Source organism: Pseudoalteromonas sp. GCY (genome assembly GCF_016695175.1).
Taxonomy (GTDB): domain Bacteria; phylum Pseudomonadota; class Gammaproteobacteria; order Enterobacterales; family Alteromonadaceae; genus Pseudoalteromonas.
Genome location: NZ_CP068023.1, coordinates 1554286 through 1611956 on the forward strand (window position 1 = coordinate 1554286; position 57671 = coordinate 1611956).

Annotated in this window: 53 protein-coding genes and 4 tRNA genes; 33 read left to right on the top strand and 24 right to left on the bottom strand. The window is 43.1% G+C overall.

The genetic code is table 11. The annotated features are described in order from the left end of the window. Nucleotides 1–463: 463 nt before the first annotated feature. Both JJQ94_RS12000 and JJQ94_RS12005 read right to left on the bottom strand, forming a co-directional pair. Nucleotides 464–1495: an IS110 family transposase gene (locus tag JJQ94_RS12000; RefSeq protein ID WP_201435459.1), complete on the bottom strand. Its 1032-nt coding sequence runs from the start codon at nucleotides 1493–1495 to the stop codon at nucleotides 464–466. A gap of 391 nt (nucleotides 1496–1886) precedes the next feature. Beyond that, nucleotides 1887–3521: a methyl-accepting chemotaxis protein gene (locus JJQ94_RS12005; RefSeq protein WP_099031473.1), complete on the bottom strand. Its 1635-nt coding sequence runs from the start codon at nucleotides 3519–3521 to the stop codon at nucleotides 1887–1889. A gap of 392 nt (nucleotides 3522–3913) precedes the next feature. Between JJQ94_RS12005 and JJQ94_RS12010 the strand changes: the two genes are divergently transcribed. The 8 genes from JJQ94_RS12010 to JJQ94_RS12045 all read left to right on the top strand — a co-directional run bounded on the left by JJQ94_RS12010 (nucleotide 3914) and on the right by JJQ94_RS12045 (nucleotide 10288). Continuing rightward, nucleotides 3914–4345: a hypothetical protein gene (locus JJQ94_RS12010; protein WP_099031472.1), complete on the top strand. Its 432-nt coding sequence runs from the start codon at nucleotides 3914–3916 to the stop codon at nucleotides 4343–4345. 524 nt (nucleotides 4346–4869) lie between these two features. After that, nucleotides 4870–5730, top strand: a complete 861-nt coding sequence (gene cyoA, locus JJQ94_RS12015; RefSeq protein ID WP_442960339.1) for a ubiquinol oxidase subunit II — start codon at nucleotides 4870–4872, stop codon at nucleotides 5728–5730. 2 nt (nucleotides 5731–5732) lie between these two features. Next, complete coding sequence (gene cyoB / locus JJQ94_RS12020) at nucleotides 5733–7715, top strand: cytochrome o ubiquinol oxidase subunit I (RefSeq protein WP_099031470.1); 1983 nt, start codon at nucleotides 5733–5735, stop codon at nucleotides 7713–7715. Between the two features lie 3 nt (nucleotides 7716–7718). Beyond that, nucleotides 7719–8339: a cytochrome o ubiquinol oxidase subunit III gene (gene cyoC / locus JJQ94_RS12025; protein WP_010606488.1), complete on the top strand. Its 621-nt coding sequence runs from the start codon at nucleotides 7719–7721 to the stop codon at nucleotides 8337–8339. Continuing rightward, complete coding sequence (gene cyoD / locus JJQ94_RS12030) at nucleotides 8339–8698, top strand: cytochrome o ubiquinol oxidase subunit IV (RefSeq protein ID WP_045989092.1); 360 nt, start codon at nucleotides 8339–8341, stop codon at nucleotides 8696–8698. Before cyoC ends, cyoD begins: the two co-directional genes overlap by 1 nt. Before the next feature lie 13 nt (nucleotides 8699–8711). Further along, the gene (gene cyoE / locus JJQ94_RS12035; protein ID WP_099031469.1) at nucleotides 8712–9590 is read left to right on the top strand and encodes a heme o synthase; all 879 of its coding nucleotides are present in this window, start codon (nucleotides 8712–8714) and stop codon (nucleotides 9588–9590) included. 138 nt (nucleotides 9591–9728) lie between these two features. Beyond that, nucleotides 9729–9956 (top strand): hypothetical protein, encoded by a 228-nt coding sequence (locus JJQ94_RS12040; protein ID WP_017218863.1) that lies wholly within the window; start codon nucleotides 9729–9731, stop codon nucleotides 9954–9956. A 20-nt stretch (nucleotides 9957–9976) separates the two neighbouring features. After that, nucleotides 9977–10288 carry a YciI family protein gene (locus JJQ94_RS12045; protein WP_099031468.1) on the top strand — a complete coding sequence of 104 codons (312 nt, stop codon included), beginning with the start codon at nucleotides 9977–9979 and terminating at the stop codon, nucleotides 10286–10288. On the opposite strand, the gene JJQ94_RS12050 is transcribed toward JJQ94_RS12045, so the two are convergent. After that, nucleotides 10278–10802: a TetR/AcrR family transcriptional regulator gene (locus JJQ94_RS12050; RefSeq protein ID WP_099031467.1), complete on the bottom strand. Its 525-nt coding sequence runs from the start codon at nucleotides 10800–10802 to the stop codon at nucleotides 10278–10280. The genes JJQ94_RS12045 and JJQ94_RS12050 overlap by 11 nt on opposite strands. Before the next feature lie 110 nt (nucleotides 10803–10912). On the opposite strand from JJQ94_RS12050, the gene JJQ94_RS12055 reads away from it, so the two are divergent. The 4 genes from JJQ94_RS12055 (at nucleotide 10913) to JJQ94_RS12070 (ending at nucleotide 16015) form a co-directional block, all read left to right on the top strand. Beyond that, a complete protein-coding gene (locus tag JJQ94_RS12055) occupies nucleotides 10913–11374 on the top strand; it encodes an HPP family protein (protein ID WP_099031466.1) in 462 nt (153 codons plus the stop codon). Between the two features lie 151 nt (nucleotides 11375–11525). Then, nucleotides 11526–13499: a UvrD-helicase domain-containing protein gene (locus JJQ94_RS12060; protein ID WP_099031465.1), complete on the top strand. Its 1974-nt coding sequence runs from the start codon at nucleotides 11526–11528 to the stop codon at nucleotides 13497–13499. Between the two features lie 85 nt (nucleotides 13500–13584). Next, complete coding sequence (locus JJQ94_RS12065; RefSeq protein WP_099031464.1) at nucleotides 13585–14874, top strand: Glu/Leu/Phe/Val family dehydrogenase; 1290 nt, start codon at nucleotides 13585–13587, stop codon at nucleotides 14872–14874. Between the two features lie 169 nt (nucleotides 14875–15043). Further along, on the top strand, nucleotides 15044–16015 hold the full coding sequence (locus tag JJQ94_RS12070) for an ATP-grasp domain-containing protein (protein ID WP_099031463.1): 972 nt from the start codon (nucleotides 15044–15046) through the stop codon (nucleotides 16013–16015). Nucleotides 16016–16060: 45 nt separating this feature from the next. Here the strand turns inward: JJQ94_RS12070 and JJQ94_RS12075 are convergent, their stop codons facing one another. Beyond that, on the bottom strand, nucleotides 16061–18079 hold the full coding sequence (locus JJQ94_RS12075) for a hybrid sensor histidine kinase/response regulator (protein ID WP_099031476.1): 2019 nt from the start codon (nucleotides 18077–18079) through the stop codon (nucleotides 16061–16063). 167 nt (nucleotides 18080–18246) lie between these two features. On the opposite strand from JJQ94_RS12075, the gene JJQ94_RS12080 reads away from it, so the two are divergent. Beyond that, nucleotides 18247–19404, top strand: a complete 1158-nt coding sequence (locus tag JJQ94_RS12080; protein ID WP_099031462.1) for an endonuclease/exonuclease/phosphatase family protein — start codon at nucleotides 18247–18249, stop codon at nucleotides 19402–19404. A gap of 106 nt (nucleotides 19405–19510) precedes the next feature. Further along, nucleotides 19511–19921 (top strand): hypothetical protein, encoded by a 411-nt coding sequence (locus JJQ94_RS12085; protein WP_099031461.1) that lies wholly within the window; start codon nucleotides 19511–19513, stop codon nucleotides 19919–19921. Nucleotides 19922–19956: 35 nt separating this feature from the next. Here the strand turns inward: JJQ94_RS12085 and JJQ94_RS12090 are convergent, their stop codons facing one another. Next, complete coding sequence (locus JJQ94_RS12090; RefSeq protein ID WP_099031460.1) at nucleotides 19957–20163, bottom strand: DUF2897 family protein; 207 nt, start codon at nucleotides 20161–20163, stop codon at nucleotides 19957–19959. A 145-nt stretch (nucleotides 20164–20308) separates the two neighbouring features. Here JJQ94_RS12090 and JJQ94_RS12095 point away from each other — a divergent pair, with 145 nt between their 5' ends. Next, nucleotides 20309–21643: an ankyrin repeat domain-containing protein gene (locus JJQ94_RS12095; RefSeq protein ID WP_099031459.1), complete on the top strand. Its 1335-nt coding sequence runs from the start codon at nucleotides 20309–20311 to the stop codon at nucleotides 21641–21643. A gap of 97 nt (nucleotides 21644–21740) precedes the next feature. Here JJQ94_RS12095 and JJQ94_RS12100 read toward each other — a convergent pair whose 3' ends face one another. The 5 genes from JJQ94_RS12100 to JJQ94_RS12120 form a co-directional block, all read right to left on the bottom strand. Further along, nucleotides 21741–22178, bottom strand: coding sequence for a DUF2069 domain-containing protein (locus JJQ94_RS12100; protein WP_099031458.1), 438 nt, complete (start codon nucleotides 22176–22178; stop codon nucleotides 21741–21743). After that, nucleotides 22175–22726 carry an NAD(P)H:quinone oxidoreductase gene (wrbA, locus tag JJQ94_RS12105; protein WP_099031457.1) on the bottom strand — a complete coding sequence of 184 codons (552 nt, stop codon included), beginning with the start codon at nucleotides 22724–22726 and terminating at the stop codon, nucleotides 22175–22177. The genes JJQ94_RS12100 and wrbA overlap by 4 nt, the downstream gene beginning before the upstream one ends. Continuing rightward, the gene (arsC, locus tag JJQ94_RS12110) at nucleotides 22726–23073 is read right to left on the bottom strand and encodes an arsenate reductase (glutaredoxin) (protein WP_099031456.1); all 348 of its coding nucleotides are present in this window, start codon (nucleotides 23071–23073) and stop codon (nucleotides 22726–22728) included. Before arsC ends, wrbA begins: the two co-directional genes overlap by 1 nt. A gap of 120 nt (nucleotides 23074–23193) precedes the next feature. Next, nucleotides 23194–24645 (bottom strand): beta-barrel assembly-enhancing protease, encoded by a 1452-nt coding sequence (locus JJQ94_RS12115; RefSeq protein WP_099031455.1) that lies wholly within the window; start codon nucleotides 24643–24645, stop codon nucleotides 23194–23196. Between the two features lies 1 nt (nucleotide 24646). Further along, the gene (locus JJQ94_RS12120) at nucleotides 24647–25312 is read right to left on the bottom strand and encodes a hypothetical protein (protein ID WP_099031454.1); all 666 of its coding nucleotides are present in this window, start codon (nucleotides 25310–25312) and stop codon (nucleotides 24647–24649) included. 309 nt (nucleotides 25313–25621) lie between these two features. On the opposite strand from JJQ94_RS12120, the gene JJQ94_RS12125 reads away from it, so the two are divergent. Continuing rightward, on the top strand, nucleotides 25622–26689 hold the full coding sequence (locus tag JJQ94_RS12125) for an AI-2E family transporter (RefSeq protein ID WP_099031453.1): 1068 nt from the start codon (nucleotides 25622–25624) through the stop codon (nucleotides 26687–26689). 48 nt (nucleotides 26690–26737) lie between these two features. On the opposite strand, the gene JJQ94_RS12130 is transcribed toward JJQ94_RS12125, so the two are convergent. Beyond that, nucleotides 26738–27775 (bottom strand): LacI family DNA-binding transcriptional regulator, encoded by a 1038-nt coding sequence (locus tag JJQ94_RS12130; RefSeq protein WP_099031452.1) that lies wholly within the window; start codon nucleotides 27773–27775, stop codon nucleotides 26738–26740. Nucleotides 27776–28157: 382 nt separating this feature from the next. Between JJQ94_RS12130 and pgi the strand changes: the two genes are divergently transcribed. The 6 genes from pgi (at nucleotide 28158) to JJQ94_RS12160 (ending at nucleotide 38225) form a co-directional block, all read left to right on the top strand. Further along, nucleotides 28158–29804, top strand: a complete 1647-nt coding sequence (pgi, locus tag JJQ94_RS12135; RefSeq protein WP_099031451.1) for a glucose-6-phosphate isomerase — start codon at nucleotides 28158–28160, stop codon at nucleotides 29802–29804. 288 nt (nucleotides 29805–30092) lie between these two features. Then, the gene (gene zwf / locus JJQ94_RS12140; RefSeq protein WP_099031450.1) at nucleotides 30093–31562 is read left to right on the top strand and encodes a glucose-6-phosphate dehydrogenase; all 1470 of its coding nucleotides are present in this window, start codon (nucleotides 30093–30095) and stop codon (nucleotides 31560–31562) included. Beyond that, entirely contained in the window at nucleotides 31562–32272 is a 711-nt protein-coding gene (gene pgl, locus JJQ94_RS12145) for a 6-phosphogluconolactonase (RefSeq protein ID WP_099031449.1), read from the top strand. The genes zwf and pgl overlap by 1 nt, the downstream gene beginning before the upstream one ends. Nucleotides 32273–33059: 787 nt before the next feature. Then, entirely contained in the window at nucleotides 33060–35801 is a 2742-nt protein-coding gene (locus tag JJQ94_RS12150; protein WP_099031448.1) for a TonB-dependent receptor, read from the top strand. A 61-nt stretch (nucleotides 35802–35862) separates the two neighbouring features. Continuing rightward, nucleotides 35863–37377 (top strand): tryptophan halogenase family protein, encoded by a 1515-nt coding sequence (locus JJQ94_RS12155; RefSeq protein WP_099031447.1) that lies wholly within the window; start codon nucleotides 35863–35865, stop codon nucleotides 37375–37377. Between the two features lie 137 nt (nucleotides 37378–37514). Next, nucleotides 37515–38225 carry a SapC family protein gene (locus JJQ94_RS12160; protein ID WP_099031446.1) on the top strand — a complete coding sequence of 237 codons (711 nt, stop codon included), beginning with the start codon at nucleotides 37515–37517 and terminating at the stop codon, nucleotides 38223–38225. 128 nt (nucleotides 38226–38353) lie between these two features. Here JJQ94_RS12160 and JJQ94_RS12165 read toward each other — a convergent pair whose 3' ends face one another. After that, nucleotides 38354–38830 carry a hypothetical protein gene (locus JJQ94_RS12165; RefSeq protein WP_099031445.1) on the bottom strand — a complete coding sequence of 159 codons (477 nt, stop codon included), beginning with the start codon at nucleotides 38828–38830 and terminating at the stop codon, nucleotides 38354–38356. A 253-nt stretch (nucleotides 38831–39083) separates the two neighbouring features. Between JJQ94_RS12165 and JJQ94_RS12170 the strand changes: the two genes are divergently transcribed. The 5 genes from JJQ94_RS12170 to JJQ94_RS12190 all read left to right on the top strand — a co-directional run bounded on the left by JJQ94_RS12170 (nucleotide 39084) and on the right by JJQ94_RS12190 (nucleotide 45438). Next, nucleotides 39084–40112 (top strand): isoaspartyl peptidase/L-asparaginase family protein, encoded by a 1029-nt coding sequence (locus JJQ94_RS12170; protein ID WP_099031444.1) that lies wholly within the window; start codon nucleotides 39084–39086, stop codon nucleotides 40110–40112. A gap of 85 nt (nucleotides 40113–40197) precedes the next feature. Further along, a complete protein-coding gene (locus JJQ94_RS12175) occupies nucleotides 40198–40626 on the top strand; it encodes a CBS domain-containing protein (protein WP_099031443.1) in 429 nt (142 codons plus the stop codon). Between the two features lie 153 nt (nucleotides 40627–40779). Next, nucleotides 40780–44673: an ATP-dependent RNA helicase HrpA gene (gene hrpA / locus JJQ94_RS12180; RefSeq protein ID WP_099031442.1), complete on the top strand. Its 3894-nt coding sequence runs from the start codon at nucleotides 40780–40782 to the stop codon at nucleotides 44671–44673. An 81-nt stretch (nucleotides 44674–44754) separates the two neighbouring features. Beyond that, nucleotides 44755–45138 carry a response regulator gene (locus tag JJQ94_RS12185; protein WP_010375541.1) on the top strand — a complete coding sequence of 128 codons (384 nt, stop codon included), beginning with the start codon at nucleotides 44755–44757 and terminating at the stop codon, nucleotides 45136–45138. Nucleotides 45139–45147: 9 nt separating this feature from the next. Continuing rightward, complete coding sequence (locus JJQ94_RS12190) at nucleotides 45148–45438, top strand: PilZ domain-containing protein (protein ID WP_099031441.1); 291 nt, start codon at nucleotides 45148–45150, stop codon at nucleotides 45436–45438. A 61-nt stretch (nucleotides 45439–45499) separates the two neighbouring features. On the opposite strand, the gene JJQ94_RS12195 is transcribed toward JJQ94_RS12190, so the two are convergent. Continuing rightward, nucleotides 45500–46690: a class I SAM-dependent methyltransferase gene (locus tag JJQ94_RS12195; RefSeq protein WP_099031440.1), complete on the bottom strand. Its 1191-nt coding sequence runs from the start codon at nucleotides 46688–46690 to the stop codon at nucleotides 45500–45502. A gap of 127 nt (nucleotides 46691–46817) precedes the next feature. On the opposite strand from JJQ94_RS12195, the gene JJQ94_RS12200 reads away from it, so the two are divergent. Next, a complete protein-coding gene (locus JJQ94_RS12200) occupies nucleotides 46818–47459 on the top strand; it encodes an HD domain-containing protein (RefSeq protein WP_099031439.1) in 642 nt (213 codons plus the stop codon). Nucleotides 47460–47476: 17 nt separating this feature from the next. Here JJQ94_RS12200 and JJQ94_RS12205 read toward each other — a convergent pair whose 3' ends face one another. Further along, on the bottom strand, nucleotides 47477–48457 hold the full coding sequence (locus tag JJQ94_RS12205) for an ion channel (protein WP_099031438.1): 981 nt from the start codon (nucleotides 48455–48457) through the stop codon (nucleotides 47477–47479). Nucleotides 48458–48683: 226 nt separating this feature from the next. Between JJQ94_RS12205 and JJQ94_RS12210 the strand changes: the two genes are divergently transcribed. Next, nucleotides 48684–49340, top strand: a complete 657-nt coding sequence (locus tag JJQ94_RS12210; protein WP_099031437.1) for a M48 family metallopeptidase — start codon at nucleotides 48684–48686, stop codon at nucleotides 49338–49340. A gap of 22 nt (nucleotides 49341–49362) precedes the next feature. Here JJQ94_RS12210 and JJQ94_RS12215 read toward each other — a convergent pair whose 3' ends face one another. Further along, nucleotides 49363–49758 (bottom strand): helix-turn-helix domain-containing protein, encoded by a 396-nt coding sequence (locus tag JJQ94_RS12215; RefSeq protein WP_099031436.1) that lies wholly within the window; start codon nucleotides 49756–49758, stop codon nucleotides 49363–49365. Nucleotides 49759–49830: 72 nt separating this feature from the next. Between JJQ94_RS12215 and JJQ94_RS12220 the strand changes: the two genes are divergently transcribed. Then, nucleotides 49831–50328, top strand: coding sequence for a DUF2938 domain-containing protein (locus JJQ94_RS12220; RefSeq protein ID WP_236596599.1), 498 nt, complete (start codon nucleotides 49831–49833; stop codon nucleotides 50326–50328). A gap of 17 nt (nucleotides 50329–50345) precedes the next feature. Here the strand turns inward: JJQ94_RS12220 and JJQ94_RS12225 are convergent. The 4 genes from JJQ94_RS12225 to JJQ94_RS12240 form a co-directional block, all read right to left on the bottom strand. Continuing rightward, a tRNA-Tyr gene (locus JJQ94_RS12225) sits at nucleotides 50346–50430 on the bottom strand. A 26-nt stretch (nucleotides 50431–50456) separates the two neighbouring features. Further along, nucleotides 50457–50541 (bottom strand) — tRNA-Tyr (locus JJQ94_RS12230). Between the two features lie 29 nt (nucleotides 50542–50570). Further along, a tRNA-Tyr gene (locus tag JJQ94_RS12235) sits at nucleotides 50571–50655 on the bottom strand. Nucleotides 50656–50675: 20 nt separating this feature from the next. After that, a tRNA-Tyr gene (locus JJQ94_RS12240) sits at nucleotides 50676–50760 on the bottom strand. Between the two features lie 112 nt (nucleotides 50761–50872). Here JJQ94_RS12240 and JJQ94_RS12245 point away from each other — a divergent pair. Beyond that, entirely contained in the window at nucleotides 50873–51394 is a 522-nt protein-coding gene (locus JJQ94_RS12245; RefSeq protein ID WP_099031435.1) for a VC2046/SO_2500 family protein, read from the top strand. Nucleotides 51395–51603: 209 nt separating this feature from the next. Here the strand turns inward: JJQ94_RS12245 and JJQ94_RS12250 are convergent, their stop codons facing one another. From JJQ94_RS12250 to JJQ94_RS12260, 3 genes are all read right to left on the bottom strand, one after another. Next, nucleotides 51604–52065, bottom strand: coding sequence for a YchJ family protein (locus tag JJQ94_RS12250; RefSeq protein ID WP_141557629.1), 462 nt, complete (start codon nucleotides 52063–52065; stop codon nucleotides 51604–51606). Between the two features lie 45 nt (nucleotides 52066–52110). Further along, entirely contained in the window at nucleotides 52111–52506 is a 396-nt protein-coding gene (locus JJQ94_RS12255) for a SulA-like leucine-rich domain-containing protein (protein WP_010606528.1), read from the bottom strand. Between the two features lie 309 nt (nucleotides 52507–52815). Continuing rightward, nucleotides 52816–53265: a tetratricopeptide repeat protein gene (locus tag JJQ94_RS12260; RefSeq protein ID WP_010375560.1), complete on the bottom strand. Its 450-nt coding sequence runs from the start codon at nucleotides 53263–53265 to the stop codon at nucleotides 52816–52818. Between the two features lie 121 nt (nucleotides 53266–53386). On the opposite strand from JJQ94_RS12260, the gene JJQ94_RS12265 reads away from it, so the two are divergent. Then, a complete protein-coding gene (locus tag JJQ94_RS12265; RefSeq protein ID WP_099031474.1) occupies nucleotides 53387–54676 on the top strand; it encodes an NCS2 family permease in 1290 nt (429 codons plus the stop codon). 66 nt (nucleotides 54677–54742) lie between these two features. On the opposite strand, the gene JJQ94_RS12270 is transcribed toward JJQ94_RS12265, so the two are convergent. Continuing rightward, nucleotides 54743–55504 carry a hypothetical protein gene (locus JJQ94_RS12270; RefSeq protein ID WP_099031433.1) on the bottom strand — a complete coding sequence of 254 codons (762 nt, stop codon included), beginning with the start codon at nucleotides 55502–55504 and terminating at the stop codon, nucleotides 54743–54745. 413 nt (nucleotides 55505–55917) lie between these two features. Between JJQ94_RS12270 and cysB the strand changes: the two genes are divergently transcribed. Next, nucleotides 55918–56895, top strand: a complete 978-nt coding sequence (gene cysB, locus JJQ94_RS12275) for an HTH-type transcriptional regulator CysB (RefSeq protein WP_010375565.1) — start codon at nucleotides 55918–55920, stop codon at nucleotides 56893–56895. A gap of 53 nt (nucleotides 56896–56948) precedes the next feature. Here the strand turns inward: cysB and queC are convergent, their stop codons facing one another. Then, nucleotides 56949–57605 (bottom strand): 7-cyano-7-deazaguanine synthase QueC, encoded by a 657-nt coding sequence (gene queC / locus JJQ94_RS12280; protein WP_010375567.1) that lies wholly within the window; start codon nucleotides 57603–57605, stop codon nucleotides 56949–56951. Nucleotides 57606–57671: the final 66 nt, after the last annotated feature.

Consider the following 57671-nt stretch of genomic DNA (forward strand, 5'->3'; position numbering starts at 1 on the left):
TGTGACTGGTGTGTATTTAGAGGAGGGTGAGGGCTTTTACAGATCGCTGCGTAAAGCAGCTTCTACTTCGGAGTAAATCCAGCCTGGTAGGAGGCGGTTTACCCGCCGAGCAGTTTGTGACTGGTGTTTATTTAGAGGAGGGTGAGGGCTTTTACAGATCGCCGCGTAAAGCGGCTTATATGGACTCCTCCAATTGTACAAGCCACTTTTAGCATTATTGGTGTGATTGCGTGCTTATATCCGGGCTCTTGATGAGGTGCTACCTCGGCCTCTTTGATGTATTCGCGCCCTTGTGCCTTATCTCCTACGCGGTATTTGTATACACCTGCGCTTTAACAGGCTCTCAAGGGTGGGTCTCACCCCTTAATGCTCTATCTTGGCTTGTTCAATACTGGGGGTAATCTCAGTATGCTTTTTGCTTTCTTTTTCTGTTTATCTTGATTTGTTCTTCTGTTACTCAGTGCTATGCCGCTAAGATTTTTGGCTCGTATGTTGAACCGTTTTTAAGTAAGGCATAGGCAGTTCTAACCGTTTTGTTGGTCAATGCAATGGCAACACATTTCACGCTTTTCTTGGCGAGTAGGTTTTTTATCCAGCGTTCTTTCTCTGTGGTCGCTTCTTTATGTTTTAGCCTGCTGACTACCGTTCTTGCACCGAGAAACAGGTTTTTCCTTAATGTATTGCCTCGTCTTTTGGGGATATGACCTATCTTGGCTTTTCCGCCTGATGAGTGCTGGGTCGGTGTAACACCTGCACATGCGGCCGCTCCTCTGGCATCACTAAATTGTGAAGTATTGCCTAAAAAGGATAGCAGCTCTATCGCGATAATTGGGCCAACGCCTTCTAATGCCATTAAACGCTGGCAACTGTCATTTTGCTTGGTTATCGCTTCAACTTGTTTATGTAGCTGTGCTTTAGCGTCGCATTGTGTTTTATATAGGTCATAACTCACCGCGAGTGCTTGTTTTAATGCGATGGGGAGCGCATTTTCAGCATCTTCTAAAATATCTGGAACGACTTGTGTTAACGCAGCATCGCCTTGATTAATGACAATACCAAACTCTAATAGCAAGCCACGTATTTGATTTGAAAGCTGAGTCTTTTGTTTATCTATTAAGGCTCTCGCTTGACTCAATGATTGTAACGTTTGCTCTTCAACCGTCATGATTTTACAGGGCTTCACGTTGTATGCTTGGCTTGCACTGGCAATGGCGAGGACATCGTTTGCATCGGTTTTTTGGCCTTGCCTAAACGCTTTTACGAACTTAGGGGGAAGCAACATGACGTCGTGCCCCAGTGACAGTGCTTTGCGAGCGATATGCTGGGCGCTACCACAAGCTTCCATCACGACCTTTGAACCCTCGGTTTTTGCTAGCAACTCAAGCATAGGTTCGCGTTTCATTGGCTTATTAAACTTGAGTTTATTGCCTTTCAGCTGTGCCACCTGGAAAATGTTTTTTGCCAAGTCGATAGCAATTAAATTAGACTGTGTCATGTATGGACTCCTTATTTGGTAAAAGTGTTTTGCAATATCTTTATACCGTACTCTCCCGATAAGGGGGAGGAGTCCATACATCTCCTACTTCGGAGTAAATCCAGCCTGGTAGGAGGCGGTTTACCCGCCGAGCAGTTTGTGACTGGCGCGTATCTAGACTCAGCAGATAGTTTTTCGGTTTGGATATTTCATCACGATGGTTGTGATGTAAAGAAAGTATCAAATTCAATGGCAGAGTGGTTGAAGCGCGCTAAGACTGCTTAACTTTGGGGTAAACTGACCGTACAACTACCAGCGGTTGAGCGGGGCACTAATTCAACTAACTCCCCCTTGCCCCCATCATTTCTCAGCGGAAGTACGCGCTTTCGCGTATGCGAACACAGGTGTAAGTTCACACCTTAAATTCATTTACCATTTGTGAGAGTCGTTGCGACATTTCGCTCAACTGCTGGCTCGATGTTTTGGTGTGTTCAGCGCCAAGGGCGGTTTGGTTTGCCACGGTTGCGATACCACTGATGTTGTCAGTCATGTCATTGAGATCTTCGGACTGTTTTTCACTCCAGATGGCGATATTAACGTTTATATCATGCACGGTTGCGATGGAGAGGTTGATTTGCTCTAGCGCTTGTTTACATTCTTGGCTCACTTTGAGGCTTTGTTCGGAGGCTGCACGGCAGCTTTCCATTTCTTCAACGGTTGTGGCGACGCCATTATGCAGTTTATCGATGATCGCTTGAATATCATCGGTGGACTGTTGCGTACGGTGAGCCAGCGTTCTTACCTCATCGGCCACCACTGCAAAACCGCGACCTTGTTCTCCCGCTCTTGCAGCCTCGATGGCCGCATTTAATGCTAATAAATTAGTTTGATCTGCCACTTTTTTAATGACATCAAGTACTGCACCGATCTCCGTTGATGAGCGTTGTAGTTCGAGCACGGCTTGTTGCGCTGAGTCGACGCTGTGAGAGGCATGCGCTATGACCGCCACGTTTTCGTCTACATGTGCCAGCCCTAGGGTCGTCAGTGTGGTTGTCTCTGTTACTTTATCGAGTGCGCGCTTTGATTCATTGTTGACAGAGTGTGCTACTTGATTAAGCGACTGCATTCGGTTTTGCACCGATTCCGTTTCACTGTTTTGCTGACCAATACCCGTTTGGATCTGCTCAGTAATACAGGATAATTCCTCGGCTTGAGAGGCCAAAGAATGGGTATTTTCGTTGATATCGTGAAGTACATCACGAAAATGCGCGTTCATTTTATTAAATGCGATAGCCATTTGGGCAAGTTCGTCTTTGCCGTGGCTTTTCAGTGAAATGGTGAGGTCTTTTTGCGCTGAAATGAGTCCCATAGTGCGGGTGAGTTTATCCAGCGGTTTAGTAATATTTTTACTGATCAAGCTAGAGAGGAAAATAAGTAATATCGCGTAGCCGAGCGTTTCAGCGCTCATCAACATGAGTCGGTCATAAAACTGTTCTTCAACGTCTTGAAGGTAAATGCCTGTGCCGATTGCCCAGTTATATTGCCCTAAGTTAACAATATAAGAAAGCTTGCTCTCAAGCTCCTTTGTACCTGGCTTTGGCCATTGATATTGGGCAAAGCCTTGTTGTTTTTGATTAGCAATGACAACAAACTGGCTAAATGCCTCGCGAATAAAGCGTTCATGATGGTTAGTCATTGAGGTGCCGTTGAGTAATGGCTTAATGGGATGCGTTACCATGTTCCCGTTTAAGTCAAATAAGAAGAAGTAGCCAGCGTCACCATAGCGTGCGGCATCAATGAGCTTTTTTATTTTCTCTTGTCTTTGTTGTGGGGTGAGTGAGGCCTCGGTGGCAACCATGTTGATCTGTGCAACTGTGGTTTCCATTAGGTTTTTTGCATTAATGCGTCTTTCGTGCGTTAAGCTGTCTCGTAAAACGAGTGCTGATGAGAGTTGTACAAGGGCAATGAACACGACAGACAAAAGCAGACTAAGTCTGAGTTTATTGGGCACTTTCATCAAACCTAGGAGTTTATTCAGCTGCTTCATGAGATCCTCTAGTAGCAATGGATTAGTTGAAATGACAGCGATGTCAGTTGGCGAGGATCATACTTAGAACGAACCAAAAATAAATAGCATGAACACAGGGTGAATAAGGCATTCAGCCGTGCATATGGCTATCTAGTTGATAGTTAATAAAAATGTTAACATTTACGTTTTGTAAATGATTGTGAATGAGAACTATTGCTAATAAATGCGTCTAAGGATTTTGTCTTAGGGAAGGACGGAGGTTGAGGATAGATTAAGAAAATTTGATATAGATCATTGCAGATATCGCTTGAATCGAATAGCGACTTTGTTATACTCGCTGCGAATTTTCAGTTTAGACTGAAAGTTCTGAACTAATCAATTCTATCAAGATAAAAACATCAGGATAATCTGTGCCACTGTTAAGCTATGTTCGACATACTGCTACTACTGACGACACAACCTATCAAGGTTGTGCGATGACGCGTGCGCAGTTATTCGGTCGTATTTTCAGTGTGCTAAGCGCGTTGATGATGTTTAACACGGCATTATTATTCACTGGCATGCTAGGTGATGTAGCTGAATTAGAAGCACTTTTTTCAGATAATTCACTATCTGATTCTGTGTTGGTGATGCTCGGAGAGTTTTGGGCTCAGCCTATCTTGTCATTGCAATTATTGATAGGCCTTTATTGGTTAGTTTTCCATACTATTTTGCCTACACGCGTAGGCGTTGTCCTGCGTAAAACGGCATTCGCCTCTACTGAGGCTATTCAACCTCAACCGGTGCCTAGCGCACATGGTTGTCGTGCTCCTCCTTTTGGGTACCGCTGTCTGTTTGCGTAATCGCAATATTTGAGCCAGTGCGTTTAATACCAATTTGTCTTAATACTTGTTCAATTTTTAGGAGTAATCCTGACGCTAACTGCATTAAAAATTTCTTATTTAGAACAATTAAATAACAAATTTTTTGCCTGGTTATCGACAAGATTTTTTCGCCTCAAAATAGACCACTTAATTAAGCAGATAGGAATAATTTGCACCTTGTGGATCAGCAGTCAGCAATTCAGTTTCAATTGCATTAATTGGCTACTTACAGTCCTTTTAGGGCGAATTGTAAGTTTAGCAAATGTGATTGTCCGTTTACTGTATCGATTATTTGGTAAATGGTTAGTGACTGGTATCAAAGGAGCGTTTCCCTTCACTAATGTATTTTCCCTGATGGATACAGTGCAATTCGAACTTGTGCAGCATAGCTTGCACAAATAGATACTCAGCGTGCTTAACAAATAAGCCGCAGCTTATCGTTGAAGGGTAATCAATTGAATAAACGTAGTGTTGTGAATTATGCGTTCGCTTCATTGGGGCTTATGCTCACCGGCTGTAGTGGTGGCATTTTAGATCCCAAGGGGCAAATTGGCATGGATGAGAAGTCCTTGATCATCATTGCCACTGTACTGATGTTACTCGTTGTAGTACCAGTTATTATTCTTACCTTATATTTTGCGTGGAAGTACCGAGACGGTCGAGACCACGAGATCTATGCACCTAAATGGGCTCACTCTAACAAAATAGAAGCCGTGGTTTGGACCATTCCGATTGTGATTATTATTGTACTTGGGGTGATCACTTGGCGCTCTACACAATCACTGGATCCGTACAAGCCGTTGGAGGGTAAGGGTGAACACCTCACTGTTCAGGTGGTATCGCTAAACTGGAAGTGGTTATTTATCTATCCAGAGCAAGGCATTGCTACAGTGAATGAGCTGGTGTTTCCAGCGAATGTACCAGTGGAGTACAAAATCACTTCCGAAAGCACCATGAACTCTTTCTTTATTCCGCAGCTTGGTAGCCAAATTTACTCGATGGCCGGAATGGAAACACAGCTTCACCTGATTGCCAACGAGCCGGGGACGTTCAAAGGCTTTTCTGCTAACTACAGTGGAGCGGGCTTTACGGGTATGAAGTTCGATGCCATTGCGACCAAAGATAAAGCAAGTTTTGATAACTGGGTTGCCGATGTCAAAGCAAACGGCGAAGCCTTAACCGCACGTCGTTACACGCAACTGGCTGAGCCTTCGGAATATCACCCCGTTGAATATTTTGGCTCGGTAGAGCAGGGCTTATTCCACACCATAGTTATGAAGTACATGCAGGGCCATGGCGAAATGAGTTACTACGCCAAACCAGAGCATGCTGCGCATCCACATCACGGCAAGGCTGAGGAGTAATTATGTCGTTGTTTGGTAAATTATCCATTGAGGCAATCCCCTATCACGAACCCATCATTATGGTGACGTTAGCTGTGGTGGCGATTGTTGGTCTAATTGTGGCGGCAATGGTCACAAAGCACAAAAAATGGGGCGTGCTGTGGCACGATTGGATCACTTCAATCGATCATAAACGCCTAGGCGTGATGTACATTATCTTGGCATTAATTATGTTAATGCGTGGTTTTGCCGACGCCATCATGATGCGTACACAGTTGGCGATGGCCACAAGCGGCGCAGCCGGTTACTTACCTCCTGAGCACTATGACCAAATCTTCACCGCGCACGGGGTGATCATGATCATCTTTATGGCGATGCCATTTATGATAGGTTTGATGAATATCATCTTGCCACTGCAAATTGGTGCTAGAGATGTTGCCTTTCCGTTTTTGAATAACCTCAGTTTTTGGTTGACGGCGGGCGGGGCAATTCTGATCAATTTATCCTTGGCATTTGGTGAGTTTGCAAAAACCGGTTGGGTGGCGTATCCGCCATTGTCTGAGTTGTCGTTTAGTCCGGGTGTTGGGGTGGATTACTATATTTGGGCACTGCAAATATCCGGACTTGGGACATTGCTCACCGCCGTGAATTTCTTGGTAACCGTATTTAAGATGCGTGCACCTGGCATGACGCTAATGAAAATGCCTATTTTTACTTGGACTTGTACTTGGGCAAATATCCTAGTTGCGGCGTCTTTCCCAATTCTTACTGCGGTGCTAGCGATGCTAACGCTTGACCGTTATATGGATTTCCACTTCTTCACCAATGAAGCCGGTGGTAATGCCATGATGTATATCAATCTGTTCTGGGCATGGGGTCACCCTGAAGTTTATATTTTGATTTTGCCTGCGTTTGGGATTTTCTCAGAAATTATTTCAACCTTTACAGGCAAACGCCTGTTTGGCTATAAGTCGATGGTGTATGCCAGCGGTGCGATTTCTATTTTGGGCTTTATTGTTTGGCTACATCACTTCTTTACTATGGGTTCAAGCGCCAATGTTAATGCTTTCTTTGGGGTCATGACGATGGTCATTGCGGTCCCGACGGGAGTAAAACTCTTCAACTGGTTATTTACCATGTATCGCGGTCGTTTGCGGATCACGGTGCCGGTCCTTTGGACGTTAGGGTTTATGGTGACCTTTACCGTAGGTGGGATGACCGGCGTACTGCTTGCAATTCCTGGCGCGGACTATGTGCTGCACAACAGTCTTTTTCTTATCGCACACTTTCATAACACCATTATCGGTGGGGCGGTGTTTGGTTATCTAGCGGGTTTTGCTTACTGGTTCCCTAAAGTAATGGGTTACAAGCTTGATGAGCGTTGGGGTAAAGCCTCATTCTGGTGCTGGCTGGTTGGCTTTTTTGTGGCCTTTATGCCGCTTTATGTGCTTGGCTTCTTAGGCATGACACGTCGCCTTAATCATACCAACACGCCAGAGTGGAACATTTGGCTATACATCGCGTGTATTGGTGCCTTTATCATTATGTTTGGGATAGTTTTCCAAGTGGTACAGCTAGTGGTGAGCTACAAAAACCGCGAGCAATTGCAAGACACTACCGGCGATCCGTGGAACGGGCATACGCTGGAATGGTCTACGGACTCTCCACCGCAGTACTACAACTTCGCGAAAACCCCTGTAGTTGACGACATTGACGCTTGGACGGAAATGAAAGAGCAGGGACAGGCATACCAAAAGCCTGCACAGTATCAACCTATTCACATGCCAAAAAATACCCCGGCTGGAGTGCTTATCAGCGCGTCATTGACCGTGTTTTGCTTTGCCATGATTTGGCATATTTGGTGGTTAGCGGCGGTTGGTTTTGTCAGTGCTATCGCGGTATTTATTAAGCGTTGTTACACCCGAGACGTTGATTATTATGTTCAGGTTGACGAGATTGAGCAGATTGAGTCTGCCCACCTTTCTCGCGCATTACAGGAGGGTTAATTCATGAGTGCAATTACTCCCGCTACGCTGCATGCATTAGAAGATGCTCACGAGCATGCAGATCATGACACAGGTTCAAATACCGTATTCGGTTTTTGGCTATATCTGATGACGGACTGTTTGTTGTTTGCTTCTTTCTTTGCCACTTATGCCGTGTTGTACATGAACACGGCAGGTGGCGTGTCTGGCAAAGACATATTCGAGCTGGGCTTTGTTGCGGTTGAAACCGCGGCCCTACTGTTAAGTAGTATTACCTTTGGGTTTGCCATGATAGCGGCAAACAAACAGAAAAAGTCGCAAACCTTATCTTGGCTTGCGGTGACATTTGCCTTTGGTGCGGTGTTTATTGGTATGGAAGTATATGAATTCCATCACTTAATAGTACATGGTCATGGACCACAGCATAGTGCTTTTCTGACTTCTTTCTTCTCATTGGTAGGTCTGCACGGCATGCACGTGACGGCAGGCTTGATTTGGATGACTGTGATGATGATTGAAGTGACACGTCGTGGTCTTAAGCCACAAACGGTAACGCGTTTGAGCTGCTTAAGCTTGTTCTGGCACTTTTTAGATATCGTGTGGATCTGTGTATTTACCGTTGTTTATTTAATGGGGGCAATGTAATGAGCCATAGTGAATCTCAAGCGTTAGCACAGATGGATGTTCACGAGCATGAACACGACAGCCACGGTAGTGTGAAGTCGTATCTAATTGGTTTTGTGCTATCCGTTATTTTGACAGCCATTCCTTTTGCTGCCGTGATGAGTGGCGGCTTGTCATCTAGCACGACATTTTGGACGTTAGTGACAACGGCGTTAGTGCAAATTTGGGTGCACCTGAAGTACTTTTTACACCTGAATTTTGTGACGGAAGAAGGCAAGGCAAGCACGCTTTCCTTTATCTTTAGTGCGTTGATTATTGTGATGGTAGTGGGGCTGTCGGTCTGGATCATCTACGAATCGAACGCCATGATGATGTATTAACAGGAGAGTAGTCATGCTGCGTCGTTATTTTCAGGTGACAAAACCTGGGATCATTATGGGAAACTTGATTTCAGTCGCAGGAGGCTTTTTATTGGCCTCTCGAGGTGAAGTTGATTGGCTGCTATTTGCCTTGACTCTACTGGGGCTATCTTTAGTCGTTGCGTCAGGTTGTGTAGTTAACAATGTCATCGACAGGGATATCGATGCGGCAATGGCTCGCACTAAAACTCGTGTGACAGTAACTGGGGAAATTTCCTCAGCTGCTGCACTGTCACATAGTCTGGTACTCGGATTATCTGGCTTTGGGCTCTTAGCCTATTTCACCAATTGGATTGCGCTGAGTTTTGCCGCATTTGGGTTTTTTATTTATGTCGGTGTTTACAGCTTATACATGAAACGAAACTCAGTGTATGGCACGGTGGTTGGTAGCCTGTCTGGGGCAGTGCCTCCTGTGGTTGGTTACTGCGCAGTAAGCGGGGTGTTTGACTCTGGCGCTGCCATTTTATTATTGATGTTTTGTCTTTGGCAAATGCCGCACTCTTATGCCATTGCGATTTTCCGTTTTGAAGATTACCGGGCCGCGAATATTCCGGTGTTGCCAGTCGCGCAAGGTGTTGAAAAGGCCAAGCATCATATTGTTTTGTATATCGCCATTTATGCACTCGTGGTGATGTTACTGCCGCTTAGCGGTTATACCGGCATAGCATTTATGGCGGTGGCCTGTACAACCAGTTTTTGGTGGTTATTGATGGCGCTAAAAGGATACCAAAGAGACTTAGATTTACATGGTTGGGCGAGGCAAGTATTTGCATTCTCAATAGTCAATATCACAGTTCTAAGTATTGCGATGGCGATTGATAATCACAGCACAGTTTCTGCGATGCTGTACTGATCGCAGATTATCCCAAAGTAACTAAAATCCAAAGGCCCGATGGGCCTTTTTTCGTTCTTATTTTATTTGTCTTACATCGCTTGCTTTTTACCCGTTTTATCTCCATATCCAGCTTATTGAATAGGTGAGAACATAATAATGGATATAGGGATCACAGAGGTATTGTTGTTATTTACGGCGATTTTTATCGCGTCCTTTTTACTTTTTAAGGTCGTGCTGTGGGCCAAAAAAATGCCAAAAGGCGCCTATCTATTTTTGGCTTTAATGCCGCTCATTTCTCTTTTTCCTATTCCACCACCCGTTTTTAAAAATGTCGCGAAAGCCAAACAAGAACAACGTAAAAAAGCACCTAAATCAGAACCATAATCACACAGGAAAATAGCTTAATGTCAGCTTCGATATTTATTGTTAACCTTACTTATGTTACCGAAATTGAACAGGTAGAGCCGCTGCTCGCCCCTCACATTGCGTTTTTAGATCGCTTCTATGGCAATGGTACTTTTATCGCCTCTGGCAGAAAAATCCCACGAACTGGTGGAGTTATTTTGGCAAAGGCGAGTAGTGAAGCTGAGCTACTTGATATTGTTCGTCAAGATCCCTTTTATGTCGCCGAAGTGGCTCGGTATGACATTATCGAGTTTGTGCCAAGCAAGTTTTCATCTTGCTTTACAGAGGTGGAGAAATACCTTAATTCTTGAGTGCCCGCTTGGCCACGTCCGTATCGTGACAGGTATAGGCCGTTGAAATAATCCCTTCGCTCAATAGAAACAGGCGCTCGACAGCGGCATCGTCGTTGAGCGATTGTTTAAGTAACGCTTTTACCGCAAGTTTGTGCCGCTGGCATAGTTGATTAATTGGATTGGTGAGCTCACCAAATTCTGCCGCCGTGTTGATAAAGTAACAACCACGGAAATCGCCCAGCACCTCCACTTTATTATTAATCCACTGATCTAGCGCTAAAAACAGCTGCTTTTCGAGCAGTTCATTCGTTTGAGCATTTTCAAGGCAACGAGATAACCAAGACATAAATAGGTGATGCCGCTGTTCAAGTGTTGCAAGCACCAGCGCCTCTTTACTCTCAAAATGGTTGTACAGGGTTTTTTTAGCAATGCCAGATGATTTTAATACTTCGTTTATGCCAATGGCATGAATGCCATGTTGATAGAATAGTGCCATTGCGCAATCGATCAGTTGTTGTCTTTTTGTACTCATCAGTCAGCCATGTTTATTACCGTGATTATAGGTTGACAGAAGTAGACCAACTTGTCTACTATTTGTGTGGTAGACAAGTTGGTCTACTTTTTGGAAAGGGAAAGAATACAATGAGAGAAGTACAACTTGCTTTAATTGCTGGAGCGGGAGCGTTTATCGCAATTGCAATATTGGCGTTTAGTCAAACGATAAGTGCTGAGCATATTTTTTTAATGGCACCTTTGGGCGCAACGGCAGTGCTGGTATTTGGCGTGCCCGAAAGTCCACTTGCACAGCCTAAAAACGTCATCTTTGGACATATCATTACCGCAATAATCGGGATTATTTTTGCGCAGTATATCGGTGTTAACGAATTCACTTTGGCATTAGCAACGGGGCTTGGCGTATTTAGTATGCTAGTAACAAAAACTACCCACCCACCGGCTGGCGCGAATCCAATACTGATCATGTTGGCACTAGAGGGATGGAGCTTTTTATTTACGCCTGTGATTATTGGTGCAGTGGTGCTTGTGCTGGTTGGTAAAGCAACGTTAGCGGCTAAAACAAAGCTGACGACCATAACAGCAGCTTAATATGTTAATGTGCAGGCTTCATTCGCCTGCTTTCTTAATCATTAAGTCGCAGAATCTTTTAGCTACACATTAGATTAGTTCATTGAAATTAATAAAAAATAAATAGCGATGACAAAATTTCATTAAGCGCGCTTTTGGGTTTCGTGCTAGCATGACTGCAACGGAATTACTTTGTCTGATTTACCAATTGATAGCATTACATCTCTTTAGTCGGTTGTTTTATGGGGTACGTGGTGCCAAATGTACGAAAGAAGGCCTTCACCTCAAGTCGAAATCTGCCGACAGGTTCATCCCCTTTAGCGCTATGACAGTCCCGCCAGCACCTCAGCCTGGTTGGCTTGCCCAAAAAGTCCTGATTAAACAGGGTCACGAGACCTTTGTGTTAAGTGTTAAAAATCAAGGTGCAGATGAGTTAGTTCAACAATTGCAACGACTGTGGATTTTACACCATGGGAAGCACTTGCAAGTCAAAGTTCGTAAAATTGAGCAATTATTAACGCGTCGATATCTCAGCCATCATAATCAAAGTCTAGTGCATCATGTTTGCAGTGCCTTATGGTCCAGCTGGCAGCACCTAGATGACAATGTCGTGCCAAGTTCGTTAAAGCCTCAAGTAGCAACGGTACGAGAAATTGCACTTTGGAATGAGCGTGATATTGCAAAGTTTCAGTCTGCTTTTGTCGATCACTACTTGGCAAAAGACGCTAACTATTTTGACAGCATTGAATCAAATCCCCTTACATTAGCTCAACGTAAGGCTTGTGTGATCCAGGATGACAGGCAATTACTGCTTGCTGGCGCAGGCACGGGTAAGACAAGCGTTATCAAGGCCAAAGTTGGGTATCTCTTGCATCGCAAATTAGCTCGGGCGAATGAGCTGTTATTGCTTGCGTATGGTAATGATGCTGCGACGGAGATGCGTCAGCGCTGTCAGTCTCTCTGTGACACCTTAAATTGCTCTACCTTTCATTCGCTCGGCATGCAGATCATCGAAGCGGTTACAGGGGCAAAGCCGACAATTTCAAATCTAGCAACGGATAAAAAACTATTTAAACAATTTATTGCAGACACTGTGCATACGTTGCGACAAGAAAGCCACTTTGAGCGAGACTTTGCGCTATTTCTGAAAAGTTCGAGCACACAGCAAGCGTCACAGGCGATAGACTTAATAAGTCAGGTATTACCACTGATGAAGCATGCTCAAATAATGGGAGAGGTTGAGCAACTGCTGACGCAATTTAGCAATCAAATGAGTGTGATCATGCCAGTTCTTGCGGAATATCAGCTGTATTTAACCAATGAATCTAGCATCGATTTCGATGATATGCTGGAGCGGGCTATTTATTACGTAGAGTCTGGTCAGTTTATTTCACCGTGGAAGTTCATCTTGGTCGACGAATTTCAAGACATCTCCCGTGTGCGGGCAAAGCTCATTCAAGTGCTGCTAGATAAAAAAGCCGGATCGCAATTGTTCGCCGTTGGTGATGATTGGCAGGCTATTTATCGCTTTAGTGGTGGCGATATGCGCCTAACAACCGAATTTACTCGCTATTTTGGTAAGTCGACGACCACATACTTGGATAAAACATTCCGTTATCCTCAAACCATTTTAGACACGGCGAGTGAGTTTATTTGCCGCAATCCAGAACAAATAACCAAGCATATCACTTCTCACACCACAGGCGTGGCGGGGCAGGGCGTGGTGAAAGTTGTGGCGGATGACGAACTGTCGCAGGCGCAACAACTGCTCAATCTTATCGAGCAGCGTAACGAAGGAAAAACCACCGTTGCCTTACTGGCGAGAAATCACAGGGCATTACCTGATAAATCAAAGATTGCGCAGTGGCGGCAGCTCTATCCAGAGCTTATTCTTTCACATAACACCTTTCACGGTGCTAAAGGGACTGAAGCAGACTTCACAATAGTATTTGGTCTCAAGCATAGAAACTTTCCGTCGCAGGTAAAAACGCCAGCATTTGTCGATGCGCTTTTACCAGCACAAGGGGCATTTCCTGACGCAGAAGAGCGGCGTTTATTCTATGTGGCGTTAACCAGAGCGAAGAAACAATGCTTTTTATTAGCGCCAAACGACGCACCTTCCTACTTCTTAGAGGAAATCGCATAATCATTAATCCCCGTTGACGGACTTGATCTTTTTGCACTGTGCACTCATACAATTACTTGTTGAATTAAAAATAAGCGAGGAAAGGATGAGTACGGATCTACTAAAAGACGCATTGAAAAGATTAAATCACATAGTCGAAAAGACAGGAATTAATGAGTCTACCTATCAAGCGCTAGCCCAGCCTCAAAGAACGCTGTCGAGCAACATCTCAATTCGTCGTGACAACGGTAAGCTCGATTATTTTAAGGCGTATCGTTGTCAATACAATGATTTGCTAGGTCCAACAAAAGGCGGAATACGCTTTCACCAAGGAGCTGATATGAGTGAGGTGCAAGCTTTAGCCCTTTGGATGACGCTAAAGTGTGCAGCGGTTGGCGTGCCATTTGGCGGCGGTAAAGGTGCCGTAACCGTTGACCCTAAATCACTGAGTCCCATGGAGCTTGAGCGCCTTGCTCGAGCATATATTAGAGCTAATGCTGATTTTATCGGACCCGATCAAGATATTCCCGCACCTGATGTGTACACCAATGCCAGGATTATGGGCTGGATGATGGACGAATACGAGAAAATCGTCCGTAAAAAAAGTCCTGCCGTGATCACCGGTAAACCGCTTATTTTTGGTGGTAGTGAAGGGCGAGAGTCTGCCACGGGTCGCGGTGCATTTTTAATGATAGAGCGGCTTAGTGAAAAAAATAATTGGAATAAAGCGGAACAAACGATAGCTATTCAAGGCTTTGGCAATGGTGGTTATCACTGCGCAAGGCTGTTGCAGCAAGCGGGTTATAAAGTCGTTGCAGTAAGCGATTCAAAAGGCGGGATTTACTGTAAAGATGGCTTAGATATAGAAAGTATTTATCAAGAAAAGCAACGCAACAAGGCGCTTAAAGCAGTGTACTGTGATGATTCAGTATGTGAAAGCGTTGAACATAAAGTACTGAGCAATGAAGAGCTGCTCGCGCTGGATGTGGACATTTTGGTGCCCGCAGCTTTATCTGGCGCAATCACCCGGGATAACGCCAAAGCAGTTTCGGCAAAATATATCGTAGAAATTGCCAATGGACCCATCGAGGCGGACGCAGACGAAATCTTGCATGAACAAGGCGTGATAGTTATTCCAGATATTTTAGCTAATGCAGGCGGCGTCATCGTAAGCTACTTTGAGTGGTGTCAGAATCGCCAAGGAGAGGCTTGGGACGAACACACTGTGCAAGATAAGTTGGCGCAATATTTATCGAATGCATTTGAAGCGGCGTGGCAGCTGCGAAGTGATGAAGGGCTTGAGATGCGAGATGCCGTATACAAACTGGCATTAAGACGTATTGAAAGCGCCTTGGAAGCCCACGGGACACAATCTTACTTTGAAAATCGCGAGTAGTTTTTTAGATTGTGTCGATAAATTTTTTTTGCTGTACTGTTTTCGGGTGAGTCCACATAATCGCGCTTTTGTTTGGGGGCCGCTGATACACGAACCCGCTTAGGTGTTTTCACTTAACTATTCGTGTCGACAGCGATCCTCTTATTCCGCTACTCAAGGGGCAATTCGTATGCGCGGTTGGATCATTTACAAAGACTCTGCCAGTTTGTTAAAACCTGAAATTTATGAAATAGATAGATTGATGGCGGTGGCAAAGGAAGAAGGTATTGATCTTCAAGTTTACTCACCTGATCAATTTGATCTATTGGTAACCAGAGAAGACGAAGAAAGTATTCTAATCGATGGTCAACCGGTTGCGTTACCTGACTTTGTACTACCGCGTATGGGTGCAGGCACGACTTACTTTACGCTTGCGATTATCCGTCACCTTGAACGTTTAGGCGTACATTGTTTTAACTCTTCGCAGTCTATCGAAACTGTAAAAGATAAGCTGTATGCGCAGCAGATCCTTGCAGAGCAAAACTTACCAACACCAAAAACCATGTTGGTTAAGTTCCCTGTAAATATTGAACTGGTAGAGAAGCAAATTGGTTTCCCGGTGGTGATTAAAACGCTATCAGGCTCGCAGGGCAGCGGCGTATTTTTGTCGAAATCACGCGGTGAATTTGATGATTTGATGCAACTCATTGAAGCAACAAATCCAAAAGCAAATATCATTTTGCAGCGTTTTGTGAAGTCGAGTCATGGTCGAGACTTACGTGTGTTGACCATTGGTGGGCGTGCTGTTGCTTGTATGGAGCGTAATTCAGGCGGTAAAAACTTTAAGGCGAACGTAAGTTTAGGTGCAAAAGGTAGCCCACACCCGATCACCCCTGAAATCGAATGGTTAGCAACGCAAACGGCAAATATTCTGAACCTAGATGTCGCTGGCATCGACTTATTATTCGATGAAGAGCATTTTAAAATTTGTGAAGCAAACTCAAGTCCTGGCTTTGAAGGGCTTGAACAGGCTGTCGATATTGATGTGGCGAGAGAAATTTTGCACTTTATACGCATTCGCTTAGGTATCTTTAATCGCACTGGTCAATCAAAGAAGAACAGTAACGGCACTAAAGCGAGCAAAGAAAAAGCAGCGGAATAATACTGCTGAGTCATAACGAGGAAGGAGCTAGGTCAAGCTCCTTTTTTATTGCGTGAACGGCTCAAGTGCGCCTCTTAGTGCATCAAGCTGAATCGGCTTAGACAGAAAGTTATTCATGCCGGCTTCATAACAGGCTGCCTTATCGGACTCTGAAGTATTGGCAGTCAATGCAATAATATGCGGCCCTTGGTACTTATCTTTTGAAAGCCTACGAATACTTCGAGTGGCTTCAAAGCCATCCATAATCGGCATGACGCAGTCCATAAACACAATATCAAAGGTTTTATCTTGGCATGATTTTACGGCTTGCTCGCCGTTATAGACTTTGTCGATGTGAGTTGCACCAAACTGATTCAGTAACTTTTCCATCACCAGCACATTGATTTGATTATCATCTACAAGCAAGATTTTACATTCTGATAAGGAGATAGGCTGCTCTTCAGCCTTTTGGTTTTGCACATCGCCTGTTTCTTCTGCAAACTCTATTGGGAAGGTAACGATAAAGGTACTCCCTTTACCCAACTCACTTTCTACCTGTACTTCGCCTTGCAACAAATTACAAAGCTCAAATACGATTGAAAGGCCAAGACCAGTGCCACCAAAATGCCGACTTACACTCGCATCGCCTTGGCTAAATGGTTGAAAAAGATGTACTTGATTGGTCTTAGCAATACCTATGCCTGTGTCTGAGACACTTAATTGTAGAACAGGTGAAGTCTCACTCCCCAGCACATCGGCATAAATATCGATACTACCTGTTGGCGTAAATTTGATGGCGTTACTAACGAGGTTTGCAATAATTTGCTTAACTCGAGTTGGATCTGAATAGAGCCAATTTGTGCCTTGTTTATGAATATGGAAGTTGATTGAGAGTCCTTTTTCGCGACAGGCTGGACTGTACAAGCCTACAACTTGTTCAACTAGCTGATGAAGATCAAACGCGGTATTGTCTAGCTTCAAGTTATTACTATCTAGCTTGCTGAAGTCTAATACGTCGTTTATCAACGTGATCAACATATCTGCACTGTTGACTGCGACGCTCAGGTTATTCTTGATTTCTTTTATGTCGGTTTCTTTTCTGCACGCTTGAAGCATGCCGACTAAACCATTCAGCGGGGTTCTCAATTCATGGCTGATTTTGGCGATAAATTCACTCCGGGTCTTAAGAAGTTGTTCCGCTTCTTCGCGCTTTTGCTCTAATGCAATACGCATTTTGACTTGTTCATCGATATCTTGAATTGCGCCAAAAACCCGAACGCATTCACCATTTTCATATTCACCTTGACCGTGAGAGGCGACCCACTTTTCGTTGCCGTTGGCATCAATAATAATGGATTCTATGTCCCATTTGGTTTTGGAGGTGATGGCGTCGTCTATGGCTTGTTTAATGTTTCCTTGGTGAATGCCGGGTTTGTAGAAGCTGATGGCATTGTCGAGAGTTGGTGTAAAGTTATCATCAACGCCATGAATGAGTCGTGTTTGTTGGCTCCAATACACTTTGTTCTTTTTAAAATCGACTTCCCATGAGCCAATATCAGCAAGACGGCTCATCGCTGCTAATGCTTGTGAACGGTGTTGTATTTTCTTCAACGCCTTTTGCCGAGAAATTTCAACACCAATCCATTGACCTAATAAACTCACGTAATCTAAGTGTTCTTGACTGAACGCCTGAGCTTTGGCGCTGGATGCGGAAAAGTTGACGGTACCATAGCGTTTACCATCAACAATAATCGGCGCACCAATGTAGCTCTCTAGGCCAAAGTTTGCGTAGCAAGGGTGAGTGGCAATTTCGCTGATACCGGCATGATGAAAGGATAGTGCGCTGTCTGCTTGTAAAGTGTGCCAGCAATAGGTGTTTGCCAGTTCAAAATCCGTACCTGCCAATAAAGAGTTATCTGGGGTGATCACATGTCTAACCGTGTACACATCAGCATGAATTTCACTGACAATGGCAATATCAAGCTCAAAAACATCTAGACCAAGCGTTAGCAGCGCCGTCACTTTTTCTTCAAATGTGGTGTCTTGGTTAGTGGTGATGAGGTGTAATCGTTTTAAAATACTCACAAATTTCACATTGACAGTACAAGGCAGTTAATCATTTAACTTTAACCGCTCTTTGCTAACTTGCCAACATTAAATCTTTTGAGTCCGTCGAGATAATTTCCGTTTTTCAAAGGATTATGAATAAAATAGACATCGCGGGATTTATCACAATTTTTTAAGGCAAGTCTATGAAATATGTAGGTCTACTTTTTTTATTAATGACAACGGTAGTAAGTGCACAAACACTTCGTGTTGCTACCTTTAATGTCAGTATGGAAGCAACGAATTATCAACAAAAAGGGCAAGCGCTTGACCCTCAAAAGCTCAGTAAATTGCTACAGAATGGTCAACATCAACAAATCAAAAATATTGCCGAAATCATTCAGCGTGTTCGCCCAGATGTGATTCTACTCAATGAATTTGATTACATCGCTGAACCAAATAAAGGTGTACAGGCATTTGTAAATAACTATCTAGCACAACCTCAAGCGGATCAGCAGCCTATATCGTACCCTTACTTTTATATTGCGCCAGTCAATACTGGATTACCAACACCGTATGATTTAGATAATGACGGTAAGCAATCTAACTATGGCGGTGATGCCCAAGGGTTTGGTTTATATGAGGGGCAATATGGGATGGTTGTGCTGTCAAAGTACCCGATTAAAAAAGAGCATGCCCGAACTCTGCAGGCATTTCTTTGGAAAGATATGCCAGATCATATGGTGACAATGGATCCGACGACGAGACAGCCTTGGTATAGTGAGCAAGAGTGGCAAAGCTTGAGGCTAAGCTCAAAATCTCACTGGGATCTGCCAATTGAAGTGAATGGTAAATTGTTTCACCTGTTGGCGATGCACCCAACGCCCCCTGTCTTTGATGGTGAAGAGGATAGGAATGGCAACAGAAATCACGATGAGATCCGCTTAATGGCCGATTATATCGACCCTAAACGTAGCCAGTACATTTATGATGACAATGGCGTTAAAGGTGGCCTTAAAAATGATACACGATTTATCATCGTCGGTGATTTAAACGCTGCTGATAAAGGCGATAAACATAGACCTGGCGTGATAGAACAATTATTAGATAACCCTAAAGTATTCTCGAACTTTACGCCAAAAAGCAGAGGGGGAAGTGAACATAGCAAGGAAAGTGAGAGTCGCAGTTATACTGCACATTGGGGGGCTCGTGTAGATTACGTATTGCCATCCAAGTTCGGCTTTCGAGTGGTTAGCAGCGGGGTTTTCTGGCCAAGCAAAGAAGATGAATTATTCCGTTTAGTGGAAAGTCGTCATGCCAGCTCCGATCACCGTTTAGTTTGGGTAGACGTGGAAGTTAAGTGACCGCAGTGATTGGTCAATTGTGTCGCTTATTACAAATTTAAACAATGACTAACGGAACTAAACCGAAATAACCCCTAAGCTTGCGCTTAATGAATAGGAGAGTGTGATGAAAAGAATTCTATTAAGTGTTGGTTTAGCGGTTTGGTTATCCGGGTGTGCTCATCATGATGATGTGCGTCCATCGTCTGATGGTGTGCATAATATTATGTTATTTTCCGACAGCCGTGATGCGGGTAGTAAAGAGGCATTAAAGCAGGCCAGGCACTATTGCAAACAAGCCGATATGGTCGCGTATGTTGTGAATCTAGATATCATTTATAACAGCGATACGCCTGAAAGTACTTATATCACGCAAAAAGGCGTAGCTAACGCCGTTGAGGCTGCCGGTATGGCGATGTGGATTTTCGGTCGAAATAGTGTCGATGATGCTGGGGCTGCAATGACCATAGGTGGAGGGATAGCCGATGGTGCGCTCGGTAAGCCTTATGATGTGCGATTAAATTTCAAATGTGAATGAATGATTAGTCAGCTCGTCTAACGTCGCAACATGCTTCAATCTTCATCCTTTTTTGGATTATTTTGAGGCCTGTTGTTTTTGGACGTTACCTTATCTTTGTCAAAAGGCGCCGTCTGCTCGTCGATTTTCTTTTTCATTTCAAATTTGGCGGAATACTTTAATAACGCAATATTGCTCCAAATCACCCCTAACACGCCAACAATGATCAAGATCACTTGCCATGTCTCTAATTGATTACCCATTCTAGCTCCTCAAAAAAGCCCTATTTTTTAAATTTGTCCTGAAATAGGTGAGCATTTTAGCGCGACTGTTGATATTATTCACCACCTAGTCATTTCGCGATAATTATGCTGCATATATTTACATTCTGAGGATAATAGCGCATTCATGGAACAAGTGTTAATTTGGCCTGCCCAGTATCCCATGCTGTTAAAGGGGTTAATCGAACAAAACGGTGCTTACATTCTAGATGCCATAGAGGCATGGCCGAATTGCCAACAAATGAAAGATGAGCAGGGCGTAACGACCACTGTTCTACCTCCTTTATTTTACCTCGCTTGGTTACGACCGCTAGAGCCGTTCGAAGCCTGTTATTTTCAGCATATTGATGACTATGACGATAAACAGCGTCAATACGTTAATAGCGTAATTCAACACATTGAGGAAAATGATACTGATCAGGATGAGCTAATAAAAACACTTATTCAGCGTCTTGGTCAATACTCGAATATTCAAGCCCAAATACAAGACCAAAATCAATCGTTTGTTGAACTGCTTTGTAGCAAACAGTATGAAAAGACCTTGATTTGGTTAATGGAAATGGGAGTGAAATTTAGCGCGAAAGAAATCGTTTCTCTGTGGTGCAATAGTTCGCAAGAAACTCATACCGCCCTGTTAACTCACCTTGATACATGTCTGCTTGACCGGGCCGCCACCGCTAAACTTGCTACGGATAGTTTGTTAGATGGGCAGCTGACTTTTGAGCTGCTTTGTGCCATGTGTGACAAAGACGAGGTGACGAGTCTTTTGGAACAGGCGCTATTGTTCCAGCTAACCCAGCAACAAGTTAAGCAGTCTGCAATTATTACTTTAGTCACACAGGGCGCGAAAGGAACGGCAAGAGATAGCAGTGGGCGATCTGCCATTATGTTAGCGGTTGAAAATGGCTTTGTGAGTGCGGTTGAAACTATGTTGCCACATCACAATGTTAATGAGCTGGATGAGTCGGGCAGGAACTTAATGCACTATGCGGCGGCATCGAACTCTGCTGCTATGATCGAAATGATTTTTGAACATGGTGATGACCCGACGCTTGCGGATATTCATGGTGACACCCCTTACCGTGTGGCTATGAAAAATCAGGCGCTTACTTCTAAGCAAACATTTGAACAGCACGGTATTATCGAGCTTTCTAATGAAGCAAAGTATCAAAAAATAAAAACCGTCCATATTCTTTATGCCTTTGCTGCTATTTTGCTACCACTTCAGTTATTTTTATTTTTTACTGATGAGGTGGATGAAAAAACTATCGCAACACTTGTCACTACGGCTGCTTCTATCGCAATTTTTGTTTTTGCGAAGCGTAAACGCAGTAACCCTCTATACCCAAACAGCTCAACGCCATGGTCACTGATCGGGGTAAATGCGTTAGCATGGCTTAGTATTGGTGTGCAGGTATTGTTTTCAGTATTGGTGTTGATAGCCGTACTCTCGTTGCAGTAGCTTACCGTAACGAACTAAGCTGATGACGGATTGATGCTAAAAAGCGCAGTTACTTCATTGAGAACTGCGCTTTTTTAATGTAGTTACGCAAGCGAGATTATGGCTCTTTATGTTCGTGAGCTGCCTTTTCGTCAGCGAGGTCTTCTTTTAACTTGCGGATCTTCAATCCTAACTCTTGGCCTCTGTGTCTCGCATAGTAAGTGCAACCAATAAACATGGATGTTGCAAAGCCAATCTCTAGCAGGACTAACAATAGCTCGTCTGGAGATGTCCACAAAAGGGTAAAGCCGTGGATAAAATAAAACATCACGACAAAGTTTGCCCACGCATAAGTGTATGGCTTATCCTGTAAAATACCTTTAAGCGGGAGTAATAAAGGTAAAACGTACACCACAAAGACAAAGCCCAAGCTGTAACCTTCTCTTGGTGCAAGCACAAAGAGCCACAGTGGCATCAGGATCAGGAGACCAAAATACCCGACTAGCGCAAAGAGTTGAAAGCGTCTAGTGATAGGCTTTTTTGCAATTTCATTCATGTTAACTTTTCCGCGACGTGTAGCAGTCGACTCGCTGCTGCACGACAAATTTTGATTTCTGTTTGAGTGAGTGAAGTATTGTTTTGGCTGCCCGCAACGTGTGTTGCACCGTAGGGCGTCCCGCCCATGTTGGTCGCCAAAAGCTCTGGAACATCATAGGGGATACCTAACAACATCATGCCGTGGTGTAATAACGGTAACGAGAGGTTAAGTAGGGTAGCCTCATTGCCACCGTGCATACTGCTTGAAGACGAAAATACGCAGGCTGGTTTATCAATGAGTGCGCCTTTAAGCCACAAATCGCTGGTGGTTTCCCAAAACGCTTTCGCTTGAGCTGCCATCATACCAAAGCGTGTAGGAGTGCCAAACGCCAAACCGTCGCACTCTACTAAATCTTGCTTTGTTACTACCACATCATGGTCTTGACGTTTCTCAAAAACGCGTACTATAGCTTCACCGCCTTGTGACACTATGGTGTCTGCAAATTCGTGCGCCATATTCGCCACGGAGCCATGACTGGAGTGGTATAAAATAAGAATTTTACTCATTACAGGATATCAAGCACTGACTCTGGGGGTCTACCAATCGCTGCCTTGTCACCTTTGACAACGATAGGACGCTCAATCAGTTTAGGGTTTTCAAGCATGGTTGTGCGCAGTGTTGCTTCGTCCGAGTCTTTCGATAGCCCAAGCTCTTTGTAGAGCGTTTCTTTGCTGCGGACGAGCTGGTGAGCAGAACTAAATCCAAGTTTAGAAAGTAAATTAGCCAAAGTGCCACTATCGATTGGCGTCTTTAGGTATTCAATAACGGTAGGATTAACGCCATTGGACTCTAGTAAAGCTAAGGTTTCACGTGATTTTGAACAGCGCGGGTTGTGATAGATTTCTACTGACATGATTTTGCTCTAATTCGTAATGTAAACGGATCATAGCTTAATGTAGAGGTGACGAAAAGTGATGTGCAAGAAAATTGGCTTAAATACGTTTCTACTATCGCTGTAAGCAATCGCTAAGCATTACAGCTTAGCGATTTCTTTTTGCATATTACGATATTGGCTAAGTAGTGCCTTTAACCTTGTACGCTTGATATCCTCTTTGTCTTCGACATGATTGAGTGCACGTTGTACTTCGTCTGCTGCCTTATTAAATGCACCGTACTGGGCATAGACACTCGCTTTTGACTCGTGGTAAGCCGCCTTGTTTTCTTGGGCTTCATAGGCTTGTGTGAGTAAATCACGAGCAATGATATGATCTGGTTTATCAAGCAAAAAGATCTTAAGCAATTGCTCGGCAACTTCATACTGTTTTGCTTTTATGGCGGCATTAGCATAATTCAGCGTGATAACTTGGTTATTGGGCCTAAGTTGATGTTGAGCTTGAAGCATCTCAACGGCTTTGCCAGAGTGCTCTGTCGCAATTAAATAATCGGTATATACATCAAGATAAAACAGGTTATTCGGATCTTTTTCTAACAACTCATCCAATAGTTTGCCAGCTTCCTCGTATTTTTTTTGATCGAGTAACGTGATTGCTAATCCGTATTGTAGGGCGCGCTTGTCGAGTTCTGCTGAGCGCTTTAGAGAATTTCTGAAAAAGGCTTCTCCTGCATCTTCGGAATAATAGTATCGAGCAAGCACACGGCTTTTAGCTAACGCGTAGGAAAGGCTTGAGGGGTAATGCTTTTTCTCGAATTGTTGTGCTCTAAGTCTAACGTCCGATACTCGGCTGTCGGGTAACGGGTGCGTAAGCAAAAACGCAGGGGGCTTATTTTTAAAGCGAATTTGATCCGAGAGCTTAGTTAAAAACTCACTGGCCGCATAGGGGTCAAAGCCTGCTTTATGTAGTGTATTCATACCAAATCGGTCGGCTTCTTGCTCTGCTTTTCGGCTATGCGTTAGTTGGTTCAACGATGATTGTGTTTGGCTTGCGGATAAAATGGCGATACCTGCATCTGGGGCAACAACGGTTGCTAAAATACCAGTAATAAGCCCCGCGATGGTCAAGGCACTGTTGTCTTTTGCGTTTTGTACGCGGCGTGCTAAATGGCGTTGAGTAACGTGTGCAATTTCGTGGCCAATTACGGACGCTAATTGACTCTCGTTATCGGATTGCGCAATGAGTCCCGTATGTACACCTACATGACCCCCGTAAAAAGCGAAGGCATTAATATCTTTGTTATTTATCCAAAAAAAGGTAAATGGAAAGCGTACGTCATTGGCATTGGCGACGAGGCGATTGCCCAGGCTAGTTAAGTACTCTTCAAGTACCGGATCGCCAACCACAGGGGAGCGCGAGCGCAGCTGCATCATCATGACTTCGCCGATCGCTTGCTCTTTTTCAATAGGTAGTACTTGTAGAGCCGAAGTGCCTAAATCTGGTAGCTTTAGCTCTGTTTGTGCATTAGTGCTGCTTGATGTTGCGAGCGCAAATGTTAAAACGATTGAATTTAATAGGGGTTTTAACCGCATTTTAATCCCTTTTAAGGTCTTCTCCGAGCATGATCCTAGCTAAGTCGACTTCATCATTGCATGCTCGAGCATCTTTTTCACAAAGTTGGTAAAAATCTTTTATTGAGACCCCACCAACGCTGGTGATGTTCAATTCTTTTTGCAAAAATGTCACTGTCATATGCAGCACTTTATGCGCGTGAAGTATTAAAGCTTTGTCTGCTATATCACCGCGCTCAAAGTAAAACGCAATGAATTTATGGAGCTGGTTGATGCGCAGTAAGTTTTTCATCGTATGCGGATCCCATACTCGAAACTCCAAAAAACGATTGTCTTTAACATAGGCATCAATCTTGGTGCCTTTGGCTATTGGGTAAGCCCAAAGCTCAAAGCCTCTATCAGTAAATGCTTGATGTAATGCTATTTGAGGTTTATTGTCACAGTGGATTAGGCCACTGTCATCTTCATAACCACCTAATAGTTCTATATTCCAATTTCGCTTATCTAGCAAACGCTTTACCGCATTATCAAAGCCGTGATGGAGCAGACCTTCACATTCACTTACCGCTGAGGCAACAAGGTGATAAAACGGCGGAAGTTCACCCCAATTAATTTGCTTTTTGTACCAATTTATTTCTTTTAGTGTTGGATTGGCTGGCAATCGGGCCTTATTATTAACGCCTGGCATTAAGATTCCCAAGAAGTAGAGTATGCTATTAAGAATAAACCATCAACGCCTTGAGGGCTACCGCATTGAGTGATTTGTGTGGAGACAAGACAACAAAATTTGTACATGATTTGCGAGAATTTACCTGTCCCGCATTATTTGTTCAGTTTAAGTGGCGGTTAAAGCGCCATGACTATACTCTAGGCAAACTAAAATTGCTGATGAGTCAGGATCAAAGCTTGTTAGACATAAAAAAATATTTGGATGGTAACTCGGTGAGTTACCAAATTATTGAAATTGAAAGCGGTGAAGTTTGTTTGGAGATCATGGATGTTTGAGTTAGTAAAAGCGTGGTATATCAAAAAGTTTTCAGATCCACATTCCGTTACTCTATTGCTGATGCTAGTTGCCACGGTTGCTTTACTGTACTTTTTTGGCAGTTACGTCATGCCGGTACTGGTCGCAATTGTGATCGCCTATTTACTGGAATGGCCAGTGAACAAGCTCACCCGAGTGACTGGCAGTAGGATGTTATCAGCAGTAGTCGTAATGGCAGTATTTGTGGGCGTCGCTTTGGGGCTAGTCTTTGGTATCGTTCCTGTTCTGTGGCAACAGTTAAGTAACCTGCTCCAAGAAAGTCCAACCATGGTAGAAGAGGGTAAGGACTTCCTTTTACATTTACCTGAATACTATCCGACTCTGATCTCTACGACTCAGGTACAAGCCATTGTGAGCTCTGTGGAAAGCAAGTTACTAGAGCTTGGTGAAGTCATTGTGTCAGCCTCATTAACTTCATTAAAAGACGTTGTCGCATGGATGATTTATTTGGTCTTAGTGCCGCTGCTTGCTTTTTTCATGTTGAAAGACAAGTCAGAGCTTACATATGGAATTTCAAAAATTATACCCAAAGACAGAAAACTCATTTCACAAGTGTGGTACGAGATGGACCAACAAATCATGAATTATATTCGTGGTAAAGTTTTTGAGATTGTCATCGTTGGTGTAGTGAGCTTTGTGACCTTTTCCATTTTGGATTTACGTTATGCCGCACTACTAGGTACGTTGGTTGGGCTCTCTGTACTTATCCCATTTATTGGTGCTGCACTCGTTACCTTACCCGTTGCCGCAGTTGCTTTGTTTCAATTTGGTCTTGCACCAGAATTTTGGACTATCCTCATTGCGTACGGCGTTATTCAAGCATTAGATGGTAATGTTTTAGTGCCATTATTGTTTTCTGAAGCTGTGGATCTCAACCCTGTTTATATCATTGTTGCAGTGTTGTTTTTTGGTGGTTTATGGGGTTTTTGGGGTGTGTTCTTTGCGATTCCACTTGCATCTCTCGTCAAGGCGCTGATCAATGCATGGTCGAGTAAAAGTGAAGAATTATTGGCCAAATAGTGAAAGTTTTTTGATGTTAGTCGGCCCGAGAGCCGACTAAATAAATAGCTATTGTGTGATCCTACCCGTGCTTTCACGAACTACCATACTCGGTGTGAACACATGTGAGACTTCTTTATCATTTTTTCGATGTCCACGTGTTTTAGAAAACAATAAACGCGCAGCATGCTCAGAAATAATGTTGTTAGCCTGATGTGCAGTCGTAAGCTTTGGCCAAGTTTGGCGGGAGAATGGAGAGTCCTCAAAGCCACTGATAGACAATTGACCCGGGATCTCTATATTCATCAGCCGCGCAGCAAATAAAGCTCCAGCGGCTACCTCATCGTTACCACCTAAAATCGCAGTGATTTGGTTTGGATTACCATCGGCCAGCAGCGCTTTAGCGCCTTTTACCCCAGATTCAAATGAGTACGTACCGTGATAGAGCAGCGTATCGTCTTGTTTTATATCGTGTGCTTTCAGGGCATCGCGATATCCGGCTAACCGTTCCGTCGTTGATTTGTGCTCTTCATCCCCAAGTACAAAAGCAATTTTTTTATGTCCAAGTTGGATTAAATGCTCAGTAATTTCATAGGCTGCAGCGTAGTCGTCAACAAAGATACAGTTATTTGCGCTATTTTTCGCTTCTTGCGCTCGACCAGAAAGTAGACGCACGTAATGTATGCCCAGCTCATCTAGCATATCAATAATGGCTTGTTGCTCGGATAGAGGAGGAGTCAAGACCAAACCTGCAAGACGTGAGCGTTTGATCATAGTGACGAATTCTTCGGCCATATTTTCCGAATTGGATTCACAGGGGTGGATGACGAGCTCATACCCTTCATCTCTACAGCGAGATAACACCCCGTTTTGCATATCAATGACATAATACGCATTGGGATTGTCGTAGACCAAGCCAATTGCAAATGAAGAAGTACCAGCTAAGTTTCTCGCAGCAATATTAGGTTGATAATTAAGCTCTTTTACAGCCTGCATTACTTGATCGTAGGTTTTTTTTCTAACCGAAGGTTCTTTATTGATTACCCGCGATACGGTTTTCATAGATACGCCAGCTAGCTTGGCAACATCATTAATAGTGACTTTCATGTAGTTGTTCTTCTATTTACAGGTCTGTATCGATCATTATTAAGCACAGAGGAATAGTAGCGCTTTATGTATGCAGAAGCTAGCGCCCAATTTCTGAGATATTTAGCCGCTCAGGCGACCATCGGCTTAATAAAAGGATCATCTGTTTTTCTTAGTCTATCTAATAAGTACAGAATTTAGCACTACAATTCGCAGAAATAAATGAATGATACCGGTGTCAAAAATTTTATTTTAGGTTATTATTCGCAATGTAAAATTGAAAAGAAGCAATTTGACAGCGTTGTCATTTTGACATAATGTGCTTGTTTAATAATGTTTCTTTGTTGTTACTACCTGAAAAGTAAGGTAACTAACAATCACTTACGTCTTAGGGGAATATGTAATGGGTGGTCGTGTAGATTTGGATAGTTGGCAAAAGCTCAATGGTTCTGCGCAGCGAGTAAAGCAACAGCATTTAAAAACGATGTTTGCAAACGATGCACAAAGGTTTGAAAAGTTCTCTCGTCAAATCCCAGGTGTATTGTTCGACTTTTCCAAGCAACGCATTGACGACCAAACATTCTCTGAGATGATGCAGCTCGCAAAAGAGAGCGATATTGCGCTTTGGCGAGAAAAGATGTTCTCAGGTGAAAAAATAAATATCACTGAGGACCGAGCGGTTTTACATACGGCGCTGCGTAACCGTGTTAATACACCTATTTATGTGGATGGTGTAAATGTTACTGAACAAGTCAATGCGGAATTAGAAAAACTACAAGCATTTAGTAACCGAGTTCGTTCAGGCGAATGGCAAGGGTATACAGGCAAAGCCGTAAAAGATGTGGTTGCGATTGGCGTTGGTGGTTCTAACTTAGGCCCGCAAATGGTAACTGATGCGCTTGCTGCGTATGCAGATGACACGCTAAACGTGCATTATGTTTCGAATGTTGACGGTGTACAGATTGCTTCAGTATTAAAAGGTTTGGACGCAGAAACAACCCTGTTTGTTGTGTCATCAAAAACGTTCACAACCTCTGAAACCATGACTAATGCAAAGACTGCCGTTGAGTGGTTTTTGAATGCTGCAAATGATAGAGCAGCAATCGCCAAGCATTTTGTCGCGGTGAGCACCAACCTTGAGAAGACCAGAGCGTTTGGTATTAGCGATGACAACGTGTTCACGATGTGGGACTGGGTTGGCGGTCGTTTCTCGCTTTGGAGCGCAATCGGATTACCAATCGCACTTTATTTAGGCTTCGATAAGTTTGTCGAAGTGCTTGAAGGTGCGTTTGAAATTGACGAGCATTTTAAAACGGCAAACAACGAAGACAATATTCCATTGTTGATGGCGTTGCTTAGTGTATGGAATACCAGCTTCTTGGGGTATCAAGCACAAGCGATTTTGCCTTATGATCAGGCGCTTCATATGCTGCCTGCGTATTTACAACAAGGTGAAATGGAAAGTAATGGTAAGCATGTTACTTTTGCAGGAGAGCAGGTAAACTATACGACTGTGCCAATTATTTGGGGCATGACAGGGATAAATGGCCAGCACGCTTTTTACCAGTGTTTACACCAAGGTAATGTGATTGTACCGGCTGATTTTATCGCTTCGATTGAACCGCAAAACAAAGTAGGCCAGCATCACGATATTTTACTGTCTAACTTCTTCGCGCAAACGGAAGCAATGATGGCAGGTGTAGATGCACAGCAGGTTCGTGAAGATTTAACGGCTAAAGGTAAGTCGGATGCGGAAATCGACAAGTTGATCCCGCATAAAATACACCAAGGTAACCGTCCAACTTCTTCATTTATCTTAGATAAGGTAGATGCAAAAGCTGTGGGTCGACTAATTGCCTTGTATGAACACAAAATTTTCTGCCAAGGCATTATTTTGGATGTGTGTTCATTTGACCAGTGGGGTGTTGAGCTTGGTAAAGGGCTTGCTTCAAATATTGAAGCCGAGCTAACACAAGAAGGCGTTACTAACCCTCATGATAGCTCAACGGCGGGTCTAATCGCTTATTACAAGCAAAAGAGAACAAATTAATACTTCGAGTGGAACTGGAAGTGAACAGAATACCTTTGAACGGGTAGCGCTGGAGTACTTAGAACCTGTATTTTTGTGAGAGGAAATACAGGTTTCTAAGACTCATTTATACCAACTTACTTAATTAATCCCTCAAATTGGGCAGGTATTAAGTCGAATTGATATTACTAGTGCATTGCAATCGAAATCATCACCCGTTACATAATGAGTTTGGTAGGCTTTGGAGTGGCTCCAAATCGAATAAACACTGCGTGCTTGTAGTGCACGCCTAACTTATGAGAGTGAACTATGCTTAATCCTTTTGACATCGTAATTTTTGGTGGGGGAGGCGATTTAGCTCTTCGCAAACTCCTACCTGCTTTGTATCGTGCATATCAAGAAGGTAATCTACCTGAAGGCACTCGCATCTTACCGACCGTTCGTGAACAAAACAAACAACAAGAATTTATCGAAACGGCACATATCGCATTACAAACTCACCTTGGCAAAGGCGAATACAACAAGAAAGATTGGTCCGCATTTGAACAGTTTTTAGTGCCTGTGGTAGTCAATGTTACTGAAGAAGACGAACACTGGGATACGCTAAAGAATATTTTGGCAGATGGGGAAGATAAGTCTCGTGTATTCTATTTGTCACTTCCACCTGCGGTTTATGGCCGTTGTTGTGAGTTACTATCAATCAAAGGGCTAATCACTGAGCAATCACGTGTAGTTGTTGAAAAGCCTATTGGTTATTGTGGTAAATCTGCAGAAGAAATCAATGCCAAAATAGGTGAGTTCTTCTCGGAAGAGCAAGTATTCCGTATCGATCATTACCTAGGTAAAGAAACGGTTCAAAACCTGATGGCGCTAAGATTCTCAAACGCACTTTTTGAGAATTTATGGGATGCTAAAGCCATAGATAATATTCAGATCAGTATCTCTGAAACGGTAGGTCTTGAAAGCCGAGCTGGTTTTTACGACAAAGCGGGTGCACTTCGTGATATGGTGCAAAATCACTTATTGCAACTACTTTGCTTGGTTGCGATGGAGTCACCACATAAACTTAATGCGAATAGCATCCGCACTGAAAAGCTTAAAGTATTAGAAGCGCTTAGACCGCTAATAGACGCTGATGTAGATAATAATGTTGTGCGTGGTCAATATGTGCCAGGCGACCTTGAAGGTAAGCTGGTACCTGGTTACTTAGAAGAGCTGGGCGAAGGGTCGAGTAAAACAGAAACATTTGTTGCTATTCGTGCTCACATTGATAACTGGCGTTGGTCTGGCGTGCCTTTCTATTTAAGAACAGGGAAGCGTATGAAAAAGCGTTGTGCTGAAATTGTGGTTGAGTACAAGCCTGTTTCTCACAATGTTTATGGTGATGCGGCGGGTCCAATTCAGCCAAACCGTCTGGTAATAAGATTACAACCTGAAGAAAGTATTCAGTTAACGCTAATGTCTAAGCGTCTAGATAACCTTGAAATGCAACTAGAGCCGGTGACGCTAAATATCTCATTGAGTGAAAAGTATAACAATGGCTATCATTCAGATGCATATAAGCGCTTAATGCTTGACGCAGCTGCAAATAATCCTGCTTTATTTATTCACCGTGACGAAGTGCGCCAAGCATGGCAATGGATTGATCCAATCATTGAGCGTTGGCAGAGCAAAGGGGCTCCGTCACTTTATCGTGCTGGTTCTTGGGGCCCTGAAGATGCCGATGAACTGTTAGAAGAAAACAAACATGTTTGGTTCAACGCGGGAGAGCAAGCGTAATGGCACAGTTAACAGAAAGAAATTTCAGCTCCAAAGACGAGATGACAGCAGCGCTTGCAGAGCTACTTCAAGCTGGGCTCAGTCAAGGTATTGAGCAGGACGGTGAAGCTGTGCTGTTAGTATCTGGTGGTTCATCACCGGCTCCAGCGTATCGTTACCTTTCTGGTGTTGAACTAGGCTGGGACAAAATTACGGTTGCTATGGTTGATGAACGCTGGGTCGAACCGGAACACGAAAAGTCTAACGAAGCATTTATCAAGTCGACATTACTGCAAGACAAAGCGGCAAATGCTCGATTTGTGACGATGAAGAATGCGGCAGTGTCAGCAGAAGAGGGCGCTGATTTATGTGAGTCTGCTTATGCAGCGTTGAAAAAACCGTTCGATGTTACTATTTTGGGAATGGGACCTGATGGTCATACCGCCAGTTTATTTCCAAATGCAAAGGGCCTAGAGCACGCGTTAACGACCACAAACACTGTGTGCGCAATTAATGCTCATCAAAGCGAAGTGACAGGTGAGATCACAGAACGTATGAGTCTGTCCCTCGCGGGGATTGCTAATGCTAAGACGGTAGTGTTATTGATCTCTGGTGATGAAAAAAAAGCGGTGTATGAAGCGGCAAAACAATCCGGCTCAGAGTATGAAGTACCACTGCGCGCTGTATTAAATCACCCTGATATTAATTTGACCGTATTTTGGTGCCCGTAACCCGAGTGCATCTACTAGAAATAGTAAAATGTAAGGCTGGCGTGATAGCTAGCCTTGTCTCGATATTATTTGAGTCAACTGATTGAATATCTCTGGACATTCAGCTCGAAGCGACAACACTTCTTACTTCTTACTTCTTACTTCTTACTTCTTACTTCTTACTTCTTACTTCTTACTTCTTACTTCTTACTTCTTACTTCTTACTTCTTACTTCTTACGAATAAAAGCAATAAATTTTACTGATTCAATATACGATCATTAGAAAATCAATAAGTCCCGTAATAGGGTATTCAAATTTGTGCAAAAGATAGTGATAGCTAACTCGCTAATCGTAGATTTTATAAGCCTTTGTCATAAAAAATTCTCCTAAAAGAACTAGACAGTACTTACAGATAAATCTATAATGACAGCGTTGTCATTGATATTGATTCTCATCTTTAGCTTCTGCCCAAGCTTGATGAGGGAGTTGAATACACATCCCCTTGTGTGTATTCAGATAATTAAAATGTCCCTTTATTGAGACAATTCCATCTTAAAACCCTACAGCAGCAAAATTTTTTGTGCTATTCTCCAATCGTTTTTGTAACAAACCATATCTTGGCCATATTTAAATTTATATTTATCAATAAGATATATGTCTATATGAATATTTTTTGAATAACAGGCCAAAAAAATTGTAGCGAATATGTAATTTAGGGTGTATGGTTTGTTATTAGATGACAGCGTTGTCATCATCACTGGGCAGAAGTGATTTAAAAAACCAACAAAATGATTCAAGGGGAATCCTGTGTTAGCTAATAATTTCAAAAAAAGCTTACTTGCAGTTAACGTCAGCATCGCACTAGGTGCGGGCTTTTCAGGCGTTGTAGTTGCAGAAGAAAGTCAAAATCAAGTACAAGAAAACGTAGAAGTCATTGAAGTTCGTGGCTTGCGAGCATCAAACAAAGAGAATATTAATACAAAAAGATTCGCGACTGCAGTTGTTGATGCAGTGAGCGCTGAAGATATTGGTAAATTTCCTGATTCAGACGTGGGTCAAGCGTTAGGGCGTATTCCAGGTATTAGCGTTGGACGAGCTTTTGGTCAAGGTAGTTCTGTATCAATTAGAGGTACTGATCCTTCTATGACGTTGACTACGTTAAACGGCCAGAATGTGGCTTCAACTGGTTGGTATGATCAAATGAATTTAGACCGTTCATTTAATTATTCTATGTTACCGTCACAGCTGATAGGCGGAATTGAAGTTTATAAAGCGACACAGGCGAATCTGGTTGAAGGTGGTATCGGTGGTACAGTAATCGTAAAAACACGCAAGCCTCTTGATTTAGAATCTAATACATCGTTTCTTTCGCTAAAAGGCGAGTATGGTACCCTAAACGAGGAGATATCTCCTGAAGTTTCTGGGCTATACAGTTGGAAAAACAAAGATGAAACTTTTGGTGTACTTGTAGCCGCTGCATACATCGATCGTGAATATCTTCGTCAAGGCACCGAAGCCGATCTTGATTGGGGTGGAAACTCATCAGTACAACCTTCAAGTTTTTTACAAGATCAAGAGCGCACAGCTATAGATGTAACGCTTCAATATCGTCCAACAGAAAAGCTTGAATTGGGTATTCACGCACTTTCATTAGAGCTCGGCGCTGACAGCACTGGTGCTAATATGTACTTTGGTACTGATAATAACTGGGGCGCTTGGACACCGGAAGAATCAGTATGTAAAACTTACAATGCTGCTGGCGTCTGTACATATAGCGATACGCCAAAAGATAGAGGAAGCAACGTATTTTTCCAAAATTGGGCTCGCCAAGGAGAAATGACTTCAGACACTCTAGAATTTAACTGGAAGTACCAGTCTGATACTTATGAAATCTCAGGTGTTCTTGGTCATTCGAAAGCGGAAGGTGGTACAGACATGAGTGCTAACTTTGGTTTTGGTTGGTGGGGAAATGCTTATGTTGATGGAAATGGACTAAAGCAAACGTCCGATGCTAACTTCGACCAAGTAAACTGGTGGGGGGTCGTAGATGCAACTGGTAAACAAATAAAACTTGATGGTGCTGATCTTGGCTTTACCGTTGAACAGCTACCTGCATATGGTACAACATCTACTTGGACAGGTATAAAGGGTCCAAATAAAGATGAGGAAGTGTATGGTCAAGTTGATTTTGATTACTACGTTGACTTTGGCGCGATCAACAAACTTGAGTTTGGGGTAAGATATACTGAACATGAATTTGAGAAAAAGCTATATACGGCTGTATACGACCAGTCAAAAATAACAGCCCCAGCAGATGGTGAAAATGCAGGAGGTTTTGCCAACTATTTTAGTGTTCAGGATTTATATAGCGGTACAATGCCAATTGGCTATGATGGTTGGACTATTCCTCGTGCAAACCGAGATGCAATGATTAATGCTACATTGTCTCTAATCGATCAGTTTGCTTATAACCGTTCGGGCTACGGAAAAATAGAAGAAGACAATCTGTCATTGTATGCTATGGCGTCTTTTGAAGGCGAAGGTTTCCGGGGTAACTTCGGGCTAAGATATGTCAGTACAGATGTGACTTCAAAAGGTCATATCATCGATAATAGCCCAGCTGATATTCTTGCAAATAACAATGGTTGGAGCGAAGCTCCAGTAGGTGTTGATGGTGATTACAATGATGTGTTGCCAAGTGCTAATATTACCTTTGACCTATCTGAAGACTTAATTCTTCGCGTTTCAGCTGGTCAAGCTATTACTCGTCCAAACTACGATAACTTACTACTTTCAAAAGTAACTGGTTATCCTGATGACCGTATTGGTAATGAGGAGATTACTTACGGTAATCCTGACCTGAAACCAATGAAATCATCTCAAGCTGATGTTAGTTTAGAGTATTATTATGGTGAAGATGGCCTATTTGCCGTAACTTACTTTATAAAGGATGTGAGTAATTTTATTGTTGCGACGACTGATTTTAATCAACAAATTGGTGTAATTAATAATGACCTTACTACACCAGCTGATGATTGGACCGTAAATCGCTATAAAAATGCAGGTGGCGGCGAGATTGATGGCGTTGAATTCCAGTGGAATCATGCTTGGGATAATGGGTTTGGTATAAACGCTAACTACACATACACAGATGCAGGTGCACCAGCAGAGGTTTATACTGATAATCTATCCCGTTTTACCGAGTCATCAGAGCATATGCTAAATCTAGTTGGCTATTGGGAAAATGATGAATTCTCGGCGAGAGCAGCGTATAACTGGAGATCTGAATACATGATTCGTGAATATGGTAACTATTACGGAAACCGTATGCACGATGACTTTGGTACACTTGATTTAACTTTCGGTTGGCAAGTTACAGACTACGCAGCGTTGACATTTGAAGTCGTAAATGTTACCGAGGAAGATGATGTTCAGTATGGTGCGGCAGAGGTTGGTGCTGATGTTAAGCCTGCGCTTCAGGATGGTTTCCCAACATGGTCTTTCCGTGGCGAAGCAACTTATAGATTAGGTGTTAATTTTAACTTCTAATTATAAATTGTGTAAGCTATAGCCCAGTTTTTACTGGGCTTTTTTATTTCAAGAGGGCGAGATGAATATAACCAAGATCGCAATTGTTGGTGGGGGCACAGCTGGTTGGCTAGCAGCTAATCATCTCGGCTTAGCGCTTTCTTCAAATAGCAATGTCGAGATTACAGTAATTGAATCTTTAGATATACCAAGTATTGGTGTTGGAGAAGGTACAGTTCCTTACATAGTTAAAAGCCTAAAAAAATTTGGTATTTCTGAAGCGGAGCTTTTGGGGAGCTGTGATGCTACCTTCAAGCAGGGGATAAGATTTGTTTCGTGGCTTGATGAAAAAGTTCATGGAGCACATAACTTTTATTATCACCCATTTGAAGCGCCATATCCCGAAGGACTGGATATAACTAATATATGGTTAAATTTAGGGAAAAAAATACCGTTTGATTACGTTGGGATACAATCAAGGGTCTGTGAATCGGGGCTTGCACCTAAACTAAAAACCGATGGCAACTATCAAGGTGTGCTACCATACGCATATCATTTCGATGCAGCAAAATTCGCAAAATTGCTCAAACGTAATGCCCTAGATAGATTTAATGTCAGAGTTTTAAATGGAACAGTTGATGAATCTAAACTAGATCAAACAGGACATATTGAATCTCTTTGCATGACAAATGGAGACATACTGCATTTTGACTTTTACGTAGATTGTACTGGTTTTTCAGCGAAGCTAATAAGCTCAGTTTCTAATGACAGTTTTCAGGATAAAAGTGAGCAGTTGTTGGTAGATACAGCGCTAGTACAGCAGATAGAAAGAGATGATCCAAGCAGCTTGAATCCTTACACAACGGCAACCGCACATAAAGCTGGCTGGATGTGGGAAATCCCCCTTACTTCCCGTACTGGAACTGGTTTTGTTTATGCGTCTAAATATATGTCACATAAAGAGGCTTTAGAAACGTATGCAAGAATGCTGAATGTTGACTCTGTGAATCCTAGAAAAATAGAAATGAGAGTGGGCTATAGGAATCAAAGCTGGAGTAAAAATTGTGTAGCGCTAGGACTAGCGCAGGGGTTTGTCGAGCCTTTGGAAGCAACATCTATTTTACTAACAGACTTTTCTGCGGAATTCTTGTCGAAGAATTTCCCACTTTCTAGAGCTGAGATATCGGTATTCAGTGACCACTATAATGATGCAGTGAACTGCGCATGGGAAAGTACAATCGATTTCATCCAGTTGCATTATATCCTTTCTGACAGGGTTGATAGTGACTTTTGGGTAGAGTATCGAAGCGATGTAAAGCTCTCAGACTCTCTAGAGCGGAAGCTTGCAAAATTTAGGCTACGTTCGCCCCAACAAATGGATTTTTGGAGTCGCTTTGAGCTATTTAATGAAAAGAACTTTTTATATGTTCTGTATGGAATGAAATTTAACACTCACCCGCAAACGACGTCTCAAGCAGAGTTTGATATTGGGCTTAAATTATTAGATAAGAACAATGAGCAACTAAGGCGAGCTAAAGGAGCTCTTTTAGATCATGGAGAGTGGCTTAAACAATTTAAGCAATATATGTCATCGTAATGATAAAGCAGACAATTCAAATGTATGAAAGATCTGTAATGCTTAAATAAATATTTAACTTCCAATTTGCCCGGAAAACCGCTAGCCTTAGGGGCAATAAATAAAGTAACAAATACGTAAAATAATGGAGCAGTATTATGGCGGAACAACAAGTGCAGCCTTTACACAACGAAAAGCACGCTAATATCAAAGTAAAAAATGGCGTGAACGTTGATTTCCTTAAAACTCAGCACTTAATGCCTGTAGTGGCGCATGAGTTTGCGCGTGTAGCGACAGAATTCCCAATGGCGTTTGTTAAAAACACTGAGTCAGGTCAATTTCAAGCGGTTGCTATGTTTGGTCTTCAGCCTGGTGAAAACCTATTTGTTGATGGTGATAAGTGGACTGGCAGCTTTGTGCCAATGGCCGCTGCACGTTACCCGTTTGGTTTGGTTAAGCACCCAGAGCAAGATCAGTTTGGTATTGTTATTGATGAAGCAAGTCCGCTAGTTGGTGAAGAAGAAGGCAATGCGCTTTTCGAAGACGGTAAAGAAACTGAATACCTAGGTCGTCGTAAAGAAGCGTTAGTTAGCTATGTTGAGTTTGCTCGCGTAACTGAAGCGTTTACTCAGTATCTTGCTGACAAAGAGCTTCTAGTTCAACAAACGCTAACGGTAGAAATCCGTGGTGAGAAAAAAGACATCAACGGTATCTACCTTGTGGATGAGCGTAAGCTAAACGAATTAGGTGACGAAGATTTCCTAGAGCTACGTAAACGTGGCTATTTAGCACCGATCTTCGCATTCTTAACTTCTACGCATCAAGTTGCGAGTCTTGCACGTATGAAGGCACAGCGCGAAGCGAGCTAATCGCTTTTAGATATAAAACGATTCGATAGAAGCGCTTCCAGAGGAAGCGCTTTTTTTGTGCATGCTATTTTATAACTGCTACACCAATTTGCTCCTTCAAATTGAGCAAGTATTAAGGCAAATTGGTATTACTTAGCGTTTGGAATAGGGCAGTATGAACCGCCACGAGGGATCCAAACCGAGCGTGTTTCCCAACGACAGTTATAAGCTACTCGGCGTTCTTCTTGTTGAGTTGAGTAGGTATTGTGTTGATGTATATATTGACCTCGGGGATGATAACCATGAGGATCAGGAATAGTCCAACCTCCGGGGCAGCTTTGTGTCGCGAGTACGGTTTTAGTTTCCCATAAAGTGTAGGGACCGTAAGGTTCACCGTACATTAATTTGTAGTGGCAAGTCTTATAACTAACATCAACGAGCTCTGTACGGTAGTCACATACCCACACACGTCGCTCATCCCAGTAGCCACCGCAGTCAACATTGTTTACTTGGGTGTCATAAAAAGTGTTGTAATCAATAACTTTAATTTGCTCTTGAGTAGCGGCGGCTTGAGCAGTACCAAGTAGTAGTGTGCTAAAAGCTGCAATTTTTAGAATGTTTTTCATATCGATTCCTGTCGAATTTCGTTATTTTATTACTTTGAGTTATTTCAAAGTAATGAATATGTTTCCATTTTGTGGTCGAAATAACAACCATAAATTGATTGAAAAATATTCAAATTTGCTGTTGTGCCGTGCAGCTCATGAGTTTCTTTCAACCATACTGTAAATCAGTTAGCTTGACAATTTTAACGCGAAAGCTTGCATCGTTCTAAAATTCACCTCATGCTGAAGTTTAACAACGAACCAAGGTATAAAAATGAAAAAAATCTCTTTGCTAGTAGCGTTATTAGCCTTGTCGGCGACGGCTGCTGTCGCTGACGAGAAAGCGCCCCCATTTGCGATCGCTATTCATGGGGGAGCTGGTACGATTGAGCGTAGTAACTTCACACCAGAAAAAGAAAAACAATACAAAGCTAAATTAGAAGAAGCCGTTGAGGCGGGCTATAAGGTACTAGAACAAGGTGGAGAAAGCCTTGATGCGGTAACGGTAGCCATTAACATCCTTGAAGACTCGCCTTTTTTTAATGCTGGTAAGGGGGCCGTGTACACTTATGATGAAGGACATGAGCTAGATGCATCAATCATGGATGGTCGTAATCGCCAAGCGGGCGCTGTGGCGGGGGTGAAGCACATTAAAAACCCAATCAACCTGGCAAAAGAAGTAATGCAACACTCAGTACACGTCATGCTAAGTGGCGAAGGTGCGGAAGACTTTGCTAAGAAACGCGGCTTTACGTTAGTGGAAAACAACTACTTTGACACCGATGCTCGCTATCAATCGCTCCTAAAGGCGAAAAAGCGATTGCAGATGAAAGAAGCGGCAACCAAAGACTATCAGGCGGCACACCAACAATTAGAGAGCCAATATAAGATGGGAACTGTGGGGGCTGTCGCACTCGATAAGCAGGGGAATTTAGCGGCTGGAACGTCAACAGGTGGCATGACGGCTAAACGCTTCGGACGGATAGGTGACTCACCGGTGATTGGTGCGGGCACATTTGCGGATAACCGCTCTTGTGCTGTGTCAGCAACGGGACATGGCGAGTATTTTATTCGATATAATGTCGCAGCTGATATTTGTGCTCGTGTCGCTTATCAAAACAAGTCGATTGAAAAAGCGGGACAAGAAGTGATTTTTGATACACTTTATCCAATTGGTGGCACGGGAGGGGTGATCATCGTTGACCCTAAAGGAAATATTAGCATGCCATTTAATACCGCAGGAATGTATCGTGCGAGCAAGTCGTCAACAACACAGACCTATGTTGGTATTTATAGCGAGTAAAACAATATTTCGTTGAGATTAAGCAAGTTCTTCAAACGCCAGCTACTATTATCATGATAGCTGGCGTTTTTAATGGAGATGAGCAATGCAATCAATAAAAGTCGCAGACTACTTAAATCATCGCCCCGTAACATTCAAACAGGATATGCGCGTAGAATCAGCTGTAGAAAAGCTGCTACAAAGCGGCCAGTCGGGCGGGCCGGTTATAGACGAAGCAAGGCGGGTTATTGGGTTTTTATCTGAGCAAGATTGTCTCAAAAAAATGTTAGAGGCGACCTATCAAAATGAGTCTCATAGCGTGGTGTCCGATGTGATGACAAAAGCGCCTCTGTGTGTAAAACGTGAAGATAGCATAGTGCAAATGGCAGATTTGATGACTTGCAATAAGCCCAAAGTGTACCCGGTAGTTGACGATGAAGGGCGCTTACTTGGGGTTATCAGTCGTGCAAACGTGTTATTAGCGTTGGATAAGCATTTACATGATGCTTATGTCTCTGGACACCGCTACGTATGACGTGATGAAATTTACGAGCTATTAAGGTAACTCACGAGGAGTTGCCTTGTGAATAACAGCAAAAATCTCAATTCCTAACCAAATTTAGGTGGGTTCGCCTAATCTGTTTTGATAAACTACACGGCGTTTTATGTAATCACAAGGTGTCGTGTAGTGCAGGTTGACTCGCTGTTCAAAGAGCTAAATTCATGTCTTAAAAAGGATCACTTCATCCTCAAAAAGCGCCTTCATGGTGCGAAAAAAATTACCGATCAAGAAAAGCAAAAGCAGGTAGTCGCAAAAGTAGCGGCTGCGATAGCAAAAAGCCAAGCATTAAAGGTAACAAGAAGTGCCAATATTCCAGCAGTAGAGTATCCTGAGCAACTACCCGTCAGCCAGAAAAAAGACGACATCAAAGCAGCCATTGCGAATAACCAGGTGGTTATTGTTGCCGGCGAAACGGGCTCGGGGAAGACCACGCAGCTGCCTAAGATTTGCTTAGAGCTTGGTCGAGGCGTGGATGGTTATATTGGTCATACACAACCAAGAAGACTAGCGGCAAGAAGCGTATCCACCCGTATCGCAGAGGAGATTGGCTGTGAGATGGGGCAAGAAGTAGGGTTTAAAATTCGCTTCTCAGATCAAGTCTCTGACAATACATACGTAAAACTGATGACCGACGGTATTTTGCTCTCGGAAATTCAACAAGACAGATTTCTCAACCAGTACGACACAATCATAATTGATGAAGCGCACGAGCGTAGCCTGAATATTGATTTTATTCTGGGTTATTTAAAGCAGTTATTGCCGAAGCGTCCAGATCTAAAAGTTATTATTACCTCAGCAACCATTGACCCAGAGCGTTTTTCAAAACATTTTAATGACGCACCTATTATTGAGGTGTCAGGGCGAACTTATCCAGTAGAGGTGAGATATCGTCCAGTTGAAGATGTAGACTCACAAAATGGCGAAGCAGAAAACGACCAGTTGCAGGGCATTTTTGATGCGGTTGATGAGCTTTGTGCCGAAGGACCAGGGGATATTTTGGTATTTATGAACGGTGAGCGTGAAATTCGTGACACCGCTGATGCGCTGGCAAAACGCAATTTAAAAGGCGTTGAGATTTTACCTTTGTATGCGCGCCTGTCTAATGCCGAACAAAATCGCATTTTTGCGCCCCATAGCCAACGGCGCATCGTATTGTCTACAAACGTTGCAGAAACGTCATTGACCGTACCAGGTATTCGCTATGTTATCGACCCGGGTACTGCGAGAATAAGCCGCTACAGTTATCGAACCAAAGTGCAACGCTTACCGATTGAAGCGGTATCACAAGCCAGTGCAAACCAGCGTAAAGGTCGATGTGGGCGTGTGGCATCCGGTATTTGTATTCGTTTATATTCTGAAGACGACTTTTTAGGGCGCCCTGAGTTTACCGATCCTGAAATTCTAAGAACCAATTTAGCTTCGGTTATTTTGCAAATGCTCGCACTTGGACTTGGTGATATAAGTCAATTCCCATTTGTACAAGCGCCTGATAGCCGTAATATCAAAGATGGTATGTCTTTACTTGAAGAGCTGGAGGCGATAGTTCCTGCTAAGCGCAGAGAAAAAGCCAAGCTCACAGAATCAGGTCGTAAACTAAGCCGCTTACCCATAGATCCAAGGCTTGCCAAGATGGTGATGTCAGGGGCACAAAACAATGCGCTTTGGGAAGCGATAGTGATCACCGCGGCACTGTCTATTCAAGATCCAAGAGAGCGTCCTCAAGACAAACGTGCAGCAGCTGACGAAAAACACAATCGCTTTGAGTGCGAACACTCTGACTTTGTTGCATATCTAAATCTATGGAATTATATCGAAGCGCAGCAGCAAGCACTGACGCGCAACCAGTTTAGAAAGCAATGCCAAAAAGACTTTTTGGCCTATATGCGCGTACGTGAGTGGCAAGATATTGTATATCAGCTGACCACGGTGTGTGAGGAGCTCGGCTTTAAAATAAATAGCAGTCCTGCAAGCGATGAAGCTGTCCATCAATCATTGCTAAGCGGCATGCTTAGCCATATTGGTGTAAAAGACGAAAAGCAAAAGCAAGTGTTTAAAGGCGCACGTAACAGCCAATTTCATATTTTCCCAGGTTCAACACTGTTTAAGAAAAGCCCTAAGTGGCTGATGTCCGCAGAGCTTGTGGAAACGAGTAAACTTTATGCTCGGGTTAATGCCAAAATCGATGTAAATTGGATTGCGCCGCTCGCTAAGCATTTAATTAATAGCAGCTATAGCGAACCGCATTGGGAGAAAAAGGCTGGAGCGGTTATCGCATTTGAACAACAAACCTTATACGGCTTGATCATCGTTGGCCGCAAACGCACGGTGTATAGCGATATTGATCCTGTTGTTAGCCGAGAGATATTTATTCGTGAAGCGCTGGCAAACGGTCAACTCGGCCAAAGCGAAGGCTTTTTAAGCGCAAACCAAAAATTGGTTGAAGAAGTGCAGGCGCTTGAAGATAAAGCTAGGCGTCGCGATATCCTAGTCGACGAAGAAGATGTGGTTGCGTTTTATAACGATCGAATTCCACAAGATGTAAATAATCGTGCTGCGTTTAGCAAATGGTGGCGTTCACAAAAGCAAAAAGACAAGCGTTTTTTGCATATGACGCGCGATCTGTTAATGAAGCATGACGCTGAACATATCACGGATATCCACTACCCTGATACGTGGCAGCAAGGGAATTTGATCTTGCCTCTCAGTTATCACTTTGACCCAGGCCAAGCACTAGACGGCGTGGTGGTCAATATTCCTCTGGCACTATTAAACCAAGTTCAAGATGAAGGTTTTGATTGGCATATTCCTGCGCTCAGACATGAGCTGGTTTGTGGGCTTATTAAGTCACTGCCGAAGACCTTAAGACGTAACTTTGTGCCAGCACCAAATTATGCCGATGCGGTGCTTGCCGCCGTTGAGGTAATGCAAGGCTCATTTATAGAAGCAGTGGCCAATCGTTTACTCAGAATGACAGGTGTCAAAGTCGCCGAGTCGGATTGGGACGTTAGTGCACTTGAGCCGCACTTAAAAATGCAATTTCAGGTAGTTGATGACAAAGGTAAGGTGATAGACCATGGCTTTGATTTATTGGCACTTAAGGCAAAGTTGCAAGGGCAAGTGACCGAGACGCTTTCGCAAGTGGCAGAGCAAGGGATCGAGCAGACGGATATTCAGCAGTGGGATTTTGGCGAGCTGCCAGAGCAATATACTAAAAAGCAAGGAAACTATGAGATTAAGGCTTTCCCAGCATTAGTCGATAAAAAGCAAAGTACGGCTATAGAACTGTTTGATAACGAAATAAAAGCCCAAGCGGCGCATCAAGCAGGATTGCGCCGTCTTGTGCTACTCAATGTTCCTTCGCCTGTTAAATACCTGCAGCAACACTTGCCAAATAAGGCTAAGTTAGGATTGTACTTTAACCCCTTTGGTAAAGTGCATGACTTAGTTGATGACTGTACAGAAGCTGGGGTTGATAAACTGCTGCGTGCATTTGGCGAGATCAGAGATGATGTCGCGTTTGAAAAAGCCAAAGAGCACATTCGAGCTGAGCTAGGCGACACCGTAGTTGAAATTGCGAAGCAAGTTGAAGCTGTGCTTAGCATTGCACACAGTATTAACAAGCGCATGAAAGGCAGAGTGGATCTCACGATGATCACCGCACACGGCGACATAAAATCTCAGTTGTCCAGTCTTATCTTTAGAGGCTTTGTCACCGCTCATGGTGCTGATAAAATCGCTGATATTTTGCGCTACATGAAAGCGATTGAAAAAAGGCTTGAAAAACTTGCGGTAGATCCAAACAGAGATAGGCTGTGTGTACTAGAATTGGAAAAAGTAGCTACGGCCTATCAAGACAAGTTGGAAAAAATTCCTTCTGGATTACCTGTACCAGAGTCGCTTATAAATATTTTTTGGATGCAACAGGAACTTCGTGTGTCTTTGTTTGCTCAAACATTAGGAACGGCTTATCCGATTTCGGCTAAACGTGTTCTGAATTCGATAAAAGAGTGCGAAATATAAACTTGCATTTTAGAGTACGGCAGTTACTTTATTATATGAGGAAGTAAAGTTTTGGATTGTGAGAAGGAAGCGGCATTGAATATGTCCACACGAGAGAAAAGGAAAAATGCACCGCACCTGCTGGTGGTTGACGACGAGTATTTTAACTATGAAATGCTTGAGGTGGCGCTGTCAGGGGCGTTTGAGCTGAGCTATGCAAACTCTGGTACGAGCTGTTTATCTAATGCGATTGCTGATCCTCCAGATGCTATTTTGCTTGATGTGTGTATGCCGGGTCTTGACGGTTACGACACCTGTCGAATGTTGAAAAATACACCAGAGACGAAGGACATTCCTGTATTAATGGTGTCTGGTTTAGAGTCCGAAAAAGAACAAAAAGCGGGATTCGATGCAGGCTGCGATGCCTATGTGGTAAAGCCATTTTCAATGCAATCGCTATTAGAAAAAATAAAATCAATGGTGTAGGAGCATTATATGATCAATGAAGATAAACGCCGTTTTATGCGTATGGCGGTGGATGCAGTAGCAAAATTAACTGAACTTGAGTCGGGTAAAGTGCATCAAGGAATTTGTCACGATTTAAGTGCTACGGGGTTGTCGGTGACGGTGAGCGACCCAATTGAAGCAAATTCAACCGTTGACATTTTCATTGATTCCAGTGGCGATATGATCCAGCCACTTAGTGCTCATGCAACCGTGATCCGCTGTAGTCAAGAGCAGGACGAGCAGTGGGTTGTAGGACTTGAAATCACCAAGTTCAATTAGATTAATTAAAGCCCTAAAGGTGGTATTGAAGTTTCCTCCGATACCACTGTAAATTGCTAAATCAATAGACCTTACAAATTAGGCCTTTTAGGTAAAAGCCTTCTGGATAATTGCCCGCAATTGGGTGGTCGGCTGCCTGATTTAGCCTTTCCATTATCAACAATTCTTTACCAGCATCGAGCGCAGCGTCTGCAACGACTTTCTGGAACAGGTTTTGTTCCATAAGGCCAGAACATGAGAAAGTTAGTAACGTGCCACCTGGCTTTAATATTTGCATGGCAATCATATTGATATCTTTATAGCCACGACAAGCACCGTTAAGCTGCGCCTTACTTTCTGCAAACTTTGGCGGATCCATCACGATAGTATCGAATTGACGACCCTCATCACGATATTGTCTTAGTAGTTTGAACACGTCTTGCTTAACAAACTCAGCCTTCGATAAGTCTAGTTCATTATGTTCTACATTGCGTTTAGCTGTGTCGAGTGCTGGCTGCGATACGTCAACGTTGATTACTTTACTACAGCCACCGCGCAGCGCATAAAGGCCAAATGTACCGGTGTAGCAGAAGCAGTTAAGCACTTCTTTATCTTTTACAAAGCGTTCTAACGCGGCTCGACTGTCGCGTTGATCTAGATAAAAGCCAGTTTTATGGCCGCCGATGATATCGACTTCAATCTTTAAACCATTTTCGCTTATAAGGACTGGTGCGGTTGGTGCGTCGCCTGCAAGCGGTCCGGTAATTTTATCAAGGCCTTCTTTTTTGCGCACATCAACATCTGAGCGCTCGTAAACATGACAATCAGGAAATAGTGATTGCAATGCCATTACTATTTCACCCTTGTGGCGCTCGGCACCAGCGCTTAGCAACTGACAAACCAAGTAGTTATCAAACTTATCAATTGTTACACCTGGCAGACCATCTGACTCTGCGGCACACAATCTAAAGCCAGTTAAACCACCTTCAGCGATAACATATTCTCTGGCTGCTAATGCTCGTGCAAGCTTTTGCTCAAAGAACGCTTGGTCGATATGCTGTGATTCATCAAATGTCCAAATTCTGGCTCTGATCTGAGAGTCTGGACTGTAAGCGGCTGTGGCGAGGTATTTCCCCTCATTGCTGTAAATCTTGACGGTATCGCCGAGGGCAGGTTTACCTTTTACTTTTTTAATGGCTTTTGAGAAAACCCAAGGGTGTTTTCTGTTAAGGGATTTTTCTCTGCCTGATTGCAGATATAGCGCGCAAGTCATATATTTTCTCTAATCTTTCCTGATAGCTGCCATTTTAGTGAAGGGTGTGGCAACATACAATCAGTAATGCCTTTCCCGCTGAATTTGTGTGGGCTTATTTGTCGGATATTAATAAAAGTTGAGCTTAATGACGTTAAAAATGCATGAATTAGAAAAAGCATGTGAAGAGTTTATGCTGTCGACACCATGTGCAGATACTGCCCATGATTTGTCTCATATCAAGCGTGTAGTTAAAGTCGCAAAGTCGCTTTGCGAAGCCGAGTGTGCGGACCCTGCTGTGGTGATCCCTGCCGCTTGGTTACATGATTGTGTTGCCGTAGCAAAAAATCATCCAGATAGGCCGCTGGCGTCGAAATTAGCTGCAGATAAGGCGGTTGCCTTCCTAACAGAGTTGAAGTACGACACGGATAAACTCGAGGCGATTCACCACGCCATTGTTGCACACAGTTTTAGCGCCGGTGTCACACCCAAGACATTAGAAGCCAAAATTGTCCAAGATGCAGACAGAATGGATGCGTTAGGGGCGATAGGTGTTAGCCGCTGTATGAAAGTAGGTGGGGCGATAGCGCGCAATCTCTACAATGTAGAAGACCCTTTTTGTGAGTACCGGAAAGCTGACGATACCAAATATACCTTAGATCACTTTTTCATTAAATTGCTGCATATTAAAGATAACATGCATACGACCGCAGCCCGTGAGCAGGCACAAGCCCGTACTCGGTATATGCTGGATTTTTTAGAACAACTGAAATCAGAAATCGCGGATTAAAAATGACGAGATGAGTATTACCTCGTCATTTGCTTTACAAAAACCACCACAAATAGCGCTAATGAAAAGCTGCCGGTAAACGCTTCTACCGCTGCGATCAGTCGTGAGATCCCCACTGGCGTAATGTCCCCGTACCCCAAAGTTGTGAAGGTAACGACACTAAAATAAAAGCTGTTCAGCAGCGCCATCACGTTTTCAGATACACTGTTGTTTAAGTCCAGCTGCATTATCTGATCTTGAAACGAAACGCCGAATAGAAAATAGCAAAATGCACAGGTGACTATCATACCTAGGCTGAAGCGAATGACATTTTCCGGCTTTTCTCCATACCCACACAGTAAGTCGACAAAACTTGAAATAAGATGGCGTTTTGAAAATCGCGGATACTGGGCATGTCGCATGCGCAGCTCTTTGTATGTAAAGCGCCCAACCATTTCAAATAATCCTTGGTTTTCTGCGCCTTTACGTAGTAAACGATAGATCTCTTCGGACTGTAGGAACAGGTCTTCCGCGTCTTCTTTCGCTCGGTTTCTACGAGCTTCAAAAGCTTGCTGCTCTTGTAGTAATTGCTCGCCGAGTTCCATATTATCGATACGGGTGTTTTCCAGCTTTATGCCAAGCAAATTGGTGCTTTCTAAATTACAGCAGTGCAGACTTGCTTCTCTCAAATCCGCCTTCATTAGCGACGCATGCTTAATGGTATTATTAAACAGGTGCGCCCCTTTCAAATTGGCACGATAAAAGTTGCTATAAGATAGATCATAGCCATGATGATTTTCAAAGTTAACAAGATTGAGCCCTTCTAAATTGGCTCGCTTCAACTCTAAGCCTTGCAGCAAACCGCCGCGCTTGGCGTAGCGTTCAAGCTTTTGGCTTAGCTCTAAGCCACCTTTATCGAATTTATTGTCATGCCAAAAGCAGTAACCTGAGCCCATATCGATTTCACTGCATTTTTTTCCCTCAGGTGACACATATTGGCAAATGGGTTTATCAGCCATAGCTTGCCTAAATCAAAATGCCTTTTTCATTAAGCGTAGCAGCAAAAATAATAAATACGGTGATTTAACGAAAAAATCTTTCTAATTTATAGAGTGTTAGAAACCACACTATTGATGAGTTTAATGTCATCGTTGGTCAAATTCATTATCTTACATGGCGTTTGCAGTGACTCTGATAAGTTGCTCATATTATAATGCATGCTTTAGTGACTAAGAATTTGTTACCTTGCAATATCAATTGAAGAAAAGCCGAAAGCGTAAGAGCGTTGCGATAAAAATAAAAGCTGGCCAAGTATTTGTTTATGCACCAGAGCAAATTTGCGAGCGCTGGTTACATAATTGGGTAGAAAGCAAATCCGATTGGATAAAATCAAAGCTTGCTCTAAAAATCATACCTGAGAGCCCTCGGCCACTGGAAACAGGAACTGTGCAAGTATTCGGCGAGACCTTTATCATTCAAAGAGGCGAAAGTACGACCTCTGTAATTGATTTTGATAACAAAAAGGTTTTACTTAAGGCTGTCAAAAATGAATGGCGTGAATTAGTTGCGCTGTTAAGCGAAACGCTAAATGACTATTTAGATATGGTTATTGCCCGGTATCAACCTGATATTCAAGCTCGCTTCGATACGCTAAAAATACGCGTTTACAAAAGCCGCTGGGGCAGTTTTTCATCTAAAGGCGTGCTTGCGTTTAATACGTTTTTGATTGGTGCGCCTAAGTGGGTAATTGATTATGTGGTAGTGCACGAACTTTGCCATTTTCATGTCATGGCACACAATAGCGCATTTTGGCATTTGGTAACAAAGCACTATGGCCACGACCATAAGATGGCTCGGCGTTATTTACGTGACCACGGTCGTGACTTGATGATTGAGCATTAGCATACTGTTCTGTTTATGCCTATTATTTGTCGGGCCTCGCTTTTGCCGCCCGTTTTAACAGCTTTTGAAATGTAGGACATTCAAAATGGCTTGGCGCAGGGCATTTTGCAGCATGATAGAGGCCATCTCGCATTGCAGTTAAATGCTTAATGGTTTCATTTAATTGATCCGCTTTGGATTGTAACTTCACCCTATCAATATCCGCTTTACCCTCGGGGGTAAACATGTCTGCTATTTCATCTAACGAAAAGCCTGCGTTTCTGCCAAGTGTAATAAGTGCTAGACGTTCAAGTATCGAAGGGGGGAAAACACGTTTGAGCCCTTGTCGACCAATCGATCGGATCAGCCCTTTTTCTTCATAATATCTAAGCGTGGAAGCGGGTAAACCTGACTTCTTTGCAACTTCACTGATATCCATTCTTGCCCTTGACTTAAAGTTAACTTGAACTAGTAGGATAGCGGCTATCAGTAAAAAAGAGGAGTAAAAGTAGTGGAAAACCTATATTCGATGTTAATGCCAGCAGTCGTGATTGGCGTAGGTGCAACGATCGTTATGGATTTGTGGGCAGTTGTGCTAAGTCGCTTGTTTGCCATAAAGGGCTTAGATTATGCGTTGGTTGGTAGGTGGATTGGACACTTGTGTCAAGGTCAACTCACGCATCAAGGTATCGGGCGTAGTAAACCAATATCTGGTGAACGTGTCATTGGCTGGGGCATGCATTATCTCACCGGGATTTTATTCACCTTGGTGCTACTGCTGAGCGTGGGTAAGCCTTGGTTGATTGAGCCTAGCCTTTTGATTGCGTTAGTTTTTGGCTTAATAACGTGTGTTTTTCCATTTTTTATTATGCAACCCTGTTTTGGCGCAGGGATCGCAGCATCTAAATTACCAGAGCCGAATAAGGCAAGGGTAAAAAGTATGGCAGCACATTTGATTTTTGGCTTTGGATTGTTTTTAAGCTCGTTTATATATGTAAGCTTATGGTGAGGTAACACAATAGAAGGTGGTGGAGGGAGCTGGATTCGAACCAGCGAAGGCTGAGCCGTCAGATTTACAGTCTGATCCCTTTGGCCGCTCGGGAACCCCTCCATCATTTGGAGCGTTTACTTTAAAAGTGGTGGAGGGAGCTGGATTCGAACCAGCGAAGGCTGAGCCGTCAGATTTACAGTCTGATCCCTTTGGCCGCTCGGGAACCCCTCCATACATTTTAAAGCGTTACAATTTGAAAGTGGTGGAGGGAGCTGGATTCGAACCAGCGAAGGCTGAGCCGTCAGATTTACAGTCTGATCCCTTTGGCCGCTCGGGAACCCCTCCGAAATTGTAACTGTTGTTTATGGTGGAGGGAGCTGGATTCGAACCAGCGAAGGCTGAGCCGTCAGATTTACAGTCTGATCCCTTTGGCCGCTCGGGAACCCCTCCTAAACAACGGCGGTGATAATAACAAAGTTTTTTTCGAAGTAAAGAAAACTACTAAAGTTTTTCGGAAAAAGGCCGATAAATTCATAATTAGCAAAATAATCGGTTGGAATACATGCAAATTGATGGCGTTTTAATCAGTGAGTCGCAATTAGGATCCGCATTGAACATTAGTGTTCATGAGACGCGCTCTGCCGATTTTGCCATGCTGTTATCTATGCTATCAACCGATGCATTAGATTTTAGCCAATTTCACCTACCAAAATCTGAAGCTGCCGCAAAAGATAACTCAGAAGAAACACTAAAAAAGCAATTTGAAATAGGTCCACAAAAGCCGCTTGCGCCAAAAGAGTACAATATGCTTATTGGTCAGCATAACGCGCAGCTGGTATCTATGGGGGCGATGGCGACTTTGCGATTGCAGGAAAATTTAAATCCAGAACCTTTTGCTGCACGAAATGATAAAAAGCATATTCCACTCGACGTTGTAGAAAATTTGGAACCAGCGGTTAAAAGACGTTTGGCGAGCGCGCAAGGTAAACTGGCCTTAGTTGCTGATAAAGCAATGGATGCGGCTGGTTTCTATGATCAAATTGCAACGGGAGATATGCAGAGTATGTTACGCGCGACGGCGTAACAACATCAGCAGCTTTTACTCCTTCAAATTGAGCAAGTATAAGTCAAACTGGTATTAAACTTGCCATTTTACAGCTATTCGCTTCGTTATGACATTAAACGCCATGCTTATCGCGCTTCATGTTTAAGCTGAATGGCCCTTAATCATCCTTAGCTCGCTTCTTCAAGCCTTTTTTATTGCCTTGTATCTAATCTCTAATTCAGGTTACTTTAGCTACCGTGGCACTTTTTGTACTTTTTATCACTGCCGCACGGACAGACGTCATTTCTGCCTACTTTGGTTGTAGGCGTATCGTACAATTCGCCATCTAAGTAATACCATCTGCCTGCTTCGGTAATAAAATTTGACCGCTCATGGAGTATATAATGCGTGTTTTCCGCGATATAGTGCGCCTTAAACTCAACGATCCCCTGAGTAGCTTCTACTACTTCTTCTAGCACTTCCAATTTTATAAAGTGTGCGTAATTAGCAAATGCAGCAATATCGTTGACATTGTTTTGTGCTTGTTCAGCATGGGCGTAGGTGTCATGAATATACTTTGCATCTTTTAAGCAGTATGCAGTATAGCGAGAGCGCATGAGTATTTGTGGACGCTCTGCGAATTTTTGTCCCTTAAGATAAGGCTCACAACATTGTGAATAGGGAAGAGATGAATTGCAATAACAAGACATAAAAACTTCAGTTTTAACAAATTTATATCCTGTTATTGTAGCTTGTTAAGCGCTTTGAAAACAGTGGATCGCAACGTCAGATACCGGCAGTTCCATTTTGTTGATAGTTTGCACAGAAGCAATATCTGTCCAAATCACCACAGCAGCGAAATTACCATTGCTGATAGCACTTTTAAGTACATACTCAAGGTCGTATATGTGCTTTTGCCTAATGACGAGCAACTTGCTTGCATCAACTGAAGCGCTTTCTAGTAGTGACTTGTTTGGTACATTATCGGGTGCAACGAGTAGCGTCCAGCCTTGTTTATGCTGACATTTATGTAAAACTTTAAGTAACTCTAAGCTAGCGACGATCTCATCTTCAGCTATTACATTATTGATTTCGTTAAGTGTGTAATAAGTTGAATTGTTTGGCTGTAGAAGTGCATTGCTGTGTAACATAATTGTCTCACTGGTTATCTATACAGTATGTGTATACAGTAGTTTATACAGTGTGTGAATGCAAGGGAAATTGCTAGCTTTTTAATCAATATTTAAGCTTAATTTTTATGTAGTTTAAATTTTCAATATAAAACAATAGGTTGTGATTTTTTGAAATGAAAGCTTAATTGACGAAAGTTCAGTATGAGTAAAGCAATAGTAAGTTTTCCTACTGTATCTATTTTAATCGTCGCAGAGGGAAAGCGTAAGTTTACTTTAGAGAGGCTTGGCTACGCTTAGCCAACATTTTTTGGGTGAGTAAGATTTAATTTACTGGCTAATATGCTGTAGTTGATGGATTTGCTCGTAAAGTGTTGCAGCATAGCACTGTGCATCTCTAAAGCGCTTAGTTGTAAGGAAGCGACGTACATCTAGTAGTACCTGTTCGGCGCCTTTGTGCCCTTGGCTGCTGGCCAAACTTAACCAAGCGGCTGCATGAAAGGGGCTGGGTGGCACTCCTTGACCTTTCATAAACAACAAACCTAAAAAAAACTGTGCCTTTAAATCACCAGACATCGCCGCCAGTCTTAGCCATTTTGCCGCGAGCGGAAAAGATTTTTCTTTTAGGTAATAGAGGCCTTTTTTCAAAGCTTGGGTATTGTCGTGAAGATCTGGAAATTTTGCGTCCGCTTTTAATGGCGACGTTACAAATTCAAGCACATTCAGCAGCTGCTGTTCTAAGTCATGATTTGCTGAGTTGTCGGTGCTATTTTGATCCATATCTTTATTCGCAATAATGTTGATAAGCAGAGTGTAGCTGAATTTTAACTATTTTGTCCGAGTTTTAAAGTGATTCGTGTTAAAATCCAACCACTTGTTCCTCAAATTTGTAATTTTAGTTATGCTCGAGCGGTTATTTTCACTGCAAGCTATGCACACCAATGTAAGAACCGAGGTGATTGCTGGCTTGACGACATTCGTTACTATGGTTTACATCGTTTTCGTAAACCCTGCAATGCTAGCAGAAGCTGGTATGGATCACGGCGCTGCTTTTGTAGCAACTTGTATCGCAGCCGCAATCGGCTGTTTTATTATGGGGCTATGGGCAAACTATCCTTTAGCGCTTGCGCCTGGAATGGGCTTAAACGCCTTTTTTACCTATGGTGTTGTGCTTGGCATGGGTTATACATGGCAAAGTGCATTAGGCGCGGTATTTATGTCGGGCTGTTTATTTCTATTTTTGAGCGTATTCAAGGTTCGTGAGTGGGTGATCCAAGCTATACCTATCGTGCTAAAGCGTGCGATCGCGGCAGGTATTGGCGCATTCTTAGCGTTAATCGCGCTAAAGAACGCGAAAATTGTTATCGCAAGCGATGCTACATTAGTACAACTTGGTGATATCACTTCTCCCGGCCCGCTATTAGCCATTGCGAGCTTTTTTGTGATTGCGGCGCTCATGTACCGTGAAGTAAAAAGTGGCGTGCTTATCAGCATTTTAATGGTAACGGGTATTGCGTGGGGGCTTGGGCTTGTAGATTATCACGGGGTTGTTGATATGCCCCCAAGCATCGCGCCGACCTATATGCAGTTGGATTTGAGCGGAATTTTTGAGCTGTCCATGCTCAGTGTTGTGTTTGCATTTTTATTTGTCGATTTATTTGATACCAGTGGCACATTGGTTGCGGTGACGCAAAAGGCCGGATTATCTGACGAGCATGGTCGTATGCCAAGACTGGGTAGAGCACTGTCAGCTGATAGTACAGCGACGATTGCAGGCTCAGTGCTCGGTACCTCAACGACAACTTCATACATTGAATCAGTGTCAGGTGTATCCGTTGGTGGCCGAACAGGATTGACAGCCGTGGTTGTGGGGACCTGCTTCTTACTCATGATGTTCTTTGCGCCACTGGCACAAATGGTTCCCGCTTATGCAACAGCAGGCGCGATACTGTATGTGTCGGTATTAATGCTGCAAAACCTAAAGTTGATTAACTGGGATGAGATGAGCGATGCTATTCCGGTCAGTGTTGTGTTATTGATGACACCGCTTACGTTTTCAATCGCACATGGTATTGCTTTGGGTTTTATTTCTTATACGGCAGTTAAATTGGCGTGTAACAAAGCAAATGAAATCAGTATCAGCGTTTGGGTACTGACAGTACTCTTTATCGTTAAGTTTGCTTTTGGTTAAGCAAGTGGGTTTACTTCACTTGTAATAAAAAGGCTGGGAGACCAGCCTTTTATGTAAATTGTGGTGTTACCACTTTTTCTTCGGTGCAAACAATACGTCCAAGTCGTCTTGTTCTTGCTCTGCTTTCTTTTTCACCGCTGATGCGTTAGACGCTCTAAGTTCACTGCTGATCTCTTCTAAATAACCTTCCAGTTGTGCTTTTTTCTCTTTTACATAGTCATCATTATATGAGACAGCGCAAATTGTAGCGTAAGCTTTTTCAAAGTATTGTCTTGCTGAACCGACCATATTTGCGGTCCTCGCTGAAAGCCCTCGTTTTATCTGGCTTTCAACATTGATTTTAAGCTGAAATCGCTCGAGCCTACGGTCTTCATTAACGAACAGTTGAGTGTCTACTTTGCCTTTACTATGCTCAGAGCGAAGCAGTTGGCGTAATTTCTTTATGCCTTGAACTAATGCGATAATTTGTTTGTCGTTGTCAGGAAGTGCAATCGAGTCTGAGTCTGCTGTTTTTTCAGGCTGAGTATTTAAGCGCTCTTGCGACTCGTGTAAACGACTTTTTAATTCTCTCGAAGTCGGAGACAACTCCACCATCGCGGCTAAAGCGTCATGCACGCGGCGCTGAATAATACGGATCATGACTTCAGACATCGGAATATTGCTGCCATTCATGATGACGTCTTCTGCTTCTTCTATTACGCGCTTTTGCTTAGCAAGTTCTTTGCGTCTCTCTGCTTCTTGTTTCTCTTTATGTTGCTGGATCGCGCTTACCCAAACTGCTATGACGATAAGTGCAACAATCAACATTATTATAATAGAAACAAACATACTGAAATCTCTTTCATGTAACCACCAGTGTAATTTTTTAATCTTACATGAATTCGTACTATTCTGAACAGGTTTACGACAATAACCTGTAAAAAAGATAAAGAATTCATTATTTTTTAGTATAGCCGATGCCTAAATGAGCGGTTAGTTTTAGTGAAAGATAGTCGCCAGATTTAGCTCGAGAGTTTGCAAAAGCGTGTCAAAATATCCGCCATTTGGCCAAGTGACTGTCGGAGCGTCAGTGAAAATGCTGATATTTAGTACCTCTTGGCTACCTCATTTTTACCAAATGTGCTAGCCTACATAAGGTCGTAACAGGCGGTTTTTATCGCTTTGCACTAAACTCGCTAACAAAAAGCGGTTTTGCTATGGGCTGATGCTCAACATCAAGAGATCATAAGAATAAAAGCAATATGAAATTACAACAATTGAGATATATCGTCGAAGTGTTGAATCACAACCTTAATGTGTCAGCGACGGCGGAAAGTTTATATACCTCTCAACCTGGTATTTCAAAGCAAGTGCGCATGCTTGAAGACGAGTTGGGGGTGCAAATTTTTGGCCGTAGCGGTAAGCATTTAACGCATGTTACGGGCGCGGGTAATGAAATTATTAATATTGCTCGTGAGATCCTCTCTAAAGTGGAAGGGATCAAAGCGGTCGCAAATGAACATACCTTACCAGATCAAGGTAAACTGAACATCGCAACGACGCATACACAAGCTCGTTACGCATTACCTCCTGTGATCCAAGGGTTTATGAAAAAATACCCTGCGGTTTCTTTACACATGCATCAAGGCACGCCACAGCAAATCTCTGATGCTGCCGCTCGAGGTGATGCTGACTTTGCTATCGCTACCGAGGCACTGCATTTGTACAGTGATCTGGTCATGCTACCTTGCTATCACTGGAATCGCAGTATTGTGGTCGCCAAAGACCATCCTCTTGCACAAAAAGGCAGTGCACTGACGGTGCAAGACGTCGCTAAATATCCATTGATCACTTATGTATTTGGTTTTACTGGCCGCTCAGAACTTGATAAAGCATTTAATGCTCATGGTTTGGAGCCACACATCGTGTTTACAGCAACAGACGCTGATGTGATTAAAACCTATGTAAGATTAGGGCTCGGCGTTGGCGTATTAGCGTCAATGGCACTTGATGAAAAGTCTGATAGCGACTTAGTTTGCATCGATGCGAGTCACCTATTTGAAGCAAGTACGACAAAAATAGGTTTCAGAAAAGGAAGCTTCCTAAGAGGCTACATGTACGACTTTATTGAGCGATTTGCACCGCATCTCACAAAAGATGTGGTAGAGCGTGCAAGTTTGCTACGAAATCAAGATGATATCGACAAGCTATTTGAAGGTATGACGCTTCCAGTAAAGTGAAGCACTTGAAAAGCATATGAAAAAGGCCTCAACAGAGGCCTTTTTCGATACGATTATTCGTACGGGAGCGGATCTGTCGCGTGGTTTAGTTCAAACGCTTCGAGACGCTCTTGGCAAGCACCACACTTACCACATGCTTTTTCGCGGCCGTTGTAACACGTCCAAGTGTCAGCGTAATCTAATCCCATTTTTAGACCGTCAGTCAGGATATCAATTTTTGAGTTGTTAAGGTAAGGACTCACAATTTCAACGGCGTCGTAGTTCGCAATGCGACAAACATCATCCATCTTTTTAACGAACTCTGGGCGGCAATCTGGATAAATTGCATGATCGCCAGAGTGAGCACCGTAAAATACCTTATTTGCTTTTAGAGAGACAGCGTAACCTACCGCAAGAGAAAGCAAAATCATATTGCGATTAGGCACAATCGTGCTCTTCATGCTCTCTTCTTCATAGTGGCCTTCTGGCACATCGATGTCATCTGTTAGGCTAGAGCCTGACAATAATTGATTGATAGCAGAAATATCAACGACCTTATGAGCAACGCCGAGTTTTGCACATACGTCAGCGGCAACTTGTAGCTCTTTTACATGTCGCTGGCCATAGTTAAAAGACAGTGCATAAACCTCATGGCCCTCGCGGACAGCCTTGTTTAATACAGTGTAAGAGTCCATTCCGCCGGAATAGATGACGACAACTTTTTCGCTCATAGGTGATTTGCCTCGATTTTGATAGAGGTTTACTTCAGGGCGCGATATACTACACGGCCGCTGGAG

Excerpts from the sequence above, each read along its gene's own strand:
- JJQ94_RS12000 (WP_201435459.1), bottom strand. The coding sequence starts at position 1,495 with ATGACACAGTCTAATTTAATTGCTATCGACTTGGCAAAAAACATTTTC.
- JJQ94_RS12005 (WP_099031473.1), bottom strand. The coding sequence starts at position 3,521 with ATGAAGCAGCTGAATAAACTCCTAGGTTTGATGAAAGTGCCCAATAAA.
- cyoA (WP_442960339.1), top strand. The coding sequence starts at position 4,870 with ATGCTCACCGGCTGTAGTGGTGGCATTTTAGATCCCAAGGGGCAAATT.
- cyoB (WP_099031470.1), top strand. The coding sequence starts at position 5,733 with ATGTCGTTGTTTGGTAAATTATCCATTGAGGCAATCCCCTATCACGAA.
- cyoC (WP_010606488.1), top strand. The coding sequence starts at position 7,719 with ATGAGTGCAATTACTCCCGCTACGCTGCATGCATTAGAAGATGCTCAC.
- cyoD (WP_045989092.1), top strand. The coding sequence starts at position 8,339 with ATGAGCCATAGTGAATCTCAAGCGTTAGCACAGATGGATGTTCACGAG.
- cyoE (WP_099031469.1), top strand. The coding sequence starts at position 8,712 with ATGCTGCGTCGTTATTTTCAGGTGACAAAACCTGGGATCATTATGGGA.
- JJQ94_RS12040 (WP_017218863.1), top strand. The coding sequence starts at position 9,729 with ATGGATATAGGGATCACAGAGGTATTGTTGTTATTTACGGCGATTTTT.
- JJQ94_RS12045 (WP_099031468.1), top strand. The coding sequence starts at position 9,977 with ATGTCAGCTTCGATATTTATTGTTAACCTTACTTATGTTACCGAAATT.
- JJQ94_RS12050 (WP_099031467.1), bottom strand. The coding sequence starts at position 10,802 with ATGAGTACAAAAAGACAACAACTGATCGATTGCGCAATGGCACTATTC.
- JJQ94_RS12055 (WP_099031466.1), top strand. The coding sequence starts at position 10,913 with ATGAGAGAAGTACAACTTGCTTTAATTGCTGGAGCGGGAGCGTTTATC.
- JJQ94_RS12060 (WP_099031465.1), top strand. The coding sequence starts at position 11,526 with ATGACTGCAACGGAATTACTTTGTCTGATTTACCAATTGATAGCATTA.
- JJQ94_RS12065 (WP_099031464.1), top strand. The coding sequence starts at position 13,585 with ATGAGTACGGATCTACTAAAAGACGCATTGAAAAGATTAAATCACATA.
- JJQ94_RS12070 (WP_099031463.1), top strand. The coding sequence starts at position 15,044 with ATGCGCGGTTGGATCATTTACAAAGACTCTGCCAGTTTGTTAAAACCT.
- JJQ94_RS12080 (WP_099031462.1), top strand. The coding sequence starts at position 18,247 with ATGAAATATGTAGGTCTACTTTTTTTATTAATGACAACGGTAGTAAGT.
- JJQ94_RS12085 (WP_099031461.1), top strand. The coding sequence starts at position 19,511 with ATGAAAAGAATTCTATTAAGTGTTGGTTTAGCGGTTTGGTTATCCGGG.
- JJQ94_RS12090 (WP_099031460.1), bottom strand. The coding sequence starts at position 20,163 with ATGGGTAATCAATTAGAGACATGGCAAGTGATCTTGATCATTGTTGGC.
- JJQ94_RS12095 (WP_099031459.1), top strand. The coding sequence starts at position 20,309 with ATGGAACAAGTGTTAATTTGGCCTGCCCAGTATCCCATGCTGTTAAAG.
- JJQ94_RS12100 (WP_099031458.1), bottom strand. The coding sequence starts at position 22,178 with ATGAATGAAATTGCAAAAAAGCCTATCACTAGACGCTTTCAACTCTTT.
- wrbA (WP_099031457.1), bottom strand. The coding sequence starts at position 22,726 with ATGAGTAAAATTCTTATTTTATACCACTCCAGTCATGGCTCCGTGGCG.
- arsC (WP_099031456.1), bottom strand. The coding sequence starts at position 23,073 with ATGTCAGTAGAAATCTATCACAACCCGCGCTGTTCAAAATCACGTGAA.
- JJQ94_RS12115 (WP_099031455.1), bottom strand. The coding sequence starts at position 24,645 with ATGCGGTTAAAACCCCTATTAAATTCAATCGTTTTAACATTTGCGCTC.
- JJQ94_RS12120 (WP_099031454.1), bottom strand. The coding sequence starts at position 25,312 with ATGCCAGGCGTTAATAATAAGGCCCGATTGCCAGCCAATCCAACACTA.
- JJQ94_RS12125 (WP_099031453.1), top strand. The coding sequence starts at position 25,622 with ATGTTTGAGTTAGTAAAAGCGTGGTATATCAAAAAGTTTTCAGATCCA.
- JJQ94_RS12130 (WP_099031452.1), bottom strand. The coding sequence starts at position 27,775 with ATGAAAGTCACTATTAATGATGTTGCCAAGCTAGCTGGCGTATCTATG.
- pgi (WP_099031451.1), top strand. The coding sequence starts at position 28,158 with ATGGGTGGTCGTGTAGATTTGGATAGTTGGCAAAAGCTCAATGGTTCT.
- zwf (WP_099031450.1), top strand. The coding sequence starts at position 30,093 with ATGCTTAATCCTTTTGACATCGTAATTTTTGGTGGGGGAGGCGATTTA.
- pgl (WP_099031449.1), top strand. The coding sequence starts at position 31,562 with ATGGCACAGTTAACAGAAAGAAATTTCAGCTCCAAAGACGAGATGACA.
- JJQ94_RS12155 (WP_099031447.1), top strand. The coding sequence starts at position 35,863 with ATGAATATAACCAAGATCGCAATTGTTGGTGGGGGCACAGCTGGTTGG.
- JJQ94_RS12160 (WP_099031446.1), top strand. The coding sequence starts at position 37,515 with ATGGCGGAACAACAAGTGCAGCCTTTACACAACGAAAAGCACGCTAAT.
- JJQ94_RS12165 (WP_099031445.1), bottom strand. The coding sequence starts at position 38,830 with ATGAAAAACATTCTAAAAATTGCAGCTTTTAGCACACTACTACTTGGT.
- JJQ94_RS12170 (WP_099031444.1), top strand. The coding sequence starts at position 39,084 with ATGAAAAAAATCTCTTTGCTAGTAGCGTTATTAGCCTTGTCGGCGACG.
- JJQ94_RS12175 (WP_099031443.1), top strand. The coding sequence starts at position 40,198 with ATGCAATCAATAAAAGTCGCAGACTACTTAAATCATCGCCCCGTAACA.
- JJQ94_RS12185 (WP_010375541.1), top strand. The coding sequence starts at position 44,755 with ATGTCCACACGAGAGAAAAGGAAAAATGCACCGCACCTGCTGGTGGTT.
- JJQ94_RS12190 (WP_099031441.1), top strand. The coding sequence starts at position 45,148 with ATGATCAATGAAGATAAACGCCGTTTTATGCGTATGGCGGTGGATGCA.
- JJQ94_RS12195 (WP_099031440.1), bottom strand. The coding sequence starts at position 46,690 with ATGACTTGCGCGCTATATCTGCAATCAGGCAGAGAAAAATCCCTTAAC.
- JJQ94_RS12200 (WP_099031439.1), top strand. The coding sequence starts at position 46,818 with ATGACGTTAAAAATGCATGAATTAGAAAAAGCATGTGAAGAGTTTATG.
- JJQ94_RS12205 (WP_099031438.1), bottom strand. The coding sequence starts at position 48,457 with ATGGCTGATAAACCCATTTGCCAATATGTGTCACCTGAGGGAAAAAAA.
- JJQ94_RS12215 (WP_099031436.1), bottom strand. The coding sequence starts at position 49,758 with ATGGATATCAGTGAAGTTGCAAAGAAGTCAGGTTTACCCGCTTCCACG.
- JJQ94_RS12245 (WP_099031435.1), top strand. The coding sequence starts at position 50,873 with ATGCAAATTGATGGCGTTTTAATCAGTGAGTCGCAATTAGGATCCGCA.
- JJQ94_RS12250 (WP_141557629.1), bottom strand. The coding sequence starts at position 52,065 with ATGTCTTGTTATTGCAATTCATCTCTTCCCTATTCACAATGTTGTGAG.
- JJQ94_RS12255 (WP_010606528.1), bottom strand. The coding sequence starts at position 52,506 with ATGTTACACAGCAATGCACTTCTACAGCCAAACAATTCAACTTATTAC.
- JJQ94_RS12260 (WP_010375560.1), bottom strand. The coding sequence starts at position 53,265 with ATGGATCAAAATAGCACCGACAACTCAGCAAATCATGACTTAGAACAG.
- JJQ94_RS12265 (WP_099031474.1), top strand. The coding sequence starts at position 53,387 with ATGCTCGAGCGGTTATTTTCACTGCAAGCTATGCACACCAATGTAAGA.
- JJQ94_RS12270 (WP_099031433.1), bottom strand. The coding sequence starts at position 55,504 with ATGTTTGTTTCTATTATAATAATGTTGATTGTTGCACTTATCGTCATA.
- cysB (WP_010375565.1), top strand. The coding sequence starts at position 55,918 with ATGAAATTACAACAATTGAGATATATCGTCGAAGTGTTGAATCACAAC.
- queC (WP_010375567.1), bottom strand. The coding sequence starts at position 57,605 with ATGAGCGAAAAAGTTGTCGTCATCTATTCCGGCGGAATGGACTCTTAC.